This window comes from Corynebacterium sp. CTNIH16, from assembly GCF_032821655.1.
GTDB classification, from domain to species: Bacteria; Actinomycetota; Actinomycetes; order Mycobacteriales; family Mycobacteriaceae; genus Corynebacterium; species Corynebacterium marquesiae.
In genome coordinates this window covers 57,672-114,528 of record NZ_JAVBIG010000006.1, presented here as the reverse complement: position 1 = coordinate 114,528, position 56,857 = coordinate 57,672, and the positions used below count along the sequence as shown (strand labels likewise).

Genomic DNA, 56,857 nt, shown 5'->3' with positions numbered 1-56,857 from the left:
AAGTCGTTGATTACTTTGCGGTCATCTAGGTTGCGGCCGGAAACCGAAAGGCGCACCGTATTACCACGCTGGGCGGAGCGCTCAGCAGCGCGAATAATGTTCTTGCGCCACCACTTGGCGGAACCAAAGCCTTCACCGAAAGAAAGGTTGCGGGCCTGGTGGAACTTACCGGAATTAATCTGGAGAATACCGCGGGTGGAGGCGGCTACCTCAAACTTGAACTGCGGCAAGACCTGCAAGGTACCGGGCGACATGCGCCAGCGAGGGGGCGCAAAGATGGTGGGCTCGAAGCCGATCTTGGCCATCTGGCGGGTAGCTCCGGCGAGGCGCAGCTTCGCCTCGTGTGAATCGAGGTTGGCGAATTCCGCGCGGCGGCCCTGCACTGAACGATCAAAACCGTTCAGGATAAGAACGCGGCCGGCATCGGCTTGGTCTTGAAGCCACTTCTTGGTGTCTTTGTCTTTGGCGAGGTGCCAATTGCCGTCGATATGCGGGGCAATCAGCAGGGAAACAGGAATCTCCTCCCGATCAAGGATCGAGAGGAGCCGGCTAGCCTGCTTCCGTGTGTCATCAAAGATGCTGGAGATAGATACCAGAAGGTGGCCATTCATAAGGAAAATTATCGCACAGGAATTTAGGATTCGCGCGTTGGCCCCCTATCCGGGTTTTACTTCTCCAAGCCGGTGGCCTTGTTGATGGTCCACGCGTACTCGAAGGCATTCTGGCGCCACTTTTCATAGCGACCGGACACGCCGCCATGGCCTGCGGCCATTTCGGTTTTGAGCAAGAACTCGCCGCCGGTGGCCGTCGTTCGCAGCTGGGCGATCCACTTGGCCGGCTCAACATAGAGCACGCGGGTGTCATTGAGCGAGGTAATGGCCAGGATGTCCGGGTAGTCCTTAGCCTCGATGTTTTCGTACGGCGAGTAGGACTTCATGTAGTCATAAACCTCTGGATCGTGGTACGGGTCGCCCCACTCCTCCCATTCAGGCACCGTAAGTGGAAGCTCCGGCATAAGAATGGAGGTCAGCGGATCGACGAACGGCACGACGGCCTGGATGGCGGTGAAGCGATCCGAGGCCATATTGGCAATCGCACCCATGAGCATGCCACCGGCCGAACCGCCCTCGGCCACCATCTGGTCAGCGGTGGTCACCCCGCGGGCAATGAGGTCATCGGCGACATCGATGAAGTCAGTGAAGGTGTTTTTCTTCTTGAGCATCTTGCCGTCGTCGTACCAGGTGCGTCCCATCTCGCCGCCGCCACGGACATGGGCCACGGCGAAGATCATGCCGCGGTCCATGAGGGATAGGCGGGTAACGGAGAATGCCGGATCCACGCTCACCTCATAGGAACCGTAACCATAGAGCAGGGTCGGATTCGGCTGAGTGCGGTCGAGGTCGGCGCGGTGGACAATGGATACGGGGATATCGGTGCCGTCGGCAGCCGTGGTCCACAGTCGGTAGGCCACATAGTCATCCGGGTTATAACCGCCGGGAACCTCCTGCTCCTTGAGGAGAGTAAATTCGCCGGTATCCACGCGGTAATCAAAGAGCTGGGAGGGCTGGGTGAAAGACACGTAGCTCACGCGCAGCACCGGTGCGTCCCACTCGGGGTTGCCGGATACGGCCACGGTAAAGAGTTCTTCGTCGAAGTTGAGCTCTTCGAATTCGCTAAAGCCGTCATTCACACGCATGATGGCGGCGCGGCCGATGCCGCCGCGGCGGTAGCCCACCACAATCTGATCGCGGTAGGTGTCCACGCCCTCGATGCGGGTGGTCTCCTCGTGCGGCAAGAGCGCCGGCAGGTCACGTAGGGTGGGCAGCTCATCCTTGGCCTTGGTATATCCAACCTCGAAGTTGGGGCCGGTGGCGTTGTGGGTGACGATCCAGTAATCCTCGCCCTTAACGACGGCGTGGTCGACGTCGTAGTCCACGCCAGATTCGCGCTCCCACAGCAGGCGGAATTCACCCTCGGGGTTGTCTTCTTCGAGGACCCACACCTCAGAAGTCACCTTGGAGCTCACACCAAGGAAGAGGTATTTATCGGAGCGAGCGCTGCCGATGCCGACGTTGAAGTGCTCGTCTTCTTCCTTGAACACCTGCACGTCTTCGGACTGCGCGGTACCGACCTTGTGGCGCCAGATGGCGTCAGGGCGCCATGCCTCGTCGACGGTCGTATAAAAGATATAGCCGTCGCCGGCCCAAGTGGCGCCGTAGAAGATGCCCTTGAGGTGGTCGTCGAGAAGCGCGCCGCTTTCCAAGTCCTTAATATAGAGCTCAAAGCGCTCGTCGCCGGCGAAGTCCACGGAATAGGCCAGGTAGCGGCCGGAATCAGAGATGGAGGCGGCGCCGAGGGCAAAGAAGTCCTTGCCCTCCGCCAGCGCGTTGGCATCAAGGATAATCTCCTCGCCTTCCGGGGTGCCTTCCTCTGGGATAACCGGGGCAGTCCATGGGTCAGCCCCCTCCTCTACCGGGAGCCGGCAAGAGTAGCCGTAGCTCTTGCCCTCCTCGGTACGGCCGTAGTACCAGTAATCGCCGCGGCGAGAAGGCACAGACATATCGGTTTGCTTGATGCGGGACTTAATCTCCTGGAAGATATTCTCCGTCATCTCATCCAGGTGCGCGGTCTTCGCCTTGGTGTAATCATTTTCTGCGTTGAGGTAATCCAGGGTTTCCTGGGATTCCTTATCGCGCAGCCACTCGTAGTTATCCACGAACTCGCGTCCGTGGAAGGAACGGGTCACGGGGTGGACGGCGGCCACGGGGGCGGAAAGATTCTCGTTGCTCATGCCGCCCCACTGTACGCGTGGCGTCGCGCGGGGCGGAAGCCCGTAGAGCGAGAGCTAGGCCTCGGGCGAGAGGAAGTCCGCGAAGCGCTCGCCGGAAAGCCGCTCGTAGGCCTCGATGTAGCGCAGGCGGGTGGCGGAAACGACGTCGTCGGGAAGCTGGGGCGGAGTGCCGTCGGCGGCTTGGTCCCACCCAGAGGCGTCAGAAGTCAGCCAATTGCGCACGTATTGCTTGTCGAAGGACGGCTGAACCTCGCCCTCCACGTAAGAATCGGCCGGCCAGTAGCGGGAGGAATCTGGGGTAAGGACCTCATCGGCCAGCACGAGGGTGCCGTCTTGGTCTAGGCCGAACTCGAACTTGGTATCGGCGAGGATAATGCCCTTCTCCTCCGCGAGCGCGGCGGCCTCGGAGTAGATGCGAAGGGTGGCCGCGCGCAACTCCTCGGCGCGCTCGGCACCCAGCTTGTCCACCACGAAGTCGAAGGAGACGTTCTCATCGTGCTCGCCCTGTTCCGCCTTGGTGGCCGGAGTGAAGATGGGCTCGGGCAGGCGGGAAGCCTCAACCAAGCCCTCCGGCAGCTCGATACCGCACACGGTGCCGTTGGCCTTGTACTCCTTCAGGCCGGAACCGGTGAGGAAGCCGCGGGCTACGCACTCGAAGGGCAGCATGTCCAGCTTCTTGACCACCATCGCGCGGCCAAGGCACTCGGCGGGGATGCGCTCATCATCGAGCGGGCCGGCCAGGTGGTTGGGGAAATCGATGGAGTCGAAGAAGAACTTCGAGGTTGCGGTCAGCACGCGGCCTTTATCCGGGATGGCCGGCTCGAGGGCGTGGTCGTAAGCGGAGATACGATCCGAGACCACCATCAGAAGAGTGTTCTCGTCTACATCGTAGATATCGCGGACCTTGCCGGAGGCAAGATGGGTATAAGAAGAAAGCTCAGGTCGCATGACCTTCATTCTAGCGCTCAGGGGTAGCGAGCACGTTTCGATCAAATAAGCCCCGAAATCCGCGCGGGATTCGGGGGCTTATTTGATCGAAATGCGAAAAAGGAAGGCGCACTGCGAAGAGAAAGGAACACCGCGACAGGAAGACGCCCTGCGCGGCTCGTTTTAAAGGATCTCGCCCGGGGTATAGGCCGCGGCCTTGGGGTGCTCGCCTACTAGCGCGTTGATGCGGTTGAGCACCTGGCTGACCTGGGACTCGGCGGCGCCGATGAAGGCGTGCTTATCGGCCAGGGCGGCCTCGAGGTCGGACTCGTCCATGGGCAGGCGGTCATCGGCTGCAAGGCGTTGGACTAGGTCCTGCTCGCCGCCGTTTTCGCGCATATTGAGCGCGACGGCCACGGCGTTTTCCTTGATGACCTCATGGGCGGTCTCGCGGCCCACACCAGCGCGCACGGCCGCCATAAGGATGCGGGTGGTGGCCAGGAAGGGCAGGTAGCGCTCCAGTTCGCGGTCGATCATGGCCGGGAAGGCACCGAACTCGTCGAGGACGGTGAGGAAGGTTTCGAATTGGCCGTCGAGGGCGAAGAAGGCATCGGGAAGCGCGACGCGCCGGACGACGGAGCAGAAGACATCGCCCTCGTTCCACTGCTGGCCAGCGAGGTCCGCGGCCATGGTCAGGTAGCCACGGAGGATGACCTGCAGGCCGCCGACACGCTCGCAGGAGCGGGCGTTCATCTTGTGCGGCATAGCAGAGGAGCCAACCTGGCCCTCCTTGAAGCCTTCGGTGACGGTCTCGTTGCCGGCCATCAAGCGGATGGTGGTGGCCAGGGAGGACGGGGCGGCGCCGAGCTCCACTAGGGCGGAGATGGCGTCGAAGTCGAGGGAGCGCGGGTAGACTTGGCCCACGGAATTGAAGATGCGGTGGAAGCCCAGGTAATCCGCGATGGCCGTCTCCAGGGAGGCGAGCTTGTCCTCGGAGCCGCCCATGAGATCGAGCATGTCCTGGGAGGTACCCATCGGGCCCTTGATGCCGCGCAGTGGGTAGCGCGCGAGGAGATCTTCGACCCGTTCGATGGCCAGCAGCATCTCATCGCCGGCCGTAGCGAAGCGCTTGCCCAGCGTGGTGGCCTGCGCGGCCACGTTGTGGGAGCGGCCGGCCATAACCAAGGACTGGTACTCGGCGGCGTGACGTCCGATGCGAGAGACCACGGCGATGGCCTTATCGCGGATGATCTCCAGCGAGGTGTGGATTTGCAGCTGCTCCACGTTCTCGGTGAGATCGCGGCTGGTCATGCCCTTGTGAATGTGCTCGTAGCCGGCCAGCGCATTGAATTCTTCGATGCGGGCCTTCACATCGTGGCGGGTGACGCGCTCGCGCTTCGCGATGGACTCGAGATTCACGTCCTCTACCACGGCCTCATAGGCATCGATGGCCTTGGCGGGGATGTCTACGCCCAGATCCTTCTGAGCGCGCATGACCGCGATCCAGAGCTTGCGCTCCAAGATGATTTTATGCTCCGGGCTCCAGATATTGGACAATTCCGCGGAGGCATAGCGGGAGGACAGGACGTTGGAAATCTTCTTCTTTTCAGCCACGTGGCTATTATTCCATGCCTGCCCCGCCGCGGGGTGAAAGGTTAGAGAGAAATCTCACCGTCTTCTGCTCGCTTGCCGATGTCCCGGCGCACAAAGCCACCCGCAAACTCGATGCCGTCGACGGTGGCGTAGGCGTCTGCTCGGGCGTCGGCAAGCGTGGCGCCCTTCCCCAGCACGCTGAGCACGCGGCCGCCCGCGGTGCGGTAGGCGCCATCGGTATGCACGGTGCCGGCATGGAGGACGCGCTGCGGATCGTCCAAGGCGGCGCCAGAGATGGCATCGCCCTTGCGCGGAGAAGCCGGGTAGCCCTCGGCCGCCATGACGATGATGACGGCGAAGCCATCCTCCCACTCCAGCGGCGGGAGCTCGGAGAGGGTGCCGGTGGCCGTGGCGTGGAGGGCCTCAGCCAGCGGGGACTTGAGCAGGGAGAGCACTGCCTGAGTCTCCGGATCGCCGAAACGGCAGTTGAACTCGACTACGGCCGGGCCTTCTTCGCCCCAGGCCAGGCCGGCGTAAAGCAGACCGGAATAAGGGGTGCCGCGGCGCGCCATCTCCTTGGCCACAGGGGTGCAGACCTCGTCCACGATACGCTGCACACCGTCCTCCGGCAGCCACGGCAGCGGGGTGTAGGCGCCCATGCCGCCGGTATTGGGGCCCTCGTCGTTGTCATAGGCGCGCTTGTGATCCTGAGCCGGCAGCAGCGGGACGACGGTCTCACCATCGACTAAGCAAAAGAGCGAGACTTCGGGGCCGTCGAGGAAGGATTCCAGCAGCACCGGGTTGCCGGCCGCGAGGACGGCGTCGACGTGGGCGCGGGCGGCGGCGCGGTCCGGGGTGACCACCACGCCCTTGCCGCCGGCCAGGCCGTCGTCTTTGACCACGAACTGCGGGCCGAAGCGATCGAGCGCGGCCTCAATGTCGTCCTCGCCTGCACCAGGGCGCAGCTGTTCTGCGCGAGCGGTCTTGACGCCAGCAGACTCCATGACGTCCTTGGCAAAAGCCTTGGATCCCTCGATCTGGGCTGCTTCCTTGTTGGGACCGAAGACCGCGATGCCGGCGGCGTGCAGGGCATCGGCCACGCCAGCGACGAGCGGAACCTCAGGGCCGATGACAACGAGGTCCGCGGCGATGCTCTGGGCGAGCTCCACCATGCGATCAGCGTTATCTACCTGGGAGTAGTCCGGGTGGACGGTAGCGAGGGCGGACATGGCCGCGCTGCCCGGCGCGGCGTGGATTTCGGTGCTCTTAGGGTCGGCAGACAGGCCCTTGACAAGGGCGTGTTCACGGCCGCCCGAACCAATTACGAGAATGCGCATGCCCACCATCATAACCAGCGGGTAGCCTGGCACACATGGCTTCTGTATTTACAAAGATCATTAATGGTGAACTACCCGCTCGCTTTGTCTACCGCGATGAGACCTGCGTGGCTTTCCTCTCCATCGAGCCGCTGCGCTACGGCCACACCCTGGTCGTGCCCATCGAGGAAGTAGATAAGTGGACCGACCTGGATCCACAAACCTGGGCCCACCTCAACGAGGTCGCCCTGGAAATCGGCGGCGCTATCAAGACCGCGTTTGATACCCCGCGCACCGGCTACATCATCGCCGGGTTCGATGTCCCGCACACCCATATTCACCTCTTCCCCACCGAGAAGATGGAAGAGTATGACTTTGCCAAGGCCTTCGACGCCGATAACACAGACGATGCCGCGATGGATGAGGCAGCCGCCCGCATCCGTCAGCACCTCGGCTGCAACGAGGACGGCGTTCGGGAGGACTAGGGCTCAGAGGGGGCGTCGGCAAGCGCGGGCAGGCGCACCGTAAAGGTAGTGCCGCGGCCGAGCTCGGAGTCGACGCTAATGCTGCCATCGTGCTGCTCCACTAGGGAGTGGACGATGGCCAAGCCCAGGCCAGAGCCGCCGGTATCGCGGGTGCGCGAGGTATCGGCGCGGTAAAAGCGCTCAAAGATATGCGCCGCGTCGTCTTGGGACATGCCCTTGCCATCGTCAATAACATCGACCAGCACATCATTGGCCTCGCGGCGCAGGCGCAGCGTCACCGTGGCATCCTCGCCGCCGTGGCGGATGCCGTTGGTCACCAGGTTGAGCAGCACCTGATGCAGGCGGCTGGCATCGCCATTGACCACCGGGATGGACTTGGCATCATTGGCCACCTTAATCTCACGGCCGGGGAAGGCCGCACGCGCGGAAGAGCCCACGGACAAGGCCAGCTCCAGCAGGTCTACGGGGTGCATGTCTAAGCGCGTACCCTCGGCGCGGGTAAGGGCCAACAGGTCCTCCACCAGCAGGGACATGCGCTTGGACTCATCGTCGATCTTAGAAAAGACCAGATCCACGTCCTTGGTGGCGCCCGAGCGATAGAGCTCGGTATAGCCGCGCAGGCTGGTCAGCGGCGTGCGCAGCTCATGCGAGGCATCGCCGACGAAGCGACGCATCTGTTCCTCTTTCTCCTGGGCGCGCACAACGGAGCGCTGCAGCTGCCCCAGCATGATATTGAGTGCGGCGGCCAACTGGCCCACTTCGGTGTGCAACGGCCACTTGGGGACTCGCTTGTCTAGGTCACCTGCCGCGATTTCCGACGCCGTCTTTTCCACCACCCGCAGCGGCCGCAACGCCCTGCGGATAAACCAGAAACCCACGGCCGCAATGGCGGCCAGGGCGATGGCGGCAATGGTCACTTGGACCATGGCTAGGCCGTGCAGGATTTCCTTCTCGTGGGTCATATCCTTGGCAATGACCGTGATGACGCCATTGGAATCCGCGAAGGCGAGGGCGCGCCACTTGGTGTTGTTCTCGATGGAGCCCACGGTGGTGGGGTAGCCGCCGAGCGGGATATTCTCCGCATTCGGGGTAGTCGACGATGGTCCCGAGTAGCGGATGGTGCCATCGGGCAGGTAGTTCAGCACCACGTATTCGGTAGGCGGGCGCTTGGTGTGGTCGCCGATGAAAAAGTCATTGCTGATATCGCGCGCCCATGTGGTCGACGCGGAGCGCAGCTCATCATCGACGTTATTGAAGAGCACGTTGCGCATGATGGAATTCACCGCAAAGGACGAGCCCGTAATGCCGAGCCCGGAGACCACAACGAGGAGGATGACCAACCACGTACGCAGCGGCATTGCCTGCGGAATCTGGGAAAACATCCGCCGCTTGGAGGACTTTTCCTCCCCTTCGCCTTGGCCCAGGCCTTCATGCCACATGGACTGCGGGCGCGCCGTCGCCGTCGCGGGCGCAGGTGCCTGGCCCTGGGTCTCCTGTGAATCTTCCATTACTTAAGCACTTTAGGAGCGCGGGGTGCGCAGTACATAACCCACGCCGCGCACGGTGTGGATCAGCTGCGTCTCGCCGGTATCGATCTTGCGGCGCAGGTAAGAGATATAGGACTCGACCACGTTGCCATCGCCGCCGAAATCGTAGTGCCACACGTTGTCCAAAATCTTGGACTTAGACAGCACCACTTCCTTGTTTTGCATCAGGTAGCGCAGGAGGTTGAACTCGGTGGGAGAAAGCTCGATGAGCTCACCGGCCTTGGTGACCTCATGGGTGTCATCATTGAGCGTTAGATCCGCGTAGCTCATGGTGGCATCGTTGGTGGATTCTTCCGCCGCTCCACCGCGGCGCATGATGACGCGCAGGCGGGTGATAACTTCTTCCAGGCTAAATGGCTTGGTCACGTAATCATCCGCGCCGATGGTCAGTCCGTGGATGCGCTGGTCCACACCGTCCTTAGCGGTGAGGTAGAGCACCGGGCCGTCCAGACCTTCTTGACGCAGCTTGCCCAGCAGCTCGAAGCCATCCATACCCGGCATCATGACGTCCAGGATGTAGGCATCTGGGTTTACTTCGCGGGCAATGCGCAGCGCCTCGTTACCGGAATTGGCGCTGTAAACCTCGAAGTTCTGGAACTTCAGCGATACGGTAAGCAGCTCCACAATATTGGGTTCGTCATCGACGACAAGCACCTTGGCGAGTTTAGTGTCTTCCATGTTCTCCTCAGACTCCCTTAAAGGTTGCGATTTTCTAACACGTCATCATGGCACGCTTGCTTCCCAGCCTACTGAAGAGTTTCTGCCTGAATCCTGTGAACGTGGATTAGCGCCCTGGTCGAGGCAAAAGAAAACCACGCCCCCTCCCCAGGTGAGGAAGGGCGTGGCAGCTAGCGCAGCGCGCTATTTAGAAGTCCTGCGGGCGCGGGATATTGCGCAGGTTGGACTTTGCCATGGTGATCATCTGGCCAACGCCACCGTCCAGAACGGTGCGGGTGGCAGCCTTGGAGAAGCCCATGAGCTGCTCGATGGTCAGCGTCGGTGGCAGGGAGAGGGCGTTGGGGTCAGTAACGACGTCGATAAGAGCCGGGCCGTTATAAGCCAGCGCCTTCTTGATCTGCTCCGGTGCGTCCTTCGGATCCTCGATGCGGAAGTGCTTGATGCCGGAAGCCTCTGCAATCTTGGCAAAGTTGACGGACTCGTGGTCGGTCTCGTGCTCCGGCAGACCCTGCACCAGCATCTCCAGCTTGACCATGCCCAGGGAAGAGTTGTTGAACACGAACATCTTGATAGGCAGGTTGTGCAGCTTCACGGTGAGCAGCTCACCCATCAGCATGGACAGTCCGCCGTCACCGGAGAAGGTGATGACCTGGCGGCCCGGGTTAGCGGCCTGTGCACCCAGTGCCTGTGGCAGGGCGTTGGCCATGGTGCCGTGGCGGAAGGAGCCGATCTGCTCGCGCTTACCATTGGCGGTGATGTAGCGAGCGCCCCACACGTTGCACATGCCGGTATCGACGGTGAAGATGGCATCCTCATCGGCGTTCTTGTCAATGAGGTCAGCAACGTACTCCGGGTGGATCGGGGTGTGCTTGTCCACGTTGGAGGTATAAGCCTCAACGACGTTCTCCAGCTTGTCGTAGTGCTTCTTGAGCATCTTGTCCAGGAAGGAGCGATCCTTCTTCTCATCCACGTGCGGCAAGATGTTCTCGATGGTGGCGGCTACGTCACCGGTGACCGGGTAAGAAATCTTGGTGCGGCGGCCGATGTGGGAGCCATTGATGTCCACCTGTGCCACGTTGGCATCCGGCAGGAAGTCGTTGTACGGGAAGTCGGTACCCAGCAGGATAAGCAGGTCAGCCTCGTGGGTGGCCTCGTGTGCCGCACCGTAGCCCAGCAGGCCGTTCATGCCTACGTCAAACGGGTTCTCGTACTGGATGTACATCTTGCCACCCAGAGCGTGGCCGATGGGAGCCTTGATCTTCTCCGCCAGCTTGAGCACCTGCTCGCGGGCGTCCTTGACGCCGGCGCCAACGAAGAGGGTGACGGACTTCGCCTCATTGATGGCCTGGGTCAGGGCAGCGGCCTCGGCCGGATCCGGGAAGACGACCGGGCGGCCAGCAGAGATCTTGGACTCGACGAAGGAATCATCCACAGCTTCCTGCATGGAGACGTCACCCGGGATAACTAGGACGGAAACACCGTTGCCCGCCATAGTGGACTGGATGGCGTGGTGCAGGACAACGCCGCCCTGCTCAGCGGAGTTAACCATCTCGCAGTAGCCAGAGCACTCCTGGAAGATTGCCTCTGGGTGGGTCTCCTGGAAGAACTTGGAGCCGATCTGGCGGGATGGGATGTGGGAAGCCAGTGCCAGCACTTTAGCGCCGTTGCGGTGGGCATCGTACAGGCCCTGGATCAGGTGGGTATTACCTGGGCCGCAGGATGCGGCACACACAGCCAGCTTGCCGGTGGTCAGGGAATCTGCCTCGGCAGCGAAGGCTGCTGCTTCCTCGTTGCGGACGTGAATCCACTCGATGGAGGAGCGACGAACGGCATCCACGATCGGATTCAGGGAGTCACCGACGAGGCCATAAATGCGCTCGACACCCTGCTTTTCCAGGGTGTCAACTAGCTGTTCTGCATAGTTACGTGCCATTAAAAATCATCCTTAACTCTTAATTGGTGTTAATACCACTGTGCTATCTAGACCGCAGGAAAGTCCACTCATCTCCTATACACTCACACACTGCGCCCAGCTGTGAGGAAGGTAATACTAACCTATCTTCGGCTGCAAACTGTAACGACCGTTCGGTACTGTTTACTGCGCTATGAGTATCCACCCGCCCCGCGCACAAGACCACGCCACTGCGGCCTCCACGGCCACCCAGCGGTGGTCTTTCTGCGCCGTCATCTCTCTGGGGTTACTCATGGTTGGGCTGGATAATTCCATCCTCTACACCGCATTGCCGCAGCTATCGCAGCAATTGCACACCACCGATACCCAGCAACTCTGGATTATCAACGCCTACGCGTTGGTGCTCTCTGGCCTCCTTCTTGGTGCCGGCACGTTGGGCGATCGCACCGGCCATCGGCGGATGTTTCTCATCGGCTTGGCCGTCTTCGGCGGCGCTTCCCTGCTCGCTGCCTATTCCCCCAGCGCTTGGACGCTGGTTTTAGGCCGCGCCTTCTTGGGCTGCGGCGCCGCCATCATGATGCCGTCGAGCCTGGCGCTTCTCCGCCTGACTTTTCCCGATGAGGTGGAGCGCAACACAGCCATTGGCATCTGGGGTTCTGTCGCCGTCATCGGCGCGGCGGCTGGCCCCACCGTGGGCGGCTTCTTTTTGGAGCACTTCTGGTGGGGCTCGGTCTTTTTGCTCAATGTCCCGGTCGTGGTCGTGACCATTGTGCTGACCTTGTTCCTTGCCCCGCCAAACGCTCCGAACCCCCTAAAACACTGGGACTTCCCCTCGTCCCTGTATTCCCTTATCACTCTCGCCAGCCTAGTGCTGTCCATTAAATCCCTGGCACACAACTGGCCGGTGAGCGCCGCCGCAGGCATCGTCTTCATCTGCGGCGCGCTCGCCTTTGGCCGCCGCCAGGCTCGCTTGTCAGATCCCCTGCTGACCTTCGACATCTTTGGCTCCCGCATCTTCAGCGGCGGGGCCCTAACGGCCGGCGGCGCCATGTTCGGCCTCGCCGGCCTGGAGCTGTTGAGTACCCAAAAGCTGCAGCTTGTCGACGCCCTCTCGCCCCTCCACGCCGGCCTCATCATCTCCGCCATGGCTCTATCTGCCATCCCTACCTCCATCTTGGGTGGTGCCACCTTGCATCGCGTGGGGTTCCTCCCACTCATTAGCGGCGGATTCTTTCTCATGGCCGCCGGCATGGCCCTGGTGGTGGTGAGCCGGGGTGAGACGCTTCCCCTACTCGTCTCCGCCCTAGTGCTCACCGGCTTAGGCGCAGGCCTGGCCATGTCCGTGTCCTCCACCGCCATCATCAATGCCGCTCCGCTTCATCGCGCCGGCATGGCCTCGGGTGTAGAAGCGGTCTCCTATGAATTCGGCACCCTGATCTCCATTGCACTGACTGGCACCCTCGTGCCGCTGCTCATGGCCCGCGAACTTCCCCCTCACCTCGCGGAATTGGGTACCGACGCGCTGCAGCACCCCGCTTCCCACGCGGCCGCCGCGAGCGCTTACAATTCCGGTTATCTTTCCACCATTGGTGGCCTAGCTTGCTTCGCCTTGCTCCTAGCCGCGATAACCGCCTGGTGTTTCCGCGATAACCCGAAATCAGGAGATCCCTATGCCGCGACTCAACAAAAAGACCGCAGCCCTTGAAGCTGCGCTCGACATCATCGCCGCCGAGGACGTCTCTGGCCTTACTTACGACTCCCTAGCGCAAGCAACCGGCATGTCCAAGTCCGGACTCATTTATCACTTCCCTACCCGCCACGATCTGCTCGTAGACTGCCATCGGTTTTGCGCCGCGCGCTGGGAAGCAGAACTCGAGCGCCTGGCCGGCGGCCGCCCAGCCAGCGAGCTCGGCTGGGCCGAGCGCTCCCGAGCGCTCGTATTGTCGATGGGCAAAAATGATCCCCTCATCAAGCTTTTGATGTGCGTACATTCCCAGACACACCCAGATTTTTCCGCCCAATGGGCCGAGGTGGATGCGCGCTGGATGGTCGATCCTTCCGCCCCCGAAACGGACGAGGATGATCTGCTGGTCATGCTTCTTAGTACCGGCCTGTGGGTGCACGATCACCTCAACCAGCGCAAGCTGTCCCCCGCCAATCGCCAACGCATGGTCGACCGGCTTTTTCGGCTTATCGACGCCCCCTCAAAAACCACCGAAGGCTAGGCCCACACCGGGGCCCAGCCTCCTTTTGAGCTGGAGACGAGACTTGAACTCGCAACCTACGCATTACAAGTGCGTTGCGCTACCAATTGCGCCACTCCAGCACCGCGGGAGAAATCCCGCTCGTTGCATAGTACCCGAGCACCAGCGCCGAAGGGAAAGCCGGTCCCCCATCTATGCATTGTCAGGGTGCAGGGGTTAAAGTTCAGGCAGAATCTATCCCACATTCCCAGCGCTTTTTCGAGGGTTATTTCCGTGTCATTTTTGTCCGCTATGCGGGAGCGCCTGCGCGCTTCCTCGGGCCAGGTAGCCATCATCGACGCGGCTAAAGCCGCACCGCCGCCATCACCACTCGCCCCGGTTGATCTCACCGACGCCGCCCAGGTCACCGGCGTTATGGAGATCGCCGCTCGCATTGGTGAAATCCTCATCGGAGCCGGCACCGCCAACTCGGATGCGCGCGCCCAAGTGCACCTGGCAGCGTCGTCGTATGGCCTGCACTACTGCCACGTGGACATCTTGATGAATACCATCACCATCCACACCACCATCGGCACCGGTGAGCAGCGCAAGAACCTGCACGTCTTCCGCGTGGTGCCGAGCATTGGCGTGGATTTTTCCAAGCTCGCGGCCGTCGATAAGCTCATTCGCTCCATCCACTCCGGCCAGATGCCGCCGGCCATGGCGGAGCAGCGACTAGACGAGATCGACCGCATGCCAGCGCCCTATAAGCCGTCCACGGTCATGCTCGGCTGGGGCGCGATGGGTGGCCTGATTTCCATGATGCTTGGCGGCGACCTGCTCGTCGGCGTGGTGGCGTTTGTGGTCTCCGCGTTCATCATGGGCTTGAACGCCTGGTTGGCTAATTACCGCCTGCCGCCCTTTTATCAGAATGTGGTGGGCGGCTTTTTCGCCGTCTTCCCGGCCGCCATTTTGTACAATGTCGCGGCCTCTTTCGGCATTAATTTCTCGCCCGCGCAGATCATTGCCTCCGGGATCATCGTGCTGGTGGCGGGGCTGACGTTGGTGCAATCGCTTGTCGACGGCATCACGCGCGCCCCCGTCACCTCCTCCGCCCGTTTCTTTGAGGCGCTGCTATCTACCGGCGCCATCATCGCCGGCGTCGGTGTGGGCATCCAGCTGGCCGATTCCCTGGGCTTTAATCTGCCGCCGCTGGCCACGCTGGCCCCGCCGGTCTACCACGAAATTCCACTGCTAGTGCTGCTTGGGGGCACGGGTTCTGCTGCCTTTGCACTGGCCTGCGGCGCGGCCTGGATTGAGGTCACCATGTCTGGCCTTACGGCCGCGGCCGGCATGATTTTCTATTACTTCGTAGTGGTGCCCTTCGGCGTCGGCCCGGTGATTGCCTCTGGTCTTTCCGCGGTGGTCGTTGGCCTGGCCGGCGGTTTGATGTCGCGCCGCTGGGGAATTCCGCCGCTTATCACCATGATCGTGGGCTATACGCCGATGCTGCCAGGCCTCATGCTCTACCGCGGCATGTACGCCTCGCTCAATGAGCAGATGATTACCGGCTTTACCAATATGGCGATGGCGCTGGCCATCTCCGGCGCCCTGGCCGCCGGCGTAGTACTGGGCGAGCGCGTGGCTCGCCGCCTGCGCCGCCCGCAGTACTTCCGCCCGTACACCGCCTTCAAGCGCATCGGCCGCTTCTCCTTCCATAAGGCCACGCATCTCGCGCGCAAGGCCCCGCGCATCCCGCGCGTGCCGATGTCCCCGTTTGCCCCGCGCGTCAATCGCCCGGAGTTACCACCCAAGCTCGGGCCGAAGCCGCCGCAGCAGCACCCGCGCCACGAGGCCCAAAATCATGCGCCGCATACCCGCTCGGCCGCGGACCTGTGGCCGGAGGATTCCCAGTGGCCGGCGCAGCCGCAGCAGCACGAGAAGACCACCTATACCGTGCCCGGAACCGAAACGTTTCGTGCCCAGAAACCGGAGCAGCCGGGCACCGAATCCGGACCCGAGCGGCCCTAAACGCCGCCGGTAGCGTACAATATTTGCTCTGATAGCTTTTCTTGCAAGCGCTTAAGTAGTTTCCACAACGTTCAGGAGGACACGTCGTGCCACCCAAGGTCCAAGACACCCACCCACAGGCTGACCAGAATCACGCCCTTGAGGAGGAGACCTCCCGCGCAGCCCGCCGCATCGTGGCCACCTATGCACAGGACTTCCTCGACGGCGTGACCCTGATGTCCATGCTGGGCGTGGAGCCAAAGGGCCTGGTGCACAAGAAGGTGCTGGCGGAGCAGGCCGATGCCGCTCCGAAGAAGTCGACCAAGAAATCCAGCAAAAAGTCCACGAAGAAGTCGACTAAGAAGTCCACCAAGAAATCGACGAAGAAGTCGACCAAGAAGGCTACAAAGAAGGCCACCAAAAAGGCTACGAAGAAGGCCTCCAAGAAGGCAACGAAAAAGCCCACTAAGAAGTCTTAAGTTATTCTTGCACCATGAGTGAGCGTGGCAATGACTTCGTGGTGGTGGCCAACCGCCTGCCGGTAGATCTGGAGACTCGGCCTGATGGCAGCCATACCTGGACGCCCTCGCCGGGCGGTCTGGTCACCGCATTGTCTCCAGTCCTCGAATCGCACCAAGGGTGCTGGGTGGGCTGGCCCGGTGTGGCCGATGCCGCACCAGAGCCCTTCCGCACCGATGCCGGCGTGCTGCTGCACCCGGTCAAGCTCACCGAGTCCGATTTCGAGGGCTTTTATGAGGGCTTTTCTAATGCCACCCTGTGGCCGCTCTACCACGATCTCATCGTCACCCCCACCTATGACCGCGATTGGTGGCACGCCTATCGCGAGGTCAACCTGCGTTTTGCAGATGAAGTAGCTGAGGTCGCCGCCGAGGGTGCCACCGTGTGGGTACAGGACTACCAGCTGCAGCTTTTACCTGGCATCCTGCGCCAGAAGCGCCCCGATCTCACCATCGGATTTTTCCTGCACATTCCCTTCCCTTCTGCCGATCTCTTCCGCCAGCTGCCCTGGCGCGAGGAGCTCGTGCGCGGGCTACTTGGCGCGGATCTCATTGGCTTCCACTTGGAGGCCAATGCCCGCAACTTCTTGGAGCTTGCCCGCCGCCAGGGCCTCCACGTGGAAGGCGAGGCCAGCACCCGCGAGGTCACCGCGCATATTCGCCTGCCGCAGGGGCGCACCATCGGCGTGGGTGCCTTCCCCATTTCTATCGCTGCAAAGGACTTTGCCGCGTTCACTGGGGAGGAGAAGGGGGACGTCGCCAAGCTGCGCGAAGAGCTGGGCTCACCCAAGCGAATCATCTTGGGCGTGGATCGCCTCGATTACACCAAAGGCATCCTGCAGCGGCTGACCGCCTTTGAGGAGTTACTGGACACCGGCGTGCTCGACCCGGAAGAGGTAGCGCTGGTGCAGCTAGCCACGCCGTCACGCGAGCGCCTCGACCATTACAAAGCCACCCGCTCCGAGGTGGAAGAAGCCGTTGGCCGCATCAACGGGCGCTTTGCCCGTGTGGGCCACCCGGTGGTGCACTACCAGCACCGGGGCGTGGCCAAGAGCCTCCTGCGCTGCTACTACCGCATGGCCGATGTCATGCTGGTGACCCCCTTCAAGGACGGTATGAACCTGGTGGCCAAGGAATACGTGGCCTGCCACGACGATGGCTCGGGCGCGCTGGTGCTCTCCGAGTTCGCCGGCGCGGCCGATGAGCTCAGTCAGGCCTACCTGTGCAATCCTTTCGATATCGAGTCTGTCAAGGCCGCCTTGCTCAATGCGCTCAAGGCGCTTGACGATGCCCCCTCCACCATGACCCAGCGCATGCTCACCATGCACCAGCAAGTCACCGAGCACGACGTGCAGCTATGGTCCCAGTCCTTCCTGGGCTGCCTGCGCCAAGCCGAAGAGCAGAGGGCGGACGCATGATGTCTCGCTTTCCCCGCCTGGCCGCAGCGCCCATTGCCGCAACCTGTGCCGCCGCACTACTGGCCGGCTGTGGCTCCAGCGACGAGGAACCGAAAGCCCCTGGCGATGAGCAGATCCTGGACAAACAGTGGCAGGTAGTCTCCATCAACACCACCCCGGATGCGGCCTCCACCATCCCGGAGTCCATTCCGCAGGCACCCACGTTGAGTTTTGGCGAATCCACGATGGTGGGCACCACCGGGTGCGCCCAAATGGTGGGCAAGGTGATCTATTCCGCCGATGATGAGCGCCAAAACATCCGCGAGGGCAACCGCCTCCACTTTGATGAGGTGGAGTTTGACGAGACCGCCGAAGATTGCCACGGCGCGTCCGTGTGGGCCGATAACCTGCTGCGCAACCTGATTTCCGCGGACCACGATTTCCACTACACCGTCAATTCCAATAACCAGCTGGTCTTGGAACTGGTGACAGATGAGGTGGACTCGCCCTCTATCAAGTTGGTTTCCCTCGGCGGTTAGTTGCGTAGGCTGGAAGCCATGACGCTTTCAACCACCATCAAGGCCCTTGCCGCCGCCGAGCACCTCGCGGTGGTCTCGGATTTCGACGGCACGCTCTCCCCCTTCGCCACGGCTATCTATGAGGTCGAAATGAACCAGGAATCACTGAGCGCCCTGGATAAACTGGCCCACCTGCCGAATACCACCGCGGCCGTTCTCTCCGGCCGCCATCTCGAAGGTCTCCAGGGCGTGTGCCCGCTGCGCGAGCCCGTTGTCTTCGGCGGCTCCCACGGTGCCGAATCCTCCTGGGAGGAGACAGATCTGACCCCCGCGATGCGCGAGCACCTCGCCACCAAGGAAGCCGAGATTCGCGAGATCATGGAGCGCTTCCCCGGCGCGGATATCGAGGTCAAGCCCTTCCAGCGCGTGTTGCACCTGCGCGCGCTCGAGGATTCCGATCCAGAGGCTGCCGCCCAGGCTTATGAGGCCGGCCTCGCGCTCGATCCGGGCGGCTTCCCGCGCACGGCCGGCAAGTCCGTCGTGGAGTTCTCCGCCACCCAGGCCACCAAGGGCACGTGGATTGAAAACCTACGCGAGCGCACCGGAGCCACCGCCGTGGTCTTCTTGGGCGATGACGTCACCGACGAGGATGGTTTCCGCGCCCTGCACCAGCCACCAGACGTCGGCGTCAAGGTCGGCGAGGGCGATACGGCGGCCGTAGTGCAGCTTGCCGACGTCGACGCCGTCGCCCACTTCCTCACCGAACTCGCCGCCGCCCGCGCGGCCCATGTCGGCCACCCCGACGCCGGCGGCGCAGCCTAGCGCAGCGCCGTGGAGTACAGCGCTCCTAGCGTGGCGGCGCCACCGTCCGCCCCGCCGCGAAGCTGGTCTGCAGCACGCGCCGCGGCACCGCAGGCTCCACCACCGCTGGCCCAGACATTGCCGGTTCCGCATCGGCCGCCCTTGCAACGGCCTGCTTGGCTGCAGCCGACTCAGTTGCAACCGCAGTTTCGCTCGCATCCGAACCCTCGGCACCGGCGATGAGCTTGGCGAGCATGTGGCCGGCGGCTGCGCCTTTGGCCTTATTGGGTTGGACGATCGTCGTCAAGCCAAGGCGCTGCGCCGCATCAATGCCGTCGAAGCCGGTAACGGACAGCTCACCGGGAATGTCGATGCCCCGCTCGCGCGCATAGGTCATCACGCCCAGCGCCATCGAGTCGGTGGTGCAAAGGACGGCGGTGAGGTCGGGGTGGGCGTCGAGAAGCAACTGCGCGGCCGCCCGCGTGGTGTGCGCATCGTTGATGTGCTGGGTGACCACGGGCACGGTCTCCGGCGCGATGCCCGCCCGCGCAAAGACGTCCATGGCACCCATGACCCGGGCGCGCTGCACGTGCATATCGGCGCCCTGTAGCTCACCCCACGAAATGGGGCCATCGTGGCGCTCGCGTTTGAGGCGAATCGCCAATACGCCAATCTTGCGGTGGCCGGCCTCCACCAGCGCGCGGGCGGCCGGGGCAATCGCCGCGCGGTCATCGATACCCACGAACGGCAGGCCCGAATCCGTTGGCTGATCACAGACCACGACCGGCAGGCTGCGGCCACGCGCCGCCTCCAAGTAGGCATCCCCCGCCGCCACGGAATAGACCACAAAGCCATCCACCGCGGCCGAGCCCACCAGGCTGGCCGCCTCCGCCTCGCCCTCCGGGCCGGCCGGGATGAGGGTGAGCGTGGTCTGCGCGCCGGCCGAGGCCTCTGCCATTCCAGCCAAGAAATCCACTGAGGCCATATCCTCGAAGGCATAGGAGAGGTGCTCGGTCAGCAGCACGCCCACCGAGCCTGCGCGACGGGTGCGCAGGCTGCGGGCCGTGGGGTCCGGCCCGGGGTACCCGCGCGCCTTCGCCGCCGCCAAGATGCGCTCGCGCGTTGCGGCGGAAAGCTGGTCCGGCCGGCTATAGGCATTGGATACCGTCGTGCGCGAAACACCCAGCTCGGCGGCCAGCGAGGCCAGCGTCTTGCGGGTGGGGCTGCGTTTCACCATGACCGCAAGCATACCCCGCGGCCGTATTTTCAATACATATTCAATTGACAATGGTTCCCATCAAACGCACACTGGAAACTATGCATACCTCACTTCGCGCATCCGCAGCCCTCCTCGCGGCCGGTGGCCTCCTGCTGACCGCCACCGCCTGCTCTTCCGACTCCGAGGACTCGGCCGCCGAGCCGGGCGCCCAAAAGAAGATCTCCATCGTCGCGTCCACCTCCATCTGGGCCGACGTCGCCCAAGCCGTGGCCGATACCGCCTCCGGCGTGGACATCGAGGTCAAGCCCATCGTCGAAGGCAACGGCGTAGACCCGCACCACTTCGAGCCTTCCGCGGCCGATATCGCCAAGGCCGAGGACGCGGACCTGCTCGTGGTCAACGGCGGCGGCTACGATTCCTGGATTTACCAGGCCGTCTCCGACCAGGACAACATCATCTCCGCCCTGCCGCTCACCGACCACGGCAAGCTGGCTGATGACCCCAATGTCGTGACCATCGACGCCGCCAAGGCCACCGCCAAGAAGGACCCGGAGAAGGTCACCAACATCGAGGGCAACGAGCACATCTGGTACGACCCAGCGGCGCTTGACGAGGTCGCAGGAAATATCGCTGACCAGATCAACGAGCTCAATACCGATGCTAATGCCAGCACCGAGCGCGTGGACTCCCACGTCGACCGCCTGCGCGACAAGCTCAAGGAGCTGCCGGGCGATCTCTCCTACGCACAGACCGAGCCGATTGCGGATTACATCATGAAGTACACCTCCGGCAAGGACGTCACCCCAGAGGGCTACCGCAAGGCCACCATCTCCGAGGGAGAGCCCACCGCGGCCGACCTCGCCGCCTTCACCAAGGCGATTAAAGAGGAGAAGGTAGACCTACTTATCTTTAACCCACAGACCGAAACCGATACCGCCGGCCGCATCAAGTCCGCCGCGGAGGATGCGGACGTCTCTATCGTCGAAATCGGCGAGACCCCGCCGGATGGCAAAGAATTCTGGACCTACTATGACGAGGTCACCGATTCCCTGGGGCAGCTCTAGTGCTCATCCATTTTCATGACGCAGCGGTTGCCCCGCTGTGGTCCAGCCTTAACCTCGCCGTTGACCGCGGCGAGTTTATCGCCGTTTTGGGCCCCAATGGCGTGGGCAAATCCACCCTGCTCGGCACCATCTTGGGCACCCGCAAGCTCACGGCCGGCAGCGTCGACGTTAACTGCCGCATGGGCTTCATCCCGCAGCAGCGCATGTTCCCGGCCGACCTGCCCCTGCGCGCCCGCGACTTAGTCTCGCTCTCCCTGGCACACGGCGCTTTCCGACGCCGCCGCCCGCCCCGCCGCCGCGTCGACGAGCTCCTCGCCGAGGTGGGCGCCACTGGCCTACGCGACCGCCGCGTCGGCCAGCTTTCCGGCGGCCAGCAGCAGCTCATCCGCCAAGCCCAAGCGCTGGCCAACGACCCCGAGCTCTTCCTCGCCGATGAGCCGCTGCTCTCGCTCGACCCGGCGCGTCAGCAGGCCACCGTGGACAAGCTGGATGCGCTGCGCCGCGAGCGTGGCACTTCCATTATCTTTGTCACCCATGGCATCAACCCCGTACTCGGCGTGACGGATAAGGTGCTCTACCTCGCCCCTGGCGGCCATACCTTCGGCACGGTGGATGAGGTCATGCGCTCCGATGTCCTTTCCGAGCTCTACGGTTCCAAGGTCAACGTCTTAAACGTCGATGGGAGGCTCATCGTTGTCTAGTTTTATGGAAGACACCCAGTACCTTCTCAGCGTGGATTTTGTGCAATCCTCGCTCATCGCCTCCGCGCTGCTGGGCATCCTATCCGGCGTGATGACCTCGCTCATCGTGCTACGCCAGATGTCTTTTTCCGTCCACGCCACCTCCGAGCTCGCGCTCATGGGTGCCTCGGCCGCGCTTCTCTTCGGTCTCAACCTAGGCTTTGGCGCCGTGGCCGGTGCCATCGTGGCCGCCATTATCCTCGCCGTGCTGGGCTTTAAGGGCCAGCAAGACAGCGCCATCGGCGTGGTCATGAGCTTTGGCCTAGGCCTCTCGGTGCTGTTTTTGCACCTCTACCCCGGCAATGCCAATACCGCAATGACGCTTTTGACCGGCCAGATCGTCGGCGTATCTTCCGCCTCGGTCTGGCTTCTGGCCGCAACCACCGTAGTGATCCTCGCCGCCGTCGCCATCCTATGGCGGCCCATGCTCTTCGCCTCGGCCGACCCAGTCATGGCCCAAGCGGCCGGCGTACCCACCCGCTTCATTTCCGTCACCTTCGCCGTACTCGTAGGCTTGGCGGCCGCACAGTCGGTACAAATCGTCGGCTCGCTGCTCGTCATGGCGCTGCTCATTACCCCGGGTGCGGCGGCCGTGCAGATTACCTCCTCGCCCCTGCGCGCGGTCATGTGGGCCACCATCTTTGCTGAGGTCTCGGCCGTCGGCGGCTTTGTCTTGTCGCTCGCGCCCGGCCTGCCGGTCTCGGTTTTCGTCACAACGATTTCTTTTGTCATTTACCTGGTGTGCCGCCTCATTGGCTGGCAGCGCAATAAAAAGGCGGTGCGCGACGAGGTCGCCGCTAGGCGCTTCCACGCCGACTGCCACAGCACCGCCGAGGAGCACCACGCCGACTAGACTGGACGGCTATGCACGTACACCGCCGCACCGCGGATGTGGATGGCCGCACCCGCCGCTTTCTCGTCATCGCGCCGGATAACCCCGGCCCGCGCCCGGACCTCTTGCTCTTCTTCCACGGCTCGCTGCAGTCCGGTAGCGTGATGCGCCGCTTTACTAACGGCACCTTTGACAAGCTTGCCGACACCACCAATACCGTCCTCGTATACCCCGACGGCGTCGACCGCCATTTCAACGATTGCCGCAGCATCCTGCCCGTCACCGCCCGCGCGGAGAACGTGGACGACGTTGCCTTCGCCGCCTTCCTCGTCGAGGAGATGCGGCGCGAATTCGGCACCGCCCGTACCTTTGCCTGCGGCTACTCCAACGGCGGGCAGATGGTGCTCCGCTTGCTTTTCGACGCCCCCTTTAGCCTCACCCGCGCTTGCATCTTCGCCTCCACCCTGGGCGAGGGCGATAACCACGCGCCCAGCAACCCGGCCAGCTACCGGCCCACGCCGCTGCTGTTTTTCCACGGCACCGCCGACCCATACGCGCCATACGAGGGCGGGGTCGCCGGGCTGGACGCCGAGCGCACCCGCGGCCGCGTGCTTTCCGCGCCGGCCACCGCCGAGCACTTCGCACTGGCCAATGCCTGCCAGCCACCCCGCGACTACCACCCCACCGCGGATGTCACCGCCACCGCATACGGCGGCGATTTTCCCGTCGAACTGTGGACAATGGAGGGTCTCGGCCACGTGATTCCCTCTAGCATGAAAACCGACCCACGCATAGGCCCAAATACGGATTCCTTCCGCGCTGTGGATAAGGTTCGCGAGTTCTTCGGCCTCGACGACGCCCAGGCCTAGTTATCCACACCCGCACCCAACGCACCGCGCGCCGGCTTGCACCCGCACTTAATGTGTGGAGCCGTGAACGCGCTACAGAAATTCTTGACGGGCCTGGCCGCCGGCATGGACATTATCGCCGACTGCCACGGCCTTACTAAGCGCGCTTATCGACGCCGGCTGCCCCGACACCACCGCCGCCCGCCTCCTTGCCCTCGCCGATACCTACTTCGGCCCCACCGCCTTTAGCCGCCTCCAGCGCGAAACCGCCGCCGCAGCCCGCACCAACGAGCACAGCCTCACCGCGCTGCTGGCCATCGAGCGCCACGCCACCAAGCTGAAAAATAAGCGCCAGGCCTGGGCGCTGCGGCGGGAGCTATGGGGGATGAAGGGGGATGCGTCGGACGTCGATAAGCAGGGGCGCAAGCGCGTGCGTGAGATTAAAGGCCCGCCGCAGCGCACACCCGGTGTCAAGCTCTACCGTCGCGCCGATGGCCCCTGGACCATGACAATTACCGGCAAGTCTGCGGACATCGCGGATATGCACGCCGCGCTTGATAAGGACGCCCCGCTCGATTCGATGCGCAAGATTTTCCAAGGCACCGCCGCAGCTTCCCCGGCGGTCGTGACCACCAATGTGGTGCTGCGCCTAGACGAACTCGACCGTGTCGTCGACACCGCGGGCGATGACATCACCCTGCAGCTCACCAATGGTGCCCGAATGACCGGCGCGGACTTGGTGCGCCGCGCATTTACCGCGCACGGCTACGTCACCTTGATCCACCCCGTGAAGGGCCCAGTAAACCTGTACCGCAGCGAGCGGCTCGCCTCGCCGAAGCAACGCACCATGGCCGCCGCGGAAAATCCCACCTGCCCGTGGCCGCAGTGCAACTACCCCGCCGATGAATGCCAAGTCCACCACCTCACCGCGTGGCGCCACGGCGGCGAAACAAACCCCGAAAATCTCACCATCGCCTGCCCGTATCACAATGGCGTCAACGACGATAACCCCAACGCCCCGCCGCTACGCGGCCGCCTAGCCCGGGTAAATGGCACCATTAAGTGGCTGCCGCCCTGGGCGGAAAACGGCTAGAGATTACTGGGCCGCGCGGCGCTGGCGTGCGAATTCGGAGAGCACGGAGCCCGCTGCGACGGAAGCATTGAGGGACTCGACCCAGTCCGTCATCGGGATGGACATGATGACGTCACAATTCTCGCGCACGAGGCGGGAGATGCCCTTGCCTTCGGAACCAATGACGATCACCACGGGATCCGTCGCGCCGTTATAAGTATCCAGCGTGTGCTCGCCGCCGGCATCCAGGCCGACGACCTGGTAGCCACTCTTTTGGAATTGCTGCACGGTGCGGGTGATATTCGTCGCGCGGGCAACCGGCAGGCGCGCCGCTGTACCGGCCGAGGTACGCCACGCCACGGCGGTTACGGAGGCGGAGCGGCGCTCAGGAATGATGACGCCATCGCCACCGAAGGCCGCCACGGAGCGGATGACCGCGCCGAGGTTGCGCGGGTCGGTGATGTTATCCAAGATGACGAACATGCCTGGGCGTGCGTTCTCGGCCGCACGGGCGATGAGCTCATCGACGTCGGCGTACTTATACGGCGGGATCTGCAACCCGATGCCTTGGTGCATGCCGTTTCCGGTCATGCGGTCCATCTCGTGGCGCTGCACCTCGATGATGGGGATATTGCGGGTATTGCACATGGCCACGGCCTCGGACAGCCGCTTGTCGTTGCGGGTACCGGCCACGATGTAGAGCGTGGTAGCCGGCACCTTTGCGTGCAGACACTCGATGACCGGGTTGCGGCCCACGACCATCTCGGCGGTCTCCTTCTGGTGGCGGCCGGAATTGCGGCGCTCGCGTTCCAACTTGGCCTTGTGCTTGGCGTGGTAGATGCGGTCCTCTGCCTTGGGCGTCGGGCCCTTACCGGCCAAGCCCTTGCGGCGCTGGCCGCCGGAGCCCTTGGTTGCGCCCTTCTTATTGGTCTTGCGGATTCCCGCGCCACCGCGGCCGTGAGTACGTGCCATAATTTATGTCCTTTCGGAGTGCTTAACGCTGCGCCAGCGACCAAGTCGGGCCGTCTGGGGTATCGGTGATGGTGATGCCGGCGGCCGCGAGGCGGTCTCGGACGGCGTCGGCAGTAGCGAAGTCCTTGTCCGCGCGCGCCTGGGTGCGCCGCTCCAGCTCAGCTTGTACCAGCGCATCCAGCGCGGCATCCGCCCCGCTAGCTTGCGCTCCATCTTCCCACTCCAGCGGGTCAAATCCAAGTACGTGCGCCATCGCGCGGACCTGGCCAGCCAGCGTGCGTGCCTCGGCCTCATCGCCGGCCGCGAGCGCCTTATTACCGGCTCGGACGGTGGTGTGGATTTCCGCCAAGGCCTTGGGCACACCGATGTCATCATTCATCGCGTCTGCAAAGCCCTGCGTCCACTCGCCCAGCTCTAGGTCATCGAAGTGAGCGAGGAAGTCCTCGATGCGGCGGTAGCCAGCGGCGGCCTCGGTCAGCGCGGCCTCGGAATACTCCAGCACGGAGCGGTAGTGTGCCGAGCCCAGGTAGTAGCGCAGTTCCACCGGGCGCACCAGCTCCAACATATTCGGGATGGACAACACGTTGCCCAGGGACTTCGACATCTTCTCGCCCGACATCGTCACCCAGTGATTGTGCATCCAGTAGTTGGCGAACTTATCGCCGGCCGCATGCGACTGCGCGATTTCGTTCTCGTGGTGTGGGAACTGCAGGTCTAGGCCGCCGCAGTGGATATCGAAATTAGAGCCCAGGTAATAGGTGGACATGGCCGAGCACTCTAGGTGCCAGCCAGGGCGGCCGTCGCCCCACGGGGTAGGCCAGCTGGGCTCGCCCGGCTTCGCGGCCTTCCACAGGGCAAAGTCCTGTGCGCCGCGCTTGGCGGAATCCTCGCCTTCGCCCTGCTCCATTTCCTCTACCTTGTTGCCGGACAGCGAACCGTAATCAGATCCTTCGGCCTTGGTCCAGGCGGCGACATCGAAGTAGACGGAGCCGTCGGCGGGGTAGGCAAAGCCGGCGTCGATAAGCCGCTGCATATAGTCGACCATCTGGGTGACAAAGCCGGTCGCACGCGGCTCGACCGAAGGCGGGATGACGCCCAGGGTGTTATAGGCCTTAGTGAACTCGCGCTCATAGGTGGACACCCACTCCCACCAGGGGCGATTTTTCTCGGCCGCCTTGGTGAGGATCTTGTCATCGATATCAGTGACGTTGCGCACCAGGGCTACGTCATAGCCTTGGGCGAGCAGCCAGCGGCGCAGGATGTCGAAGGCGACGCCGGAGCGCAAGTGCCCGATGTGCGGCTGGGCCTGCGGGGTGGCGCCGCACAAATAGATGGAGGCGTGGCCAGGGCGAATCGGCTCGAAATCGCGTTGGCTGCGGGTGGCTGTGTCATAAATGCGCAAAGTACTCACGCCACCCAGTCTAATTGACGCGTGCGCGGGGTTAGTGCGGTGGGCTAGGCGCGCCAGACGACGGCCGTGGCAACCGCCGCGCGGCCCTCCTTACGGCCGGTGAACCCCATATGGTCCGTCGTCGTGGCAGAGACGGACACGGGGGCACCGAGGATTTCGCCCAACACAGCCTCGGCCTCTGCGCGGCGCGGGCCCATTTTGGGGGTTTGGCCGATAAGCTGCGCGGCGGCATTGCCGATGATGAACCCTTCGGATTCGAGCAGTTCGCGGCATTCGCGCAGCAGTTTCGCTCCGGATACGCCGTCGTATTCGGGCCGGCCGACGCCCACGAAAGAGCCGAGGTCGCCGTGGTGGGAGGCGGATAAGAGGGCGTCGACAAGCGCGTGCGCTACCACGTCCCCATCGGAGTGGCCCTCGCAGCCATCCACGTCCTCGAAGAGTAGGCCGGCGATCCAGCAGTCCTTGCCGGCCTCGATCTGGTGGGCGTCGGTGGCGATGCCAACGCGCGGGATAATCGGGTTAGTCATGGTTCTCCTCGGTCAGGGCGTGGGCCAGGGTGAGATCGATGGGCGTGGTGATCTTGAAAGCCCGGGTATCGCCCGGCACGGTCGCTACGCGCTCGCCGTGCCATTCCATGAGGCTGGCGTCATCCGTGGCGGTAAATTCGGGCTGCTGGGCCCAATAATCGAGGTTGGCCTGGCGCAGCGCGGAAAGGCGGAAGGCCTGCGGGGTTTGCACGGCGCGCAGGCGGGAGCGGTCGGGCGTGCTCAGCACGGCGTCGGCCGCGACTTCCTTGATGGTATCGGCCACGGGGACCACGGGCACGGCCGCGGGGGCGCCTTCGAGCACACGCTTGGCGACGTCCCGCACCATCGCCGGCGGGGTCAGCGCCCGGGCCGCATCGTGGATGAGTACCACGGCGTCGTCGTCGGGGATTGCCTGGAGTCCGGCCCACACGGAATCAGCGCGCTCGCTGCCGCCGTGCACGAGGCGGATAGGCGCGGCGTTTGTAGCGCTTTTTGCGCCTGCGGTGTCGATGCGGCCGATAATGTTCGCGGCTTCGGCCTCCATGTCTGGGCTGACCAGCACAATGACCTCATCGACCACGCCGGAGGCCAGCAGCGTGCGCACGGAGCGCTCTAGGAGGGTGCGCCCACGCAGCTCGACATAAGCCTTGGGCACCTCAGCACCGAGGCGGGTGCCCTGGCCGGCGGCCGCGATGAGCGCGATGACGCGCGGTTTAGTCTTCGTCGTCGAAGGAGAGGTCATCGAGATCGATGTCGTTGTCGATATCGGTGGTGATGGACTTATCGTCTACCAATCCGGCCGCGCGGTGGCGCTCGATGGTGGCATCGATCTCTTCCATCATGGTGTCGGCCTTCTTCTCATCAACCGGCTTGGCCAGCGCGAGCTCGCCCACCAGGATGGTGCGGGCCTTGCCCAGCATGCGCTTCTCGCCGGCCGAGAGGCCACGGTCCTGGTCGCGACGCCACAGGTCGCGAACGACCTCGGCGACCTTATTGATATCGCCGGAGGCCAAGCGCTCCTGGTTAGCCTTATAACGGCGGGACCAGTTGCCAGCCTCTTCAACGTCCTCGTCACGCAGCACGGAAAAGACCTTTTCCAGGCCTTCCTTGCCCACGACGTCGCGCACGCCGACGTTATCGGCGTTCTTGATGGGCACGCGGACGACTAGGTCGGACTGGTTGATGTGCAGCACCAGGTATTCCAGCGTCTCGCCACCCATCTCGCGGGTCTCGATATCCTCGATGACGGCCGCACCGTGGTGCGGGTAGACGACGACCTCGCCGACCTTATACTCCATTGCCACTCCTTGTTTCCCGTTTTATCCCGGTTGACTAAGGCCGTCATTTTATCACGAGCGGCCGCCCCGCCTGCGGATACCCCCGTATACCCCCACGGTCTACCCGCCCGGTTTGGGACTAACTGTGTACTTTATTGCCAAAGGGACTAGGCTAAAGCGTTGACAAGCCCTGTGATCGCAATTGATGGAGGATGCTCAACGTGCAGTCCCTGAAGTCCGCCGCCCGCCGCGGTGCCATTATTTCCGTTACCGCCGTCTCCGCTCTGGCGCTGGCTTCTTGCTCGGCGGGTCAGGTCACCCAGACCGCCGATAAGGTGGCGGCGGTCGATGGTGCTTCTGCAAGCACGGATGATAACAAGGTTGCAGTTCGCGATGTCACCATCTTGGTGGAGCCGGATGGCAGCGCAGCGTTGAAGTTTAGCGCGGTCAACCAAGGCTACGACACCGATGTCATCTCCCTGGAGTCCGTAGAGGTCGATGGCCAGCGCGTAGAGATGGACAAGGCTCAGCCGCTGCACCGCGACCAGTCCATCATCGCGGATTCCCAGAAGAACCTGGAGGCTCACCCCCAGCAGGATTCCGAAACCGTCCAGTACATCGCCACCAAGCTGAAAAACGATGACTTTGGCTATGCCGGCGACCGCCCAGTTACCTTCGAGTTCTCCAATGGTTCCGTCGACGTGGACGCCACCATTGCCGCCACCCAGATGCAGTCCGGCGAATTCGACCGCGACGTCGAGTCCGCTGAGGGCTACTCCTCCGAGGCCCCGAAGAACTAAGCCGCAGCGCTTCCGCCCCCAGCCTCCCTTTCCGGGCTGGGGGCGTTTATGTGTTTTAGGCTAGAAGCTATGGCCAAGAAATCTCGCCCCATCCATACCTGCTCCGAATGCGGCTACGTCTCGCCGAAGTGGCTGGGGCGCTGCCCCGACTGCGGATCCTGGGGCACGTTGGAGGAAAGGGCGCCGGTGGTGGCGGGGGCGTCGGCAAGCAAGGGCGTAGCGCCGTCGAGCCCGGCACAGCCGATTACCAAGATCGGGGCGCAGGCGACAAAGACGGTGCGCACCGGCATCGGCGAGCTCGACCGCGTGCTAGGAACCGGCATCGTGCCCGGCTCAGTGGTGCTCATGGCCGGTGAGCCGGGCGTGGGCAAATCCACGCTGCTGCTGGAAGTAGCCTCGCGGTGGGCTCAGCTCGGCCGTACCGTGCTCTATGCAACGGCCGAGGAATCCGCCGGCCAGGTCCGCTCCCGCGCCGAACGCACCGGCGCCCTCCAGGAATCACTGTACTTGGCGGCCGAGTCCAACTTGGATGCGGTCTTTGGGCACGTGGATAAGCTCAAGCCGAGCCTGATCATCGTCGATTCGGTGCAGACCATGCACGCCGTGGGCGTAGAGGGCGTATCCGGTGGCGTGGCGCAGTCGCGCGCGGTGACGGCCGCGCTGACCTCGCTGGCAAAGTCCACCGGCATTCCGGTGCTGCTGGTAGGTCACGTGACCAAGGATGGCAACGTGGCCGGCCCGCGCGTGCTAGAGCATCTTGTCGACGTCGTCTTAAACTTCGAGGGTGACCGCCAATCCAGCCTGCGTATGCTGCGCGGTATTAAGAATCGCTTTGGCGCCACCGACGAGGTGGGTTGCTTCGAGCAGACGGCCGGCGGCATTCGGGAAGTCGCGGACCCTTCCGGGCTGTTTCTCTCGCATCGCGGAACGACGCCGGATGGCTCGGCCGTGACGGTCGCGATGGACGGCGTGCGGCCAATACTCGCGGAGGTGCAGGCGCTCACGGTGGACCCGGTAGCCAAGAACCCGCGGCGCGTGGTGACCGGGCTAGATTCCAACCGCGTGCCGATGGTGCTCGCGGTGTTGCAGGCGCGCGCGGGCCAACGCACCAACGATAAGGATGCTTATGTCGCCACGGTGGGCGGCATGCGGATTACGGAAACCGCCACGGATCTGGCGGTGGCGCTGGCAACGTGGTCCTCGCTGCACGAGCAGCCGCTGCCGGCCAAGACGGTGGTCATCGGCGAGGTGGGTCTGGCCGGAGAGTTGCGGCCGGTGTCCAATGTGGAGCGGCGCTTGATGGAGGCCGCGCGGCTGGGCTATAAGAACGCGATTATCCCACGCGGGGATATCGAGCCGGTAGAGGGCATGCGCGTGCACCAGGCCGGGACGCTGGGGCAGGCCATCGCCGCGGTGTCGGGATAGCGCCTAGCGCAGCGTGAAGTCCTGCGGCGGGGAGGAGTTATCGCCGATGACGGTGTGGGCGAAGTAGGCCCCAGGTTCGGCCACGGGGCGGTCGGTGCACTCGCCCGGCTTGGACCCCTGGCGGGACCACTCGGCCTCGAATTTCACGTCCTTGCCGGCCGGGAAGGTCTGCGAGCCGGTCTGTACGGAGGCGTAGCAATCCGTATCGGACCACACACGCTGGTTATCGGCCATCTTGTAGACCTCGAAGCGCAGCAGGTTCTTGTCCAGGTCGATCTTGCAGTCCGCGGCCGTGGGGTTGGTGACCGTCATGAAGAACTTCGGTAGCTCGCCCTCCGGCACGGAGTAGTTCAGCATGGAGGTGCGCACCTGGAGGTCCGCGAGATCGCAGGTCTTCTTGGCTGCTTCGGAGCTTGCAGGCGCAGCGCTCGACGGTTCGCTTTCGGCCGCCTTGCTTTCCGATGCCCCCTCGGACGCGGCCTCTGCAGCCGTCTCCGAGGCAGCCTCGGAGGTCTCTGGGGCGGCGGAAGACGAGGTCTGCTCCGGCGTGGGCGCAGGGGCGGCGGTATCGGCCGACTCATCGCTGCTGCCCCCGAAAGCGGCCACGGCCGCCCAGATCAGCACCACGGCCAACACGAGCACGATGATGAGCGCCGCCACGCGGCGGCGCTTGTAGATCTCTTCAGGTAGGGGCTTTTTCTGCGTCACGCTGTCAATTTTAAGCGGTGGGTGCGGGCCGGTACGCTAAGCCGGCGCCGCGTGTCAGGCTGGGTTATTCCACCCCGAAGGTCTGCAGGGTTTCCACGCTGGAGTCCTCCAGCAGGTAGCGCGCGCCAATAACGCCCAAGGCGCCCTCGTCCAATAGGCGGCGCACGTTGGGCACGCTGGCCACCAGTTGGGCGACGGTCTGGCGGGTGTGTTCCCGTTCGACGTCGTCAGTCGTGGCCTTAGGACCTGCCACCAGCGCGGAGGCAGCGACTTTCTCGATAATGGGTCGCTGCAAGCCGGTGGGTAGATCGCCGCCGGCCACGAAACCGGTAGCCGCGCCCACCGCGCCACAAGATTGATGGCCGAGGACCACCAGCAGGTTGGGTTTGAGGGCGGCGAGGGCGTAGTCGAGGGAGGCCAGAACGGCGTCGTCAAGAATGTGGCCCGCGGTGCGGATGACAAAGGCATCGCCGAAGCCGATATTAAAAACGTGCTCGATAGGGGCGCGGGAATCGGAACAGGAAATGACCACCACACGGGGATCCTGACCATGGGTCAGGCCCTCTCGGTTATAAATCTCGCGCACGTCGACGGTCTCGCCGTCCAGCACGCGCTGATTTCCCGCCTTAAGGGCCTCCCATACGGCCTGCGGTTCGTGGGCAACATTACGTAAAGGCATAGGCCACATTCTAATGCCCTAGACTATCTCCCACGATGGATTCGCAAGCTCTTCTTTCCTGGTTCGATGCCAATGAACGCGACCTGCCGTGGCGCCGGCCTGGCACGAGCGCGTGGGGTGTGCTGCTCAGCGAGGTCATGAGCCAGCAAACCCCGGTCGCGCGCGTGGCTCCGGTGTGGGAGGAATGGATGCGGCGCTGGCCCACCCCGGCGGACTTTGCCCAGGCCACCCGGGCGGAGGTACTGCGCGCCTGGGGCAAGCTGGGCTATCCGCGGCGTGCGCTGCGCCTGTGGGAGTGCGCGGCGGCCATTGGCGAGGGTGAAGTGCCGGCGGACGTCGATAAGCTGCTGCGCCTGCCGGGCATCGGTGACTACACCGCGCGCGCCGTGGCGTGCTTCCACTTTGGGATAAACGTGCCGGTGGTCGATACCAATGTGCGCCGGGTGTATGCGCGCGCGGAGGACGGGAGGTTCTTGGCGCCGCAACCGTCGAAGCGGGAATTAGCGGCCGTGGCGGAGCTGTTGCCGGCCGAGAATGGGCCGCGTTTTTCGGCCGCACTCATGGAATTGGGAGCGCTGGTGTGCACGGCGAAGAATCCTTCCTGCGAGCAGTGCCCGCTGCGCGCAAGCTGTGCGTGGCAGCTCGCTGGCCGGCCGCAGCCCAGTGCAGAGGAGCAGGCACGGGCGAAAAAGCGCGTGCAAAAATTCGTCGGCACGGACCGGCAGGTGCGCGGCAAGATTCTGGACGTGCTGCGCGCGGCGGAGCGACCGGTACCGCAGTCCGAGATTGACGTGGTCTGGCCCGATGCGGCACAGCGTTCCCGGGCGTTGGCTTCGCTGCTTGCCGACGGCCTCGCCGAGCAAAACGACGCCGGCCTGTTCCACCTACCCATTTAGAGGGTTAATAATGGCCGGCTATAATCGCAGGTCGCGATCCAGGGCGTGTGTTCTGGTTAACGCCAGCGGCCGCGGAAATTGAATCCGCCCGGCAGGTTCACCCACATGCCGCCGCGGGAATTAAAGGTGACCGGCCCTACCTTGGTAGACATCGACGCACCGGATCCGGAGACGTTGATCCAGCTATTCTTGCCGGTCTTTTTTCTTGAACGATACTGAAGTCCCATAAGCATTTATTTTAGCAATTTCACTTCCACCGTTCCTACTACGCAGTAGGTTTTGGACATGGAAAAGATTTGTATGAGACTCCTCACAATTTGTTCACTAATCCTCGGGTCGCTCCTCCTACCGCCGGCCGCGAATGCGGCAGTAACCTCGACCCGGCCTTCGCCGCACGCGCTCGATGGCGTCGGCCGCGGGCAGGTATTCACGTATGACACCACCACGGATGATGGTCGGCCGATTCAGGCCTCGGCAACCTTATACGAGCCGAATACACCGTGGCACGGCAAAGGCGAGCGGCCCACCATCATCTTCGCGCCTGGTACCCGCGGCGCAGGCGACCAGTGCGCGCCGTCGCGTGCCGGCATGGGCTTGGGTTCGGTAGGGCTGAGCAAGGTCGGCTCCCCCACCATCAACGCGAACTACGAGTACGGCTTCTACATGGGTGCACTCCAGCATGGTGCCCGAGTCATCGTGGCAGACCTCATCGGCCTTGGCATGCCAGGGCACCACACCTACGTCAATCACATTGAAGAAGCGCACGCCATGCTCGATGCCGCCCGCTCCGGCCTAGAACTGGCCCACGCTCCAAAGGACGCCCCTATTGGCTTTGCGGGCTACTCGCAGGGCGGCGGAGCCTCGCTGGCCGCCGCGGAATTCGCCGATTCTTATGCACCCGAGCTGAACGTGGCCGGTACCTACTCCGGCGCCCCTCCGGCCGACCTACCAAAGGTGATGAAGGCCATCGACGGCTCCTCCATCGTCCATGTGCTGGGCTACGCCATCAACGGCTTTGCTGAGCGCGACCCCAAGTTCCGCGATGCGGTCCTAGAAGAGCTCAATCCACGCGGCATTGATTTCCTGCGTTCGGCAGCCACCAGCTGCACGGGTGACTCCATCCTCATGTGGGGCTTTAGCAATACCCGCCAACTCACCCGTACCGGGGAATCGCTATCCGAGCTCGTAGAGCGCAAGCCTGTCATCAAGGAAACCTTGCTGCGGCAGAATCAGGGCAAGCACCCGCTCAGGGGCCCAGCGATGATCGCCAGCTCGCCGCACGATGACCTCATCCCGCACGAGCAAGTTCGGTCTACAGCAGGGGCGTACTGTCAGATGGGCGGGACCGTGGACTTCATGGCCGCGCCTGGTACCGCAACGATTCCGGGCGCCGGCGCCGATCACGCGTTGCCGCTATACGTTAATTTCCCAGTGGGCTTGAAGTATCTTTTTGACCGCTTCGACGGGAAACCGGCGCCGTCGAATTGTGCGGGCTAGGCGACGTCCAGAAGCTCCAAACCGCACACAACGCAAGACCACCCAGCCTCGCAGAAAGCGAGATGCTGGGTGGTCTTTACTCGTGTTCCTGTTTACATCGGCTGGCCGGCGCCTGCTGGCGGCGGGTTGTGACCGTCGTCATCGGAGTCGGAACCGGAGCCGGACTCTAGGTCGGTTCCGGCGGCGGTGGAGCCGCCATCGCCCGGAACGTCCGGGGTGATGGTGTCGGGCTCGTCGGCATCGGTGGAGTCGGCGTCGTTGTCGCGCACCTCGGCGTCGTCAAGCTGTGGCTCCTCAGTGTCCTCCGGCAGAGGCTTCGGACGTGGACTGAAGGTGAACTTCGCGCCCGTGTTGTCCTTGGACTCGCCGTCCCAGCCCTCGACGTCGACGGTGATGATCTCACCGGCGCCGATTTCGCCGAAGAGGATCTTCTCGGAGAGCTGATCCTCAATCTCGCGCTGAATGGTGCGGCGCAGCGGACGAGCACCCAATACTGGGTCGAAGCCGCGCTTAGCCAGCAGGTCCTTGGCCTTCTGCGTGAGCTCGATGCCCATATCGCGCTCATCCAGCTGCTTGGCCACGCGGCCGATGAGTAGCTCGACCATCTCCACAATCTGCTCCTGGGTGAGCTGGTGGAAGACGACGATGTCATCGATACGGTTCAAGAACTCTGGGCGGAAGTGCTTCTTCAGCTCGTCGTTGACCTTCTGCTTCATCCGATCGTACTGAGCATCCGCATCATTCTCGGAGGAGCCGGTAAAGCCCAAGCCCACCGGTTTCGAGATGTCCTGCGTGCCCAGGTTCGAGGTGAAGATAAGTACGGTGTTCTTGAAGTCGACGACACGCCCCTGGCCGTCAGTAAGGCGGCCATCTTCCAGCACCTGCAGGAGGGTGTTGTAAATCTCCTTGTGGGCCTTCTCGATCTCATCGAAAAGCACGACAGAGAACGGCTTGCGGCGAACCTTCTCGGTCAGCTGGCCACCCTCTTCGTAGCCAACGTATCCCGGAGGGGCACCGAAGAGGCGGGAAGCGGTGAAGCGATCGTGGAACTCACCCATGTCGATCTGGATGAGGTCATCATCCGAACCGAAGAGGAAGTTAGCCAGGGACTTCGACAGCTCGGTCTTACCCACACCGGACGGGCCGGCGAAGATGAAAGAGCCGGATGGACGGCGCGGATCCTTGAGACCTGCACGGGTGCGGCGGATGGCGCGGGAGACGGACTTGACCGCCTCGTCTTGGCCAATGATGCGTTTGTGTAGCTCCTCTTCCATGTTGAGCAGACGGTTGGATTCCTTCTCCGTCAGCTTTAGTACAGGGATGCCGGTCCAGTGCGCCAGAACCTCGGCGATCTGATCCTCGCCTACCTCCGCGATTTCCTCAAGGTCGCCGGAGCGCCATTGCTTTTCCTTTTCCGCGCGCTCCTCGCCCAGCTTGCGCTCCTTATCGCGCAGGCCGGCTGCCTTCTCAAAGTCCTGGGCATCGATGGCCGCTTCCTTTTCCTTGCGGACCTCAGCGATGCGGTCATCGACCTCACGCAGGCCCTTCGGCGCGGTCATGCGCTTGATGCGCATACGAGCGCCAGCCTCATCGAGGAGATCAACGGCCTTATCTGGCAAGAAACGGTCATTGATATAGCGATCCGAGAGGGAAGCTGCAGCGTGCAGCGCTTCGTCCGTATAGGAAACGCGGTGGTGCGCCTCGTACTTATCGCGCAGGCCCTTCAGGATCAGGAAGGTGTCATCCAGGGAAGGCTCGTCCACCTTGACTGGCTGGAAGCGGCGCTCCAGGGCGGCATCCTTCTCGATGTGCTTGCGGTACTCATCCAAGGTAGTAGCACCGATGGTCTGCAGCTCGCCACGAGCCAGCTTCGGTTTGAGCAGCGAGGCGGCATCGATGGCGCCTTCGGCAGCACCAGCACCAACCAGGGTGTGGATCTCATCGATGAACAAGATGATGTCGCCGCGCTGGTTAATCTCCTTGAGCACCTTCTTCAGGCGTTCTTCAAAGTCACCGCGGTAACGGGAGCCAGCAACCAGGGAGCCCAAGTCGAGCGAGTAAAGCTGCTTGTCCTTAAGGGTCTCCGGAACCTTGCCATTGACGATGTCGAGCGCCAAGCCCTCGACGACGGCGGTCTTACCAACGCCCGGCTCACCGATGAGGACCGGGTTATTCTTCGTGCGGCGAGACAGCACCTGCATGATGCGCTCTACCTCGGACTCACGGCCAACGACCGGATCGAGCTTGCCGTCCTTAGCGGCCTGGGTGAGGTTGCGGCCGAACTGGTCGAGCACCAGGGAATTGGAACGCTCGCCGGAACCGCCGGAGCCACCACGGCCGCCCGAGCCGGCACCAGCACCCGCGCCGACCGGACCGGAGCCCTGGCCGTTGGAGGAACCACCCTCCTGCTGGCCGCCCTCATAACCGGACAGCAGCTGGATAACCTGCTGGCGCACGCGCGGCAGGTCGGCGCCGAGCTTGGTCAGCACCTGGGCGGCAACGCCGTCGCCCTCGCGAATGAGACCCAATAGCAAGAACTCAGTACCGATGTACTTGTGTCCCATCTGCAAGCCTTCGCGCAGGGAAAGCTCCAAGACCTTCTTGGCGCGTGGGGTAAAGGGGATGTGACCGGTGTGTGGCTGGCTGCCCTGGCCGATGATTTCCTCGACCTCGCGGCGGACATCCTCCAGGGAGATACCCATGGATTCCAGCGCCTTGGCGGCTACGCCTTCACCCTCATGGATAAGGCCGAGCAGGATGTGCTCGGTGCCGATGTAATTGTGGTTAAGCATGCGTGCTTCTTCCTGCGCCAAAACGATGACGCGGCGAGCACGATCGGTAAACCTCTCGAACATGATTCCCCTATACTTTCGCTTCTAATGTGATACCCACTCTAACGCGGCAGTCCGCCGATAATTTCCGGTTTTGTTCCCAGATGCCCGCAATACCGCCAGAATCCACCATATGCGCAGCTCACACGGGTGTACGCCGGTAGCGAACAGGGGCATGGGCATGTAATCTAGAATCGTTTTATCGTTCCCTGCTCCTCCCCACTATTAAAGGACGTCGCGACCGTGCCCCAGCTTCCTGAGTTCTTTGCCACCCAGCACAACCTGCACGAATTGGCCGTGTTGGATGAGGCTCCATCGTCTATCCTCTTTGCGGTCGAAGATGGAACCACGCACCAGCAGCTAAGCGTGGAAATCTTCGCGCCAGAAATTACCGGCGTAGTGGACAAGTCCACGGCACTGCATGGGTTGCGCCACCCAGCCATCGCGCCGCTGGTGGGCACGGGCACCACCGCGGACGGGCAGGAATTCATCGTGCGCGAAGGGGCTTCCGGAACCCAGCTTTCTGAGCTGCCCAGTAAGCTCAGCCGCGAGGAGGCTGCCGACGTCTTTGGTCCGCTGGCGGGTGCGGTGGACTTCTTAGTGTCGCGTAATCGGGCTGATTTTGCGGTGCATGGGCTAAGGGAGGCCCGGGTGGGCGTCGATAAGCAACGCCAGGTTTCGGTGCTGGCTGCGGCCGGTCCGTCCGGCGAAGAGCACGGCGATGCAGTGGCGGCGTTTGAAGAGCTCGTTGCCCGCAAATGCCCAGAATACAAGCCTACTGGCACGGCGGAGAGCGCCAAGGATGTGGTGGCTCAACTGCGCCCGCAGCGCGAATTCGATACCGCGCAGATTCCGCGCGTGCAGGAGCCAGAGCCGCGCCCTCAGCAGCAGTTCGCCCCGCCGCAACAACCGCAGCCGCAACCGATGGCCCAACCCATGGCACCCGCCCCGAAGAAGAAGGGCAAGGGCGGGCTCATTGCGCTCATCACGGTGCTGGCGGTGGCCGCGATTGCTGCTGCGGCCGCGCTGTGGTTCTTCCTGTCCCACCCCAGCTGGAATGATAAGGAGCAAAACCTCGCGGATGCGTATCCGGACTTGGTGGGCTCCCGCAGCGGCCAGGACGGCTTCGATGGGGCTAAGTGCTCCTCGCGCGAGCCGGAGCCTGGCCAGGAGGCCAAGATTTCCTGCGTGGGCGATGGGTTCAACTACATCGTGACCTACTACCCCAGCGTGGAGGAGCGCGATGCCATGCTTCCCGACGCCGAACCGGTCGAGCTTTCCAATGATCAGTGCACTATCCAAAGCTTTGAGACCACCGCGGATGTTCCGACCTACGTGATGGCCGTGGAAGGCACCCAGTCCGCATTCCTGGTGTGGGGCGATAAGGCTGAAGAGGAGCGGCTGAACCTGCCGCTGTGCGCCTCTTAACTCGCGCCCGAAAGTTAAAGGCCCGCTGGTGCGGGCCTTTATTTTGTCCTTGTGCCTATTCCGCGGAGGGCACGCGCTTGAGGAACGGAGCGAGCACAACGACCACCAGCGAAAGCACGCCGGCAAAAAGGAAGGCCCAGTGCGCCCCGTGAGCCGTCGCGGCTGCCTCGTTCATACCTTGGACCGCACCGGACTTGGTGCCACGGGTCAGGAACGTCATCAGGAAGGCAGTGCCGGCCGCGCCCGCCAGCTGCTGCAGGGTATTGAGGATGGCGGAGCCGTGCGAGTAGAGCTCGTCTGGCAGGGAGGCCAGGGACGTCGTCATCAGCGGCGTCATCATAAGCGCGATGCCCAGCGCAAAGAGGATGTGCATGCCAATGACCATCCATACCGCACTGTCCTCGTTGAGCAAGGTCATCAGCCACGTGCCCGCGGCGAGGAGGAGGGCGCCTGGGATCATGAGCGGGCGGGGCCCGTGGACGTCATAGAGGCGGCCAACCATCGGCGAGATGCCGCCTTGGAGCAAGCCGCCAGGCATGACGACGAGCCCGGTTACCAGCGAGCTTACCGCCAGGGAGGTCTGCAGGTAGATGGGCAGGATATTGACCACGCCGAGCAATAGCCCAAACATGAGCAGCATGCCCAGTACCGCTACGGTGAAGTTGGGAACCGTAAACGGGCGCATGTCCAAAAGAGCGCGATTGTCTTTTGCCAGGCGCAGCTGGCGGCGGGTGAAAAGCGCCAAAGCCACGAGACCAACGATGAGAACGACGATGTCTACCAGGCCTTCGCCCTCCAGCATGTTTTCCAGGGACGATACGGCGTAGACCAACCCGCCAAAGGCAATGACGGACAGGACGACGGACGGGAAATCCAGCGGGGTATCACGCTTATCTCCCACGTTGACTAGGCGGAAATAGCCGGCGGCGCAGATGAGGCCGAGCAGCGGCACCATGGTCCAGAAGATGACGTGCCAGCTAGACATGCTCAACACGAAGCCACCTACAGTGGGCCCGAGCGCCGGAGCCACGGAGATCACCACGGAGATAATGCCCATCACGCTGCCGCGGCGCTGCGGAGGGACGAGGGTCATCGCCACCGTCATCAGTGTAGGGATCATCAAGGCGGTGCCAGCCGCCTGGAATACGCGCCCCACCAGCAGCACGCCGAAGGCCGGGGCAAGCCCCGCCAGCACCGTACCGGCAAGAAATACGCCCGACGATGCCAAGAAGATCTGCCGGGTGGTGAACTTATCCATGAGAAAGCCGGTGGTCGGGATGACCACGCCCATGGTGAGGAGGAAACCGGTAAGCAGCCACTGGGCAGAGGTCGCGGGGATGCCGAAGTCCGCCATGATGGTGGGCAGCGCCACCGACAGGGCGGTCTCGTTCAAGATCATCACCATCGCGCCGAGGACGAGGATGGTGAGGTTGATTTTTACCTCTGCGGAAATGCGGGGATCTGGTTTCTGAGACACCCAGACAGGATACTGAGGCCGCGGGTGCGGGGAAAGTCGAGGAGTATAGTTTTAGTGTCTTCATCCGCGCGGTGAGACCGCGCCACCCGAGCCTAAAGCGAGGTACACCCCAGTGCGTTTTCTCAACGATTCCCATCCGCCGTACGAATTGACCTACTCCGACGTATTTATGGTCCCGAGCCACTCCGAGGTGGGCTCGCGCCAGTCGGTAGACCTCACCACTGAGGACGGCACCGGTAATACCATTCCGCTCATCGTGGCCAATATGACCGCCGTGGCCGGGCGCCGCATGGCCGAGACCATCGCCCGGCGCGGCGGGCTGACCATCCTGCCGCAGGACCTCTCCTTAGAAGCGGCCGCAGAGACCATCGCCTCTGTGAAGGCGGCGGACTTGGTCTATGACACCCCAATTACCGTCAAGCCGCACCACACCGTGGGCTATACCAGCAACCTTTTGCACAAGCGCGCCCATGGTGCCGCCATCGTGGTCGAGGGGGACATGCCCATCGGCATCATCACCCCGAAGGACCTGCGTGGGCAGGATAACTTCACCGCTGTCGGTCAATTGATGACCACCGACTTGGTCACGCTGCCGGTGGGCATTGACCCACAGGAGGCTTTTACCAAGCTGCGCAAAACCTCCCGCAAGCTGGCGCCAGTGGTCAACCCGGATGGCACCTTGGCCGGAATCCTCACGAGGAAGGGTGCGGTGAGGGCGAAGATGTACCGGCCGGGCGTCGACAAGCAAGGCCGCTTGCACATCGGTGCTGCGGTGGGCATCAACGGTGATGTGGAAGGCCGCGCCCGCGCCCTGGCGGAGGCCGGTGCTGACGTCCTGGTCATCGATACCGCACACGGCCACCAGGAAAGCATGCTTACCGCGCTGCGCAAGGTCAAGGCGCTGGAACTGGGGCTTCCCATCGCTGCCGGCAATATCGTCACGGCCGAGGGCGTGCGCGAGCTGGCCGCGGCCGGCGCGGACATTATCAAGGTCGGTGTGGGCCCGGGCGCGATGTGCACCACCCGCATGCAGACTGGCGTGGGCCGCCCGCAGTTCTCAGCCGTCCTAGAGTGTGCTGCGGCCGCCCGCGAGGTAGGCGCCCACGTCTGGGCCGACGGCGGCGTGCGCGACCCGCGCGATGTCGCCCTCGCACTTGCCGCAGGTGCCTCCAATGTAATGATCGGCTCCTGGTTCGCCGGCACCTTTGAATCCCCAGGTGACCTGCACAAGGATGCCGACGGCGCCTTTTATAAAGAATCCTTCGGTATGGCGTCGCGCCGGGCGGTGCGCGGCCGCAATTCCGATACCGAGGCCTTTGAGCGTGCCCGCCGCGAGATGTTCGAAGAGGGCATTTCTACCTCTCGCATCTACCTCGACCCCGAGCACGGCGGCGTGGAGCACCTGGTGGACCGGATTGTCTCTGGCGTGCGTTCCTCGTGTACCTACGCCGGTGCCGATTCCCTGGCCGCCTTCCGCGAGCGCGCCACCGTGGGCGTGCAGTCCGCCGCCGGCTTTGCCGAGGGGCAGCCACGGGCCACGAACCGCTAACAGGCTGCATGCTACGTTGACAGATATGTTGACTCGCTATGACCAAGCGGCCTCCCGCGCGGCCGCGCAGGTTATGGGGCAGTACTCCACCAGCTTCTCCCTGGCCACGCGGCTTCTGCGCGGGCGGGTGCGCGCCGATATCCGCCATCTATACGCTGTGGTGCGCATTGCAGACGAGCTTGTCGACGGCGCCGCAGCGCAAGCCCACACCGACCCCGCCGCCGCGCTGGACGCCTACGAACAGACCATCTTGGCCGCTCCGCAACGACGACTGCACACTGACCCGATAGTGCACGCTTATGCCATCACTGCTCGCCGCTGCGGCTTCCACCGCGAATACCTTGCTGCCTTCTTTAACTCCATGCGTGCGGATCTCACCCAGCGCGAGTACTCCCCATCGGAATTGCAGGACTATATCTACGGCTCAGCGGAGGTCATTGGGTTATTGTGCCTGCAAATTTTCTTGGCCGAAGAGGACGTCTCCCCCGCCGACCGCGCCGCGATGGAGCGCGGTGCCCGCGCTCTAGGGTCAGCCTTTCAAAAGATTAATTTCCTGCGTGACCTGGGTGAGGATAGCTCCACTTTGGGCCGAACCTATTTTCAGCAGGCCCCATCGGGACGGATTGATGAGGCCACCAAGTCCGCGCTCATCGCAGAGATCCGCCAGGAGCTCGCCACCGCCGCGCTCACCATCGACGTACTCCCGGCTTCCGCGCGGGTCGGTGTGAGCGCGGCGGCGGATATCTTTGCTGAGCTCACCAATCGCCTCGCCGCCACTCCGGCTACGGCACTTGCCACCACGCGAGTATCCGTGCCGAACCACACCAAGGCTTGGCTCGCGGCCCGCGCGGTGCGCCGTCGCGGCCACATCAACCTGACCCCGCCCCTAGCCGGAGATTAAGGAGAACAACATGCACGCCGTTGTTATTGGAGCCGGCATCGCCGGCCTCGCCACCGCCGCTTTGCTCGGCCGCGAGGGCTACGAGGTCACCGTCGTGGACTCGCTGGATGAGGTAGGCGGGCGCGCCGGCAGCTTTGCGGAGGCCGGCTTTCGCTGGGATACCGGCCCGTCGTGGTACCTCATGCCCGAGGCTTTCGATCACTTCTTTGCGCTGTGTGGCACCTCCACCGAGGCAGAGTTGGATCTAGTGGATCTCTCCCCTGCCTACCGCGTTTTTCATGGCGATGCGCCGGTGGACGTGCGCTCCGGGATCGAGGAAGTCACCGCGCTTTTCGAGTCACTGGAGCCCGGCGCGGGAGAGAAAGTCCGCGCGTACTTAGCGCAGGCCAGCGATACCTATGAGATGGCGCTTAAACACTTCCTTTACACCACCTTCTCCGCGCCGCTGAACCTGGTGCACCGCGATATCCGCACCCGGATTTCGCGCCTCATTGCTCTGCTGACGGTAAACCTAAAGCAGTACGTGGGCCAAACGTTTTCTGATGCCCGCCTGCGCCAAATCTTAAGTTATCCGGCGGTCTTTTTGTCCTCCAAGCCGGCCGCCGCACCGGCACTGTATTCTTTGATGAGCCACACCGACCTGGTGGAGGGCGTGCGCTACCCGCAGGGTGGCTTCGCCGCCGTGGTCCAGGCCATCTACCGGCAGGCACGGAAGTTTGGCGCCACTTTCCGCTTAGGCGAGGAGGTGACCTCCATTAAGGTTGCCAACCGGCAGGTCACGGGCGTGCGCACGAATAAGGGCGCTATCCACGCCGATATCGTGGTCTCGGCGGCGGACTTGCACCACACCGAGACCCAGCTTTTGCCGCCCCAGCTGCGCACCTACCCAGAGCGCTACTGGGGTCGGCGCAATCCGGGCCTGGGCACCGTGCTCGTTTTGGCCGGGGTGAAGGGCGAGCTGCCAGAACTAGCACACCATACGCTGCTTTTTAGCCAGGATTGGGATCCGGATTTCCGCGCCGTCTATTCCGGTCCGGAGCCTTCCCGGCCGTTGGGTTCCTCGGAGTCCATCTACGTGTCCAAGACCTCAGCCACCGACCCGAACGTAGCGCCCGCGGGCCACGAAAACCTGTTCATTCTGGTGCCGGTGCCGGCCGCGGAGGCGCCCGGGTTCGGCAATGCCTACCACGCAGAGGAATCCGAGCGCGTTGCCGCGATTGCCGACGCCGCCCTTAACCACATTGCAGCCACGACTGGGGTGCCGGATTTGGTAGACAGGGTCGTCGTCAAGCGCACGCTCGGCCCTGCCGATTTTGCCGAGCGCTACCATGCTTGGTCGGCCGGTTCTATCGGGCCCGCGCACACGCTGCGGCAATCGGCGTTTTTGCGCGGGCGCAATGCCTCGCGCAAGGTCGATGGACTCTACTACGCAGGAGCCACCACCGTGCCGGGCGTGGGCGTGCCGATGTGTCTGATTTCGGCCGAGAACATTATTAAGCGCCTGCGTGGCGATACCTCCGCCGGGCCACTTTCGCACTAGCCCAGGCACGGCAAAAGCCGCCAGCCACGTGAGCTGACGGCTAAAGATGGGCCGCTGGGCGGCTACTTCTGTTCCGGCTTAACCAGCGGGAAAAGCACGGTTTCGCGGATGCCCAAGCCGGTCAGGGCCATCAACAGGCGGTCCATGCCCATGCCGGTGCCAGCTGTAGGAGGCATGCCCTGCTCCATTGCGGCAAGGAAGTCTTCATCCAGCACCATGGCCTCGTCATCGCCACCGGCGGCCAGGCGGGCCTGATCCTCAAAGCGCTCGCGCTGGATAACCGGGTCCACCAGCTCGGAGTAGCCGGTTGCCAGCTCGAAGCCGCGGACGTAGAGATCCCACTTCTCGGTCACGCCCGGCTTGGAACGGTGCTGACGGGTCAGCGGGGAGGTCTCAACCGGGAAGTTCTTGACAAAGATGGGGCCTTCCAGCTGGTCCTCGCACAGGACCTCCCAGATTTCCTCCACCAGCTTGCCGTGGCCCCAGCCGCCGTCCTTGGGGACGTCAAGGCCGATGACGTCGGCAATGCCCTTAAGCGTTTCAACGTCGGTATCGATGGTGACCTCCGGCTGGCCCGGGAACTTGCGCTGTAGGGCCTCATTGAGGGAGGGGTACATCTCGATTTCGGGCCACTCTTCGCCGCCGAAATCGAACTCGGTGCCATCCGCCAGGGTGACGGTGGTCGAGCCAAAGACGTCGCGCGCTACGGCCTGGATGGACTCGCGCGTCATGCGGGCACAATCGTCGTAGTCGCCCCATGCAGCGTAGGTCTCGAGCATGGCGAACTCCGGCGAGTGAGAGCGGTCCACGCCCTCATTGCGGAAGTTACGGTTGATTTCGAAGACGCGGTCAATGCCGCCGACGACGGCACGCTTCAAGTACAGCTCCGGCGCAATGCGCAGGTAGAGTTCAATATCCAGCGCATTGGAGTGGGTGATAAACGGGCGAGCGGCCGCGCCACCGTGCAGGGTCTGCAGCATCGGGGTCTCGATTTCAACGAAGTCCTGGCTTTCCAGGTAGTTTCGCAGCGCGCGCATGACCTTCACGCGGATCATGGCGTTCTTGCGGGCTTCTTCGCGGATAATGAGGTCGTTATAGCGCTGGCGCACACGGGTATCTTCTGCCATATCGGCAAAGGACACCGGCAGCGGGCGCAGGGACTTAGCGGCCATGGTCCACTCTGAGACCATGATGGACAGCTCGCCGCGGCGGGAGGAAATTACGCGGCCGCGCACGGAGATGAAATCGCCCAAGTCAACATCGGACTTCCACGCGTCGAGGCGCTCCTTGCCCACCTCCGCTAGGGAAAGCATGGCCTGCACCTGGGTGCCATCGCCATCCTGCAGGGTGGCAAAGCACAGCTTGCCGGTATTGCGCATAAAGATAAGGCGGCCGGCAATGGCGTGGGTTACCTCGGTTTCCTCGCCTGGGGCCAGGTAGGTCACGCCTTCTTCCGTGCCCGGCTCTTCGCCCTCGGCCACTACGCGGAAATCGTGGCGCAAATCCTTCAAAGAGATGGTGCGCTCAACGGTGACCGGGTAGGCCTCTACGCCGGATTCCAGCAGGCGATCGCGCTTCTCGCGGCGGATGCGCAGCTGCTCAGGGACATCGTTTACTTCATTATTCTTCTGCTCGCTCACGTTAGCCTAGGGTAGTCGATCCCCACCGCAGCACGCGATTTAGCCCACGCCACCCTCACCCCGGAAAAGATTTACGCATAATTCACTTCACCGTCACCTCCGCGCCAACGCACAGTTACTGAGATCTCCTTATATATATGGCTGCCCCCGTGTCTAAACAATATTTTCAACCCATTTGGAGCAGTAATAATGGCGCTTAAAGGCCGCAACCTTCTCTCTAGTCTCTTTGCCTCCTCTCGTTCCAGCCTGACCTGCACCTACAAGTGCGGTAATGCTTGCTTTGGCGAGTGCGAGAACAAGTCCAATAACCCGTACTTTGCTGACCAGTTCTCCCGCCGTACCGCGCTGCGTGCGGGCAGCCTGTCCGTCGTAACCGTTGGCGGCGGCGCCGCTTTGGCGGCCTGCTCCAATCCGGATGATGCGTCTAATGAGGCTTCTTCCTCCGAGGGCAAGGGCGGCAAAACCTCTGAGGCGAACGTTGAGCTCACCTCCGCAGAGGGCATGAAGTTCGACCCAGTACAGCCAAATGAGAAGGACGAAGTGGTCATCCCGGATGGCTACGAGCAGTCCGTCCTCATTGCCTGGGGCGACCCGCTGTTTGAGGACGCACCGGAATTCGATGACAAGAACCAGACCGCCGAGGCAGCTGAGAAGCAGTTCGGCTTCAACAATGACTTTGCGGGCCTTATTGAGCACCCGGACGATGACAACCGCCTTATCTACGTCTGCTCCCACGAGTACACCACCGAGCCGCAGATGTTCCCCAACTACGATGCGGATAACCCCACCGAGGAGCAAGCCAAGATCGGCTGGGCTGGCCACGGCCACTCCATCGTGGAGGTATCTAAGGTTGGCAAGACCGGCGAGCTCAAGCGCGAGTTCGGCCCTCTCAACCGCCGCATCACCGCCACCACCGAATTCACCCTGGTGGGCCCAGCTGCCGGCTCCGATTACGTCAAGACCTCCGCCGATAAGACCGGCAAGAAGGTCAAGGGCACCCTGAATAACTGCTCCGGCGGCATCACTCCGTGGAATACCATGCTCTCTGGCGAAGAGAACTTTGACCAGTACTTCGCCCACGCCAAGCTGGATGACAAGAAGGCGCAGGAGTCCCTGGAGCGCTTCGGTATGGAAGACGGCGAGTCCCAGCGCAAGTGGGAGCGCTTTGATAAGCGCTTCGACGTCTCCAAGGAGCCGAACGAGCCGAACCGCTTTGGCTGGATCGTAGAAATCAACCCGCTGGACCCGAAGTCCACCCCGGTCAAGCACACCGCGCTGGGTCGTTTCAAGCACGAGGCCGGCAACATCCACATCGCATCCGATGGCACCGTCGTGTGCTACTCCGGCGATGACTCTCGCTTCGAGTACATCTACAAGTTCATCTCCACCAAGAAGTACAAAGAAGGCGACATCGAGCACAACCTCACCATCTTGGACCACGGCACCCTGTACGTGGCCAAGGTAGAGGGCAACTCCCCAGAGGACGAGATTGACGGCTCCGGCGTGCTGCCAGAGGATGGTGCCTTTGACGGCAAGGGCGAATGGATCAAGCTGCTGACCTCCGATACGGAGAACAACAAGTTCGAGTCCCACGTTGATGGCATGTCTGCCGAAGAGGTTGCCGTCTACACCCGTGAGGCCGCCGATAAGGTGGGCGCCACCAAGATGGACCGTCCTGAGGATATGGAGGTTCACCCAGACTCCGAGAAGGTCTACGTCGCCCTGACCAACAATAAATACCGCGGCGCTACCGGAGAGAACGCCAAGAAGAACAAGGAAGAGCCGATGGAGTGGGCTCCTATCAAGGAGAACAAGAACGGCTTGGTCATGGAGATTGAAGATGACCATGCTGGCGAGAAGTTCACCTGGAACCTCTTCTTGGTCTGTGGTGATCCGAAGGAGGCCAATACCTACTTCGGCGGCTTTGATAAGGAGAAGGTATCCCCGATTTCCTGTCCGGATAACTTGGCCTTTGATAGCCACGGCAACCTATGGATCTCCACCGACGGCAACGCCCTTGAGTCCAACGATGGCCTCTACGCCGTGACCACCGAAGGCGATACCCGCGGCGAGCTCAAGTGCTTCCTTACCGTTCCGGCAGGCGCCGAGACCTGCGGCCCCATCGTCACTGATGAGCGCGTGATGGTTAACGTTCAGCACCCAGGTGAAACCGATGACGCTACCTTTGAAAAGCAGACCTCCCACTGGCCAGAGGGTGGCAAGTCCACCCCTCGCCCAGCAGTGGTTGTGGTGTGGAAGAAGGACGGCAACATCGGCGTCGATAAGAAGTAAGCACCACCTGGTTTAAGCACCCACCGCGCGGCCCTCGTTCCTCCACTGGAACTGGGGCCGCGCTGTTGTTTTCCCTGCCGGCAGCATGAGGTACTGCGCCGCCTGCGCCTTCCAAATATAAATCCACCCGCCGGTCTCCCCCACGGGCTAATACCTATGTGAGTTATGGCATACTATCCGCACGTGTGAGACACGCCACCCACCTGCCCATGAGGAGACGCACACCATGAACTCTCTAGTCCTCGCCATCATCGGCATTGCGATGATGGGCGCCGGCTATCTGCTCTATTCCAAGTTCCTAGGAAAGGGCATTTTCCGGCTATCCCCGAACTACTCCACCCCGGCCCACACCATGGAAGACGGCGTGGACTTTGTGCCCACCAATAAATACGTCCTGTGGGGCCACCACTTCACGTCCGTGGCGGGCGCCGCCCCCATCATTGGTCCGGCCGTAGCCGTCATCTGGGGCTGGGTTCCGGCGTTTCTCTGGGTCACACTCGGCACCGTCTTCTTTGCCGGCATACACGATTTGGGTGCGCTGTGGGCGTCGCAGCGCCACAAGGGCCAGTCCATCGGCACTTTGTCCGGGCGCTACATTGGCAAGCGCGGCCGCAACCTCTTCCTCATCGTGATCTTCCTGCTGCTATTGATGGTGAATGCGGCCTTCGCCGTGGTCATTTCGAACCTGCTGGTCTCCACCCCTACGGCCGTAATCCCCACGTGGGGCGCCATCGTCGTCGCACTGCTTATCGGCCAGGCCATCTACCGCCTGAACTGGAACCTGCCGCTGGTCTCCATCGTGGGCGTTGTCGCGCTCTACGCGTTGATGATCATCGGTGACCGCGTGCCTGTGGTCCTACCAGATACTGTCCTGGGCATCCCCGCCAACGGCGTGTGGATCATCTTGTTATTCATCTACGCCTTCATCGCTTCGCTGCTGCCGGTGTGGGTGTTGCTGCAGCCGCGCGACTACATCAACGGCCTCCAGCTCTTTGTGGGCCTGGCCATCTTGTACGGATCCTTCCTCATTACCCGCCCTTCGCTGGCCGCACCGGCGCTGCGCGATAACGTGCCGGACGGTACCCCGGGCATCTTCCCGCTACTTTTTGTCACCATCGCCTGCGGCGCTATCTCCGGCTTCCACGGCGTGGTGGCCTCCGGCACCTCGTCCAAGCAGGTGGATAAGGAAACCGATGTGCGCTTTGTGGGTTATTTCGGCGCCGTGGGCGAGGGTCTGCTCGCACTAGGCACCATCATCGCCACCACCGCGGGCTTTAAGTCTCTGCAGCAGTGGGAGGAGATTTACTCCGAATGGAATGCCGGCGGCGTGGAGGCTTTCGTGCAAGGCGGCGGCGCGCTCATGAACGAGGGCATGGGCATTCCCACCTCCCTCTCCGGCACCATCTTGGCCACCATGGCCGTGCTCTTTGCCGCTACCACCATGGACTCGGGCGTGCGCCTGCAGCGGCTTGTGGTACAAGAACTCGGCGAGTTCATGGGCGTGCGCATCAAGGCCTTGGCCGCCACCGTCATCGCGGTGGGCTTGGCCTTCGGCCTGACCTTCTCTGCCGGTGCGGATGGCTCCGGCGGTATGACCATCTGGCCGCTATTCGGCACCACCAACCAGCTCATGGCGGGCCTTTCCTTGGCCATCGTGGTGGTCATCCTTACCCACCTGCGCCGCCGAACGTGGCCGGTAGTCATCCCGCTCATCTTCGTTACCGCCATGTCACTGTGGGCCGCACTACTCCAGCTGAAGTCCCTATTTACCAGCCAGAACTGGCTGCTATTCTGCATGGACGTCATCATCGTGGTCGCCGCCATCTGGGTCATTGTGGAAGCCGTTGGCGCCATTTCCCGCGCCCGCAAGGAGACCCCGCTGGAATGGTCCGATGATGACCTTGACGCCCCGCTGCCCGAGCATGCTCGACAAGCTTAAGGCACTTGCGGCCGGGCTCAATGAGTACTACCAGGCCCCGTATCGCGCCAGCTTTGCCAAGGCCCAGCAGCAAGAAGACGATCTCTTCTTGATGCTGGTTGCCTCGGAGGCGCTCGGCATCCCCAACCCCGCCAGCTACTACACCCTGGAGCTTTTGCCGTTGGTCTATGAGGATTTCCACGCCTGGCATACCCGCATGGGAATGGATAAATCCCCGCTGGAGAATATTCAATGTTGTTAGAGACCGCACCCATCATGTTCTTTGGCGGCAAGGGCGGGGTGGGTAAAACTACCCTGGCCACCGCTACCGCGCTGCGCCTGTCCCGCAATCACCGCGTCTGCCTGGTGTCCACGGACCCGGCGCATAACCTGGGGCATATTTTTGGTACCTCGCTTGGCGACGCCCCCGTAGGCCTCACCCCTACCCTGTCCGCCATCGAGATCAACCCTGCGCGCGCGACCGAGCAACACCTAGCGCAGGTAGGGAACTCGATGCGCCGCTTTATGCCCGAACACCTGCACGGTGAGGTGAAAAAGCACCTCGACCTAGCCCGGCAATCGCCCGGCACGCAGGAGGCGGCGCTATTGGAACGCATAGCGGCGCTCGTAGTGGGGGAGCCGAGCTTCGACTACCTCGTCTTCGATACCGCTCCCTCTGGGCACACTTCGCGGCTGATGGCCCTGCCGGAGATCATGGCTGCCTATAGCGATGGGTTACTCTCCCGGCGCGAGAAATCCGATAAATTCGGCTCGCTGGTGCGCGGGATGTCTAGCGGCAGCGGCGCAGATAATGACCCGGTGGACCGGCGCAATCAGGAAATTCGCGCCACGCTTTTCCAGCGCCGCGAGCGCTTTGCCCAGCTGCGCACCGCGCTTACCTCCCCGCGCACCGTATTCCACATTGTGCTCACCGCCGAGCGCCTGCCCGTACTGGAATCTGCTGAGTTCCATGCGGATCTTAAGAGCAACGGTGTGCGGGTGGGATCCATGCTGGTTAACCGACGCACCCCGGCCGGCCAAGGCGAGTTCTTAGCCGCCCGGCGCGCCGCCGAGGATGAGGCACTCGCGCTCCTGCGCACCCAGCTGCCTGATACACCAGTGCGCGAGGTTCCGTGGTTGCCGGAGGAAGTGGGGACTCCGGGGGCCGTCGGCAAGCTGGCGGCATTCCTCTAGCTCCACCCGCCCGCGCCGCTGTGGGCCCGGGTCTGCTAAAACCGAGACTATGACTTTGCTCACCAACGAATACCTATCCCACTTGCGCGAGGAGGCTGCGGCCGATTCCCGGCTGCGCATCGCCCGCAACGCCATCACCAATGTCGGGGCGGCTAAGGCGGCCCTAGACCGCGACCGTATTACGGCCCTCTACCCCACCACCGAGGTCAAGCTAGATAGCTTGGGCGTATCGGACCAAAAGCGCTCGGGCCGCTGCTGGATGTTCGCGGCGCTGAACGTCTTCCGTCACCGCGCGGCCAAGGAACTCAATGTAGATAACTTCGAGTTTTCCTTCACCTACCTGCAGTATTTTGACAAGCTAGAGCGCGCCAACCTGGTGCTCAACCAGCTGCTGGATAAAAAGGGCGCTGGCTGGGACGAGCGCACCGTGGCCGCGGTACTCGATCACGCCGGCGCCGATGGCGGCTGGTGGTGCTTCTTTAGCAACCTCGTAGACAAGTACGGTGCCGTGCCTGCCGAGGTCATGCCGGAGGTACGCTCGTCTGGAAATACCGCAGAGATGAACCGCGATCTTGCTACCGTGGTACGCCGCGCCGCCGCACAGGACGGCCCGCGCGAGAACATCATCGCCCAGGCACGCACCGATTTCCACCGGATCCTGGCCATCCACCTGGGCACCCCGCCGGAGGAATTTACCTGGGCGTATCGCACCAAGGACGAGCAATTCGTGCGCCTGCACTCCACCCCGCGCGAGTTTGCCGATAAGTACCTGCCAAACTTGGACGAGTACGTGGTGCTGGCCGATGACCCCCGCTCCACCAACCCCAAGCATCGCGTATTCAGCAGCGCCGATGAAACCAATGTCCTGGGCGGTGCACCGCAGGAGTACCTCAACGTCAGCGCGGTCGAGCTGAAGGAAGCTGCCAAGCGCAGCCTGGCGGCCGGCGAGCCGGTGTGGTTTAGCTGCGATGTCAACCGCCAGTTCTCCTTCCTCAACGGCGTATGGGACGAGGGATTGGTAGATACCGATGGCCTCTACGGCATCGATTCCTCTATGAGCAAGGAGGAGCGTTTTACCTCCGGCGAGACCGCACCTACACACGCGATGGTCCTCACCGGCATCGATGGTGACCGCGCCTGGCGCGTGGAAAACTCCTGGGGCTCCAAACCACCGCGCAAGGAAGACGGCGAGGATGTGCCCGGCAAAGGCTTTGCCACCATGGCCGATGCCTGGTTTGACCAGAACGTCTTCCACATCGCCGTGCGCAAGGAGCACCTGAGCGACAAGCTGGCCGAGGCGCTTTCCACCGAACCGATTGAGCTTCCCCTCTGGGACCGGATGAACTAAGGAGAATCGAGAAATGACAGAGATTAAACCGAACGAGGTTCATGCCGCTACTGCCGAGCTCACCAGCGATGCCGCGCTGCGCCTAGTACGCAATGGGGTGGCCCAGGAGGGCGTCGACAAGCTCAGCCTCGACCGTGAGCAACTACGCGGCCTCATCCCCGTGACCAGCCACAAGCTAGATTCCTGGGGCGTGGCCGACCAGAAGGCTTCGGGCCGCTGCTGGATTTTTGCCGGCCTCAATTCCCTGCGCGGCGGCCTAATGGACAAGGCCAAGCTCAAGGATTTTGAGCTCTCGCAAACCTATATTTACTTCTTTGACAAGCTGGAAAAGGCCAATTGGTTCCTTACCGCCATGGCTGAGCTCAAGGACCGCGACATTACGGACCGCACCGTAACCAAGCTCATGGATGATCCCATCGATGACGGCGGCCAATGGTCCATGTTCGTCGCCCTGGTGGAAAAATACGGCGTCGTGCCGCAGTACGCCATGCCAGAAACCGCGTCTTCCGAGGCCACGGCGACGCTTAACCGCAACCTGCAGACCGTGCTGCGCCGCGCCGCCCACCGCATCCGCAGCGGCGAAGAGGGCGCGCATGAGCAGGCGCTTGCCGACGTCTACCGTATCCTCACCGCCAACCTGGGCCTGCCACCCGAGGACTTTGTATGGCAGTATCGCGATAAGGACGATGAGTTCCACCGCGCGGGCACCTATACCCCACAGGAGTTTGCCCAGGAATACCTGCCTGCGGACCTAGGCGAGTACGTGTGCGTGGTCAACGATCCGCGCAATGCCTATGGCGAGCTCTACACCGTGGAGTACTTGGGCAACGTGGCTGGAAAACGCGTGACCTATTTGAACGCGCCTGTGGAGGTGCTGCGCGATGCCGCGCGTGCCTCCATCGAAGACGGTCAGCCGGTTTGGTTCGGCTGCGATACCGACCAGCAGTCCGATGATGAGCACGGCGTGTGGGCCAAGCACCTGCACGATTATGAGGCCTTCTACGGCGTGGAGATGGATCTGGACAAGGCGCAGCGTTTGCGCCTGCACGAGTCCATGATGACCCACGCGATGGTGTTTACCGGCGCCGATATCGCAGACGACGGCACCGTCAATCGCTGGCGCGTAGAGAATTCCTGGGGCCCGAAAAAGGCCGATAAGGGCTTTTGGACCATGGCCGATGACTGGTTCGACGAGTTCGTCTTCGAAATCGCCGTGCACCCCTCCCGCCTGCCGGAGCAATATCAAGCGGCGCTGCAGTCCGAGTCTGTCACTACCCTGCCGGCCTGGGATCCGATGGGAGCGTTGGCGCGTTAAGCCTGCGGCACGCTAAGACTGCGGCGTGCCAAGGCGGCGCACATAGAGCATGCACACCAAGTCGCGGTCCTCGTTGACCGCGATGGTGCGCTCGCCCACCTGAGTGAAACCGCGGCTGTCATAGAACTGATAAGTGCAGCCGTCATCGGTAAACAAGTAGACATTCTTTCCCTCGTGACGGGCTTCGAAGGCCTCGAGCAGCGCCGTGCCCACGCCGCTCACGCCGGAATTGGGATCCGCGACGAGGAAGCCGATTTCGCCATCAATGGGGTGCTTACCCAAGTACTTGAGCAGCATGTCCTGATTGGCGGCATCGTAATCATCGCGGTGTCCTCCTGGGCGCAGGTTGTTGAAGATTTCTACCGCGCGGACATAGGCCTTGCGCCACCACGGATACGGCAAGGCAGGCTTGCCCTTCATGGAGGCCAACAGCACGCCGAGGAAACGGTCGCCATCATAAGCAGCCAAGATATCGGTGGCCTTGGCGCGCTCTAAATCCCAAAAGTAACGGCCGTATGCACGCTCAAAGCGCGGGTTCTTCACAAACCAGTGCAAGTGCATGCCCTCGATGGCAAAAGAAATGGCTTTGGGCTCATCGCGCGGGTCAAGGTCGCGGATCTGGATATCGGTCATTAGTCCTCCGATGGCTGCTGGGAAGCGGTATCCTGCGCGCGTTGTTGCTCGCGCTCGAGCTCGGCCTTGGCTTCGTGCTCTTCAATATTATTAAAGCCGATGCCCAGCGGCAGGCCCACATTATCGATGAGCCGGACGCCGCCGATTGTGGCGGCGACGAGCAAGCGGGCATCACCCTCCTCGGGAGGGGTGCCGAGGTCGCGACCGCGCACCTCGAGGTATTCGGGCTCAACGCCGGCTGCGCGCAGAACTTCCGCGGCGACTTCACGGACCTTCTCCGCACCGGCTTCGGCGGCATGCGCGCCCGCGGTCAGCGCGGCGGATAGGGCCGCTGCCTGGTCACGGGATCCGGCCGGGACGCTGGTATTGCGCAGGCTCATCACCACGCCATCGGGCATGCGCACTGCTGGCACGCCCTGCACGCGCACGCCTAAGTGGAAGTCTTGGACCGCGTGGTGGATGGCGAGGAGGAGCTCATAGTCCTTTTCGCCAAGGAGAACGTCGGTAGGCGAAAGCGTCAGGATGAGCGCAAGGTACAGGGAGAGGTCCTCGCTGAGGTCCGGCTCGAGGGTAGTCGCGGCGTCGACAGGGGCCACGGCGATCCGGCGGCCGTGTGGCCACAAGGTTTCTGTCGAGTAATCCCAGACTATGTCCACGCCCTCGGCTCGCAAGAGCTCAAGGTCCTCCTCGTGTGGAGACTGCAGGGCCACGACGGTAACCGCGCCGCGGATGTGCTTGGCCGCGCGCACTAGCGCGATATGGCCGGCGTGTACGCCGTCGGTCAGCGGCACGAAGGCGACTGGGCGGCCAGTCTTATGAAAGGCGCTGCCAACCATACGGATGCGCTCAATCTCACTGATGACAGTGGCGTTTCCCAGTTCTAGGCTCATCGGCTCTCCTCTTGTAGGGCCCACATTTCCAGCTCCTCGCGGCCGTCTACCTCACCTAGGCGGCGGGCAACCTCCACGTAGCTGCGGCGCAGGCCGGGGTCGGTGGCACCGCGGTAGGCGGCGATGATTTCTTCGGTGTCCATATCCTCACCCACCAGGGGTGGCTCTTCTGAGGGTGAGAGGAAATGAGCATCAACTGCAGCAGAGATATGCAAGCGCCGAAGCATCTCGGCATAGTAGGCGCGGGCAGCGAATGGGGCACGTTCGGCGTCGGAAAGCGCTACGGTTTCTGCGCGAAACTCGGCGATATTAAGTTCCACGACGGTCTCGCCCAGCTCGTCCAGGGTGGTCACCGCCCAGCGCTTAAGCGTAAATGGGGCGAGTGCCGCAACGACACACCCGCGGGTTTCTAGCGGATCTAGCACTTGGACACCGCGCGAAAGGCAGGTGTGGAAAACGATTAATCCTCGATGTACGTGTGGCTCAAGCAACTCCACGGTAGCTTCCAAGCGGGAATCGCCCACGGCGATAATGAGAGTTTCGAAGGAAGAAAGCTCGGCTGGGTCAGAGAGCATCTGCACCTCATGGCCGGCGCTTTCCATGGCATTGGCCAAGGTAAAGCCGGCCAGGCTCCGGCCAAAAAGAGCTACCCGCATGCGTGGCGGGCGCATTTATTTGTCCTTCTTTTTCTTTGCCTGGGCCAAAAGCTCGGCCACGGAGACCGCCCCTTCGCGCTTATCGTCGCTGCGACGGCGTCCGCGTGTCTGCTCCTCCGGTTGAGGTTCAGCCGCATGGTGATGCGGGCGGGCTGCCTTCTGGCGTACTGGTTCGGCCGATTCCGGAGCCACATGTTGACCCGAGCCTGGATATTCCGCGCGTTCATCGCGCTGCGGCACCGCCTGCTGCGGAATGTCCTGGGTCTCATCATTGGCTTTGGTGGCAGCCTCCGGCTTGCGGTGGCTGCCATGGTGCTCGCTGGCCGCGGACGTGCGGGTATTCTTCAGGGAATCATCGCCGCCGGTATCCCAGCGCACGGCCTGGAAGCCACCAGTATTGAAGGTGGAGGCGCCAGAAGACTTGCCGGAGGTACGCTGCGCGCGGGTCTTTTCGCTAATGATGTCATTAAGCGGGTTGGACTCGGCGTGAGCCGCGGACGGCTGGTTACCCAAGCGGCCGGCGATAGCATCGGCGGACGGGGCTCCGGAAGAGGACTGGGTGAAGTCCACATTGCCTTCCTCAGAGCCAGGGCGAGCAGCGG

At 62.9% G+C, this 56,857-nt stretch carries 50 protein-coding genes, 1 tRNA gene and 1 pseudogene (2 of these 52 only partly in view); 27 read left to right on the top strand and 25 right to left on the bottom strand.

The features are described from left to right. The 5 genes from RAE04_RS07335 to purD form a co-directional block, all read right to left on the bottom strand. Window positions 1-611, bottom strand: partial view of a DUF2334 domain-containing protein gene (locus tag RAE04_RS07335; protein ID WP_005325788.1) — the 5' portion only. The gene continues 73 nt to the left of window position 1, outside the view; only the first 611 of its 684 coding nucleotides appear in the window; it begins with the start codon at window positions 609-611; its stop codon lies beyond the left edge, outside the window. A gap of 56 nt (window positions 612-667) precedes the next feature. Continuing rightward, entirely contained in the window at window positions 668-2,791 is a 2,124-nt protein-coding gene (locus tag RAE04_RS07330; RefSeq protein WP_317026922.1) for a S9 family peptidase, read from the bottom strand. A 54-nt stretch (window positions 2,792-2,845) separates the two neighbouring features. Next, window positions 2,846-3,739, bottom strand: a complete 894-nt coding sequence (locus RAE04_RS07325; protein WP_005325786.1) for a phosphoribosylaminoimidazolesuccinocarboxamide synthase — start codon at window positions 3,737-3,739, stop codon at window positions 2,846-2,848. Window positions 3,740-3,901: 162 nt separating this feature from the next. Beyond that, a complete protein-coding gene (gene purB / locus RAE04_RS07320) occupies window positions 3,902-5,332 on the bottom strand; it encodes an adenylosuccinate lyase (protein ID WP_317026921.1) in 1,431 nt (476 codons plus the stop codon). A gap of 41 nt (window positions 5,333-5,373) precedes the next feature. Continuing rightward, complete coding sequence (gene purD / locus RAE04_RS07315) at window positions 5,374-6,648, bottom strand: phosphoribosylamine--glycine ligase (RefSeq protein ID WP_317026920.1); 1,275 nt, start codon at window positions 6,646-6,648, stop codon at window positions 5,374-5,376. Between the two features lie 35 nt (window positions 6,649-6,683). Between purD and RAE04_RS07310 the strand changes: the two genes are divergently transcribed. Next, window positions 6,684-7,112 carry an HIT family protein gene (locus RAE04_RS07310; RefSeq protein WP_005330004.1) on the top strand — a complete coding sequence of 143 codons (429 nt, stop codon included), beginning with the start codon at window positions 6,684-6,686 and terminating at the stop codon, window positions 7,110-7,112. On the opposite strand, the gene RAE04_RS07305 is transcribed toward RAE04_RS07310, so the two are convergent. The 3 genes from RAE04_RS07305 to RAE04_RS07295 all read right to left on the bottom strand — a co-directional run bounded on the left by RAE04_RS07305 (window position 7,109) and on the right by RAE04_RS07295 (window position 11,270). Further along, window positions 7,109-8,620: a HAMP domain-containing sensor histidine kinase gene (locus tag RAE04_RS07305; RefSeq protein WP_317026919.1), complete on the bottom strand. Its 1,512-nt coding sequence runs from the start codon at window positions 8,618-8,620 to the stop codon at window positions 7,109-7,111. The two genes, RAE04_RS07310 and RAE04_RS07305, sit on opposite strands and share 4 nt — an antisense overlap. Before the next feature lie 12 nt (window positions 8,621-8,632). Continuing rightward, window positions 8,633-9,337, bottom strand: a complete 705-nt coding sequence (locus tag RAE04_RS07300; protein ID WP_005325775.1) for a response regulator transcription factor — start codon at window positions 9,335-9,337, stop codon at window positions 8,633-8,635. Between the two features lie 187 nt (window positions 9,338-9,524). After that, window positions 9,525-11,270 (bottom strand): pyruvate dehydrogenase, encoded by a 1,746-nt coding sequence (locus RAE04_RS07295; protein ID WP_317026918.1) that lies wholly within the window; start codon window positions 11,268-11,270, stop codon window positions 9,525-9,527. A gap of 172 nt (window positions 11,271-11,442) precedes the next feature. Here RAE04_RS07295 and RAE04_RS07290 point away from each other — a divergent pair, with 172 nt between their 5' ends. After that, window positions 11,443-12,954, top strand: coding sequence for an MFS transporter (locus RAE04_RS07290; RefSeq protein WP_317026917.1), 1,512 nt, complete (start codon window positions 11,443-11,445; stop codon window positions 12,952-12,954). Continuing rightward, entirely contained in the window at window positions 12,920-13,474 is a 555-nt protein-coding gene (locus tag RAE04_RS07285) for a TetR/AcrR family transcriptional regulator (protein ID WP_317026916.1), read from the top strand. Before RAE04_RS07290 ends, RAE04_RS07285 begins: the two co-directional genes overlap by 35 nt. 28 nt (window positions 13,475-13,502) lie before the next feature. Here the strand turns inward: RAE04_RS07285 and RAE04_RS07280 are convergent. After that, window positions 13,503-13,575: transfer RNA gene (locus RAE04_RS07280), tRNA-Thr, on the bottom strand. 151 nt (window positions 13,576-13,726) lie between these two features. Between RAE04_RS07280 and thrE the strand changes: the two genes are divergently transcribed. The 5 genes from thrE (at window position 13,727) to otsB (ending at window position 18,697) form a co-directional block, all read left to right on the top strand. Beyond that, window positions 13,727-15,463 carry a threonine/serine exporter ThrE gene (gene thrE, locus RAE04_RS07275; RefSeq protein WP_317026915.1) on the top strand — a complete coding sequence of 579 codons (1,737 nt, stop codon included), beginning with the start codon at window positions 13,727-13,729 and terminating at the stop codon, window positions 15,461-15,463. 86 nt (window positions 15,464-15,549) lie between these two features. Continuing rightward, window positions 15,550-15,921 (top strand): hypothetical protein, encoded by a 372-nt coding sequence (locus RAE04_RS07270; protein WP_317026914.1) that lies wholly within the window; start codon window positions 15,550-15,552, stop codon window positions 15,919-15,921. A gap of 14 nt (window positions 15,922-15,935) precedes the next feature. Next, a complete protein-coding gene (locus RAE04_RS07265) occupies window positions 15,936-17,378 on the top strand; it encodes a trehalose-6-phosphate synthase (protein WP_317026913.1) in 1,443 nt (480 codons plus the stop codon). Next, window positions 17,375-17,896, top strand: a complete 522-nt coding sequence (locus RAE04_RS07260) for a hypothetical protein (protein WP_198492049.1) — start codon at window positions 17,375-17,377, stop codon at window positions 17,894-17,896. Before RAE04_RS07265 ends, RAE04_RS07260 begins: the two co-directional genes overlap by 4 nt. 18 nt (window positions 17,897-17,914) lie before the next feature. Next, on the top strand, window positions 17,915-18,697 hold the full coding sequence (gene otsB / locus RAE04_RS07255; RefSeq protein WP_317026912.1) for a trehalose-phosphatase: 783 nt from the start codon (window positions 17,915-17,917) through the stop codon (window positions 18,695-18,697). Window positions 18,698-18,722: 25 nt separating this feature from the next. Here the strand turns inward: otsB and RAE04_RS07250 are convergent, their stop codons facing one another. After that, the gene (locus RAE04_RS07250) at window positions 18,723-19,913 is read right to left on the bottom strand and encodes a LacI family DNA-binding transcriptional regulator (RefSeq protein WP_317026911.1); all 1,191 of its coding nucleotides are present in this window, start codon (window positions 19,911-19,913) and stop codon (window positions 18,723-18,725) included. Window positions 19,914-19,963: 50 nt separating this feature from the next. On the opposite strand from RAE04_RS07250, the gene RAE04_RS07245 reads away from it, so the two are divergent. From RAE04_RS07245 to RAE04_RS07225, 5 genes and pseudogenes are all read left to right on the top strand, one after another. After that, a complete protein-coding gene (locus tag RAE04_RS07245; protein WP_408933156.1) occupies window positions 19,964-20,959 on the top strand; it encodes a metal ABC transporter solute-binding protein, Zn/Mn family in 996 nt (331 codons plus the stop codon). Beyond that, window positions 20,959-21,660 carry a metal ABC transporter ATP-binding protein gene (locus RAE04_RS07240; RefSeq protein WP_317026909.1) on the top strand — a complete coding sequence of 234 codons (702 nt, stop codon included), beginning with the start codon at window positions 20,959-20,961 and terminating at the stop codon, window positions 21,658-21,660. Before RAE04_RS07245 ends, RAE04_RS07240 begins: the two co-directional genes overlap by 1 nt. Further along, on the top strand, window positions 21,638-22,552 hold the full coding sequence (locus RAE04_RS07235) for a metal ABC transporter permease (protein ID WP_316127347.1): 915 nt from the start codon (window positions 21,638-21,640) through the stop codon (window positions 22,550-22,552). Before RAE04_RS07240 ends, RAE04_RS07235 begins: the two co-directional genes overlap by 23 nt. A gap of 11 nt (window positions 22,553-22,563) precedes the next feature. Next, window positions 22,564-23,400, top strand: a complete 837-nt coding sequence (locus tag RAE04_RS07230) for a hypothetical protein (RefSeq protein ID WP_317026908.1) — start codon at window positions 22,564-22,566, stop codon at window positions 23,398-23,400. A gap of 63 nt (window positions 23,401-23,463) precedes the next feature. Beyond that, window positions 23,464-24,472, top strand: a pseudogene (locus RAE04_RS07225) (HNH endonuclease signature motif containing protein). A gap of 3 nt (window positions 24,473-24,475) precedes the next feature. On the opposite strand, the gene rlmB reads toward RAE04_RS07225, so the two are convergent. The 5 genes from rlmB to RAE04_RS07200 are packed head-to-tail and all read right to left on the bottom strand — an operon-like array spanning window position 24,476 to window position 28,659. After that, the gene (rlmB, locus tag RAE04_RS07220) at window positions 24,476-25,423 is read right to left on the bottom strand and encodes a 23S rRNA (guanosine(2251)-2'-O)-methyltransferase RlmB (protein ID WP_049377351.1); all 948 of its coding nucleotides are present in this window, start codon (window positions 25,421-25,423) and stop codon (window positions 24,476-24,478) included. A gap of 22 nt (window positions 25,424-25,445) precedes the next feature. Beyond that, a complete protein-coding gene (cysS, locus tag RAE04_RS07215; protein ID WP_317026907.1) occupies window positions 25,446-26,834 on the bottom strand; it encodes a cysteine--tRNA ligase in 1,389 nt (462 codons plus the stop codon). Between the two features lie 44 nt (window positions 26,835-26,878). After that, the gene (gene ispF, locus RAE04_RS07210) at window positions 26,879-27,361 is read right to left on the bottom strand and encodes a 2-C-methyl-D-erythritol 2,4-cyclodiphosphate synthase (RefSeq protein ID WP_317026906.1); all 483 of its coding nucleotides are present in this window, start codon (window positions 27,359-27,361) and stop codon (window positions 26,879-26,881) included. Continuing rightward, window positions 27,354-28,103 carry a 2-C-methyl-D-erythritol 4-phosphate cytidylyltransferase gene (gene ispD / locus RAE04_RS07205; protein ID WP_317026905.1) on the bottom strand — a complete coding sequence of 250 codons (750 nt, stop codon included), beginning with the start codon at window positions 28,101-28,103 and terminating at the stop codon, window positions 27,354-27,356. The genes ispF and ispD overlap by 8 nt, the downstream gene beginning before the upstream one ends. Then, window positions 28,075-28,659: a CarD family transcriptional regulator gene (locus tag RAE04_RS07200; RefSeq protein ID WP_005325718.1), complete on the bottom strand. Its 585-nt coding sequence runs from the start codon at window positions 28,657-28,659 to the stop codon at window positions 28,075-28,077. The genes ispD and RAE04_RS07200 overlap by 29 nt, the downstream gene beginning before the upstream one ends. 191 nt (window positions 28,660-28,850) lie before the next feature. Here RAE04_RS07200 and RAE04_RS07195 point away from each other — a divergent pair, with 191 nt between their 5' ends. Continuing rightward, the gene (locus RAE04_RS07195) at window positions 28,851-29,438 is read left to right on the top strand and encodes a hypothetical protein (protein ID WP_049377346.1); all 588 of its coding nucleotides are present in this window, start codon (window positions 28,851-28,853) and stop codon (window positions 29,436-29,438) included. 69 nt (window positions 29,439-29,507) lie between these two features. Beyond that, on the top strand, window positions 29,508-30,863 hold the full coding sequence (radA, locus tag RAE04_RS07190) for a DNA repair protein RadA (protein ID WP_317026904.1): 1,356 nt from the start codon (window positions 29,508-29,510) through the stop codon (window positions 30,861-30,863). A gap of 3 nt (window positions 30,864-30,866) precedes the next feature. Here radA and RAE04_RS07185 read toward each other — a convergent pair whose 3' ends face one another. Continuing rightward, complete coding sequence (locus RAE04_RS07185) at window positions 30,867-31,571, bottom strand: hypothetical protein (RefSeq protein WP_317026903.1); 705 nt, start codon at window positions 31,569-31,571, stop codon at window positions 30,867-30,869. Between the two features lie 64 nt (window positions 31,572-31,635). Continuing rightward, on the bottom strand, window positions 31,636-32,250 hold the full coding sequence (locus tag RAE04_RS07180) for a carbonic anhydrase (protein ID WP_239273333.1): 615 nt from the start codon (window positions 32,248-32,250) through the stop codon (window positions 31,636-31,638). A gap of 35 nt (window positions 32,251-32,285) precedes the next feature. Between RAE04_RS07180 and RAE04_RS07175 the strand changes: the two genes are divergently transcribed. After that, the gene (locus RAE04_RS07175) at window positions 32,286-33,146 is read left to right on the top strand and encodes an A/G-specific adenine glycosylase (protein ID WP_049377888.1); all 861 of its coding nucleotides are present in this window, start codon (window positions 32,286-32,288) and stop codon (window positions 33,144-33,146) included. A 56-nt stretch (window positions 33,147-33,202) separates the two neighbouring features. Here the strand turns inward: RAE04_RS07175 and RAE04_RS07170 are convergent, their stop codons facing one another. Next, window positions 33,203-33,373, bottom strand: a complete 171-nt coding sequence (locus tag RAE04_RS07170) for a DUF4236 domain-containing protein (protein ID WP_080970400.1) — start codon at window positions 33,371-33,373, stop codon at window positions 33,203-33,205. A 73-nt stretch (window positions 33,374-33,446) separates the two neighbouring features. Here RAE04_RS07170 and RAE04_RS07165 point away from each other — a divergent pair, with 73 nt between their 5' ends. Continuing rightward, window positions 33,447-34,643 carry a lipase family protein gene (locus RAE04_RS07165; RefSeq protein WP_317026902.1) on the top strand — a complete coding sequence of 399 codons (1,197 nt, stop codon included), beginning with the start codon at window positions 33,447-33,449 and terminating at the stop codon, window positions 34,641-34,643. Window positions 34,644-34,735: 92 nt separating this feature from the next. Here the strand turns inward: RAE04_RS07165 and RAE04_RS07160 are convergent, their stop codons facing one another. Further along, a complete protein-coding gene (locus tag RAE04_RS07160; protein WP_317026901.1) occupies window positions 34,736-37,498 on the bottom strand; it encodes an ATP-dependent Clp protease ATP-binding subunit in 2,763 nt (920 codons plus the stop codon). Between the two features lie 219 nt (window positions 37,499-37,717). On the opposite strand from RAE04_RS07160, the gene RAE04_RS07155 reads away from it, so the two are divergent. After that, window positions 37,718-38,902: a serine/threonine protein kinase gene (locus RAE04_RS07155; RefSeq protein ID WP_317026900.1), complete on the top strand. Its 1,185-nt coding sequence runs from the start codon at window positions 37,718-37,720 to the stop codon at window positions 38,900-38,902. Window positions 38,903-38,957: 55 nt separating this feature from the next. On the opposite strand, the gene RAE04_RS07150 is transcribed toward RAE04_RS07155, so the two are convergent. Continuing rightward, window positions 38,958-40,379, bottom strand: a complete 1,422-nt coding sequence (locus RAE04_RS07150; protein ID WP_317026899.1) for an MDR family MFS transporter — start codon at window positions 40,377-40,379, stop codon at window positions 38,958-38,960. A gap of 112 nt (window positions 40,380-40,491) precedes the next feature. Between RAE04_RS07150 and RAE04_RS07145 the strand changes: the two genes are divergently transcribed. The 3 genes from RAE04_RS07145 to crtI are packed head-to-tail and all read left to right on the top strand — an operon-like array spanning window position 40,492 to window position 44,369. Then, a complete protein-coding gene (locus tag RAE04_RS07145; RefSeq protein WP_049377893.1) occupies window positions 40,492-41,928 on the top strand; it encodes a GuaB1 family IMP dehydrogenase-related protein in 1,437 nt (478 codons plus the stop codon). Between the two features lie 25 nt (window positions 41,929-41,953). Next, entirely contained in the window at window positions 41,954-42,829 is an 876-nt protein-coding gene (locus tag RAE04_RS07140; RefSeq protein WP_317026898.1) for a phytoene/squalene synthase family protein, read from the top strand. A gap of 10 nt (window positions 42,830-42,839) precedes the next feature. Beyond that, on the top strand, window positions 42,840-44,369 hold the full coding sequence (gene crtI / locus RAE04_RS07135; RefSeq protein ID WP_317026897.1) for a phytoene desaturase family protein: 1,530 nt from the start codon (window positions 42,840-42,842) through the stop codon (window positions 44,367-44,369). 62 nt (window positions 44,370-44,431) lie between these two features. Here the strand turns inward: crtI and lysS are convergent, their stop codons facing one another. Further along, window positions 44,432-46,009, bottom strand: coding sequence for a lysine--tRNA ligase (lysS, locus tag RAE04_RS07130; protein WP_317026896.1), 1,578 nt, complete (start codon window positions 46,007-46,009; stop codon window positions 44,432-44,434). Between the two features lie 189 nt (window positions 46,010-46,198). Here lysS and RAE04_RS07125 point away from each other — a divergent pair, with 189 nt between their 5' ends. From RAE04_RS07125 to RAE04_RS07100, 6 genes are all read left to right on the top strand, one after another. Next, window positions 46,199-48,301 (top strand): PhoX family phosphatase, encoded by a 2,103-nt coding sequence (locus RAE04_RS07125; RefSeq protein WP_317026895.1) that lies wholly within the window; start codon window positions 46,199-46,201, stop codon window positions 48,299-48,301. A gap of 226 nt (window positions 48,302-48,527) precedes the next feature. Beyond that, window positions 48,528-50,240, top strand: coding sequence for a carbon starvation protein A (locus RAE04_RS07120; protein ID WP_317026894.1), 1,713 nt, complete (start codon window positions 48,528-48,530; stop codon window positions 50,238-50,240). Continuing rightward, a complete protein-coding gene (locus RAE04_RS07115; protein ID WP_198492073.1) occupies window positions 50,224-50,481 on the top strand; it encodes a cory-CC-star protein in 258 nt (85 codons plus the stop codon). Before RAE04_RS07120 ends, RAE04_RS07115 begins: the two co-directional genes overlap by 17 nt. Next, window positions 50,472-51,413 carry an ArsA family ATPase gene (locus RAE04_RS07110; RefSeq protein ID WP_317026893.1) on the top strand — a complete coding sequence of 314 codons (942 nt, stop codon included), beginning with the start codon at window positions 50,472-50,474 and terminating at the stop codon, window positions 51,411-51,413. Before RAE04_RS07115 ends, RAE04_RS07110 begins: the two co-directional genes overlap by 10 nt. A 49-nt stretch (window positions 51,414-51,462) precedes the next feature. Then, window positions 51,463-52,761, top strand: coding sequence for an aminopeptidase C (locus RAE04_RS07105; protein ID WP_317026892.1), 1,299 nt, complete (start codon window positions 51,463-51,465; stop codon window positions 52,759-52,761). Between the two features lie 13 nt (window positions 52,762-52,774). After that, complete coding sequence (locus RAE04_RS07100; protein WP_317026891.1) at window positions 52,775-54,076, top strand: C1 family peptidase; 1,302 nt, start codon at window positions 52,775-52,777, stop codon at window positions 54,074-54,076. A 12-nt stretch (window positions 54,077-54,088) separates the two neighbouring features. On the opposite strand, the gene RAE04_RS07095 is transcribed toward RAE04_RS07100, so the two are convergent. The 4 genes in view from RAE04_RS07095 to RAE04_RS07080 are tightly spaced (each overlapping or abutting the next) and all read right to left on the bottom strand, a layout consistent with a single transcriptional unit that may run on beyond the window. Continuing rightward, window positions 54,089-54,709 (bottom strand): GNAT family N-acetyltransferase, encoded by a 621-nt coding sequence (locus RAE04_RS07095; protein WP_317026890.1) that lies wholly within the window; start codon window positions 54,707-54,709, stop codon window positions 54,089-54,091. After that, complete coding sequence (locus RAE04_RS07090; RefSeq protein ID WP_317026889.1) at window positions 54,709-55,599, bottom strand: pantoate--beta-alanine ligase; 891 nt, start codon at window positions 55,597-55,599, stop codon at window positions 54,709-54,711. Before RAE04_RS07090 ends, RAE04_RS07095 begins: the two co-directional genes overlap by 1 nt. Then, window positions 55,596-56,270, bottom strand: coding sequence for a hypothetical protein (locus RAE04_RS07085; protein WP_284787298.1), 675 nt, complete (start codon window positions 56,268-56,270; stop codon window positions 55,596-55,598). Before RAE04_RS07085 ends, RAE04_RS07090 begins: the two co-directional genes overlap by 4 nt. Further along, window positions 56,271-56,857: the 3' portion of a DUF6779 domain-containing protein gene (locus tag RAE04_RS07080; protein WP_284787296.1), read on the bottom strand. It continues 457 nt past the right edge of the window; 587 of the gene's 1,044 nt are visible here — the last part of the coding sequence; the start codon falls outside the window, past its right edge; its stop codon occupies window positions 56,271-56,273.

Bases quoted from the DNA above. Each gene is read 5' to 3' on its own strand.
- RAE04_RS07330 (WP_317026922.1), bottom strand. From the start codon at position 2,791: ATGAGCAACGAGAATCTTTCCGCCCCCGTGGCCGCCGTCCACCCCGTG.
- RAE04_RS07325 (WP_005325786.1), bottom strand. From the start codon at position 3,739: ATGCGACCTGAGCTTTCTTCTTATACCCATCTTGCCTCCGGCAAGGTC.
- purD (WP_317026920.1), bottom strand. From the start codon at position 6,648: ATGCGCATTCTCGTAATTGGTTCGGGCGGCCGTGAACACGCCCTTGTC.
- RAE04_RS07310 (WP_005330004.1), top strand. From the start codon at position 6,684: ATGGCTTCTGTATTTACAAAGATCATTAATGGTGAACTACCCGCTCGC.
- RAE04_RS07305 (WP_317026919.1), bottom strand. From the start codon at position 8,620: ATGGAAGATTCACAGGAGACCCAGGGCCAGGCACCTGCGCCCGCGACG.
- RAE04_RS07300 (WP_005325775.1), bottom strand. From the start codon at position 9,337: ATGGAAGACACTAAACTCGCCAAGGTGCTTGTCGTCGATGACGAACCC.
- RAE04_RS07295 (WP_317026918.1), bottom strand. From the start codon at position 11,270: ATGGCACGTAACTATGCAGAACAGCTAGTTGACACCCTGGAAAAGCAG.
- RAE04_RS07290 (WP_317026917.1), top strand. From the start codon at position 11,443: ATGAGTATCCACCCGCCCCGCGCACAAGACCACGCCACTGCGGCCTCC.
- RAE04_RS07285 (WP_317026916.1), top strand. From the start codon at position 12,920: ATGCCGCGACTCAACAAAAAGACCGCAGCCCTTGAAGCTGCGCTCGAC.
- RAE04_RS07265 (WP_317026913.1), top strand. From the start codon at position 15,936: ATGAGTGAGCGTGGCAATGACTTCGTGGTGGTGGCCAACCGCCTGCCG.
- RAE04_RS07260 (WP_198492049.1), top strand. From the start codon at position 17,375: ATGATGTCTCGCTTTCCCCGCCTGGCCGCAGCGCCCATTGCCGCAACC.
- otsB (WP_317026912.1), top strand. From the start codon at position 17,915: ATGACGCTTTCAACCACCATCAAGGCCCTTGCCGCCGCCGAGCACCTC.
- RAE04_RS07250 (WP_317026911.1), bottom strand. From the start codon at position 19,913: ATGGTGAAACGCAGCCCCACCCGCAAGACGCTGGCCTCGCTGGCCGCC.
- RAE04_RS07245 (WP_408933156.1), top strand. From the start codon at position 19,964: ATGGTTCCCATCAAACGCACACTGGAAACTATGCATACCTCACTTCGC.
- RAE04_RS07235 (WP_316127347.1), top strand. From the start codon at position 21,638: ATGGGAGGCTCATCGTTGTCTAGTTTTATGGAAGACACCCAGTACCTT.
- RAE04_RS07230 (WP_317026908.1), top strand. From the start codon at position 22,564: ATGCACGTACACCGCCGCACCGCGGATGTGGATGGCCGCACCCGCCGC.
- rlmB (WP_049377351.1), bottom strand. From the start codon at position 25,423: ATGGCACGTACTCACGGCCGCGGTGGCGCGGGAATCCGCAAGACCAAT.
- ispF (WP_317026906.1), bottom strand. From the start codon at position 27,361: ATGACTAACCCGATTATCCCGCGCGTTGGCATCGCCACCGACGCCCAC.
- ispD (WP_317026905.1), bottom strand. From the start codon at position 28,103: ATGACCTCTCCTTCGACGACGAAGACTAAACCGCGCGTCATCGCGCTC.
- RAE04_RS07200 (WP_005325718.1), bottom strand. From the start codon at position 28,659: ATGGAGTATAAGGTCGGCGAGGTCGTCGTCTACCCGCACCACGGTGCG.
- RAE04_RS07195 (WP_049377346.1), top strand. From the start codon at position 28,851: ATGCTCAACGTGCAGTCCCTGAAGTCCGCCGCCCGCCGCGGTGCCATT.
- radA (WP_317026904.1), top strand. From the start codon at position 29,508: ATGGCCAAGAAATCTCGCCCCATCCATACCTGCTCCGAATGCGGCTAC.
- RAE04_RS07180 (WP_239273333.1), bottom strand. From the start codon at position 32,250: ATGCCTTTACGTAATGTTGCCCACGAACCGCAGGCCGTATGGGAGGCC.
- RAE04_RS07175 (WP_049377888.1), top strand. From the start codon at position 32,286: ATGGATTCGCAAGCTCTTCTTTCCTGGTTCGATGCCAATGAACGCGAC.
- RAE04_RS07170 (WP_080970400.1), bottom strand. From the start codon at position 33,373: ATGGGACTTCAGTATCGTTCAAGAAAAAAGACCGGCAAGAATAGCTGG.
- RAE04_RS07165 (WP_317026902.1), top strand. From the start codon at position 33,447: ATGAGACTCCTCACAATTTGTTCACTAATCCTCGGGTCGCTCCTCCTA.
- RAE04_RS07160 (WP_317026901.1), bottom strand. From the start codon at position 37,498: ATGTTCGAGAGGTTTACCGATCGTGCTCGCCGCGTCATCGTTTTGGCG.
- RAE04_RS07140 (WP_317026898.1), top strand. From the start codon at position 41,954: ATGTTGACTCGCTATGACCAAGCGGCCTCCCGCGCGGCCGCGCAGGTT.
- crtI (WP_317026897.1), top strand. From the start codon at position 42,840: ATGCACGCCGTTGTTATTGGAGCCGGCATCGCCGGCCTCGCCACCGCC.
- RAE04_RS07125 (WP_317026895.1), top strand. From the start codon at position 46,199: ATGGCGCTTAAAGGCCGCAACCTTCTCTCTAGTCTCTTTGCCTCCTCT.
- RAE04_RS07120 (WP_317026894.1), top strand. From the start codon at position 48,528: ATGAACTCTCTAGTCCTCGCCATCATCGGCATTGCGATGATGGGCGCC.
- RAE04_RS07115 (WP_198492073.1), top strand. From the start codon at position 50,224: ATGCTCGACAAGCTTAAGGCACTTGCGGCCGGGCTCAATGAGTACTAC.
- RAE04_RS07110 (WP_317026893.1), top strand. From the start codon at position 50,472: ATGTTGTTAGAGACCGCACCCATCATGTTCTTTGGCGGCAAGGGCGGG.
- RAE04_RS07105 (WP_317026892.1), top strand. From the start codon at position 51,463: ATGACTTTGCTCACCAACGAATACCTATCCCACTTGCGCGAGGAGGCT.
- RAE04_RS07100 (WP_317026891.1), top strand. From the start codon at position 52,775: ATGACAGAGATTAAACCGAACGAGGTTCATGCCGCTACTGCCGAGCTC.
- RAE04_RS07095 (WP_317026890.1), bottom strand. From the start codon at position 54,709: ATGACCGATATCCAGATCCGCGACCTTGACCCGCGCGATGAGCCCAAA.
- RAE04_RS07090 (WP_317026889.1), bottom strand. From the start codon at position 55,599: ATGAGCCTAGAACTGGGAAACGCCACTGTCATCAGTGAGATTGAGCGC.
- RAE04_RS07085 (WP_284787298.1), bottom strand. From the start codon at position 56,270: ATGCGCCCGCCACGCATGCGGGTAGCTCTTTTTGGCCGGAGCCTGGCC.